Raw genomic sequence first — 53,478 nt, 5'->3', positions numbered from 1 at the left:
CATTGGGCTCGCCGATCAGCGCCACATAGCCGGCGCGGGTCGGGCCGGCCTCGCCCTCCTGGTCGCCGCCGATCGGCGCGCCCGGCAGGCCATCCTCGTGCAGCGCCTCGGGCCCCCGAGCGGCGTCCGGGGTCTCGTCGCCTTCCGGCGTCTGATCTTGGTCGCTCATTCGCTCACCCGTTTCAAAAGCGCGGCTGCCGCCGCCTGTTCCGCCTGTCGTTTCGACCCGGCGGTGGCGTTCTCGCTGGCGCCGGAAGCCAGCCTGACCTCGATGGTGAAGACCGGCGCATGGTCCGGTCCCTCGCGGCCGGTCTCGGCATAGGCGGGGGGCGGCTCGCCGCGCGCCTGAGCCCATTCCTGAAGCGCCGTCTTGGGGTCGCGCGCATCTTCCTCGACCCGGTTCACCCGGTCGCCCCAGAGCCCGCGCACCACCCGCTTGGCCGCTTCGAAACCCGCATCGAGATAGACCGCGGCGATCACCGCCTCCATCGCGTCGGCGAGCAGCGCTTCCTTGCGGCGGCCACCGGACTTCATCTCGGAGCGTCCCAGCCGCAGCACCGCCCCGATCTCTATCTCCCGGGCCACCTCGGCGCAGGTCTCGCGGCGCACCAGCGCGTTGAAGCGCGGCGCGATCTGTCCTTCTGTGGCGTTCCGGTCCGCCTCGAGCAGCGCCTCGGCCATCACCAGGCCCAGCACCCGGTCGCCTAGGAATTCGAGCCGCTGGTTGTCGTCGCGCATCGGCCCGGAGATCGAGCCATGGGTGACGGCGCGCGACAGCAGCTCGGGCCGCGAAAACTCGTGCCCCAGCCGGGCCGCGAAGGCGCGGAGTTCAGCCGAAAGCTTCACTCGACCGCCTTGAAGAAGCGGTCGGAGCGCCAGGTCCAGAAGGCCAGCATCGAGCGTCCCGCCGAGGAGAACATGATCCGGTCGGCCCGGCCCACGAGATCCTCGAAGGGCACGAAGCCCACGCCGCGCGCGTTCTGCGGCACCCGGCTGTCGGTCGAGTTGTCGCGATTGTCGCCCATGAAGAACAGATGCCCCTCGGGAACGGTGTAGACGCCGGTATTGTCCGACGACTGGGTGGTAATGTCGAGGACGTCATGGCTGCGCCCGTTGGGCAGCGTCTCGGTATAGCGGGTCTTCTCGCAAATGGCTCCCATGCCGACCGCACCATTGCGACAGCGCGGCAGCAAGCCCTGCGGCCCCTGCCGCTCCATCACCTCGGTGAAGGTGCCGGCGGGCTCGAGGCCCACCGCCTCGTCATTGATGAAGAGCCGCCCATCGCGGACCTGGATCCGGTCGCCCGGCAGGCCGATCGCGCGCTTGATGAAATCCTCGCCGGTCACGGGATGGCGGAACACCACCACGTCGCCGCGCTCGGGGTATTCGCCCCAGAGCCGGTCATTGTCGCCCTTGGCCCAGCCGCAGACATCCTCGGCCGAGATGTCGATGCCGATCGAATCCAGCCGTACCGAGGGGCATGAGGCGTAAGAGTAGCCATAGGCCATCTTGTTGACGAAGAGGAAATCGCCGATCAGCAGCGTGTCCTTCATCGAACCCGAGGGAATCCAGAAGGGCTGGAAGAACAGGGTGCGGAAGATGCCCGCGATCAGCAGCGCCCAGAACACCGTTTTGACGGTTTCCCACACGCTGTGGACGAAGCCCTGCTTCTCGGTATCGGATCTGCTGGCCATGCGAAGGGTCCCTCGGGGTTTCGGGGCTACATGCGGGGGGCGGGGGGATTAGTCAAGGAAACCGCCAGAGGCGCCATCTAGCGTGCGCGAAACCGCAAGGCCAGCCCCAGCGCCGCCAGCGCGATCACGAGCGTGATCGCGGCACCCGCGACGAAGGCCGCGCCGACGGATACCGCCTCGGCCAGCGCCGCCCCGAGGAATGGCGCGATCAGCAGCGCCGCCATGTTCGCGGCCTCCGAGAGCGCCGAGACCCGGCCCACACCGCCCGCGCCCGCCCCCGACTGGATCAGCGCCCTGTAGGGTACGAGCGCCAGCGCCGACACCACGCCTGCCAGCGCGAACAACGCCAAAAGCAGCGGCAAGGGCGCGATCCAGCCCGCGATCTCGGCCAAGCCGATGCCGCCGAGAATCAGCGCCGAAGCGAGATTGCCCGCCGCGACGGTGCTGAAGGCGTCGGATGTGCCGCGCGTGCCACCCAGGAGCAGCCCGCCCAGAACACCACCGGTCCCGAGGGCGGCAAGGCACAGGCCGAGCGCCGTCGCGTCCTGCCCCAGCGCCTCGATCAACGGCGCGATCAGCGTGTCGTAGAAGAACATCGCGAAGAAGCCGAGCGCCATCAGCGTGATCGCGGCGCGCAGCACCGGGCTCTGGCGCACCAGCCGCATCCCTTCGGCAATGTCGTACAGGATCGGGCGCGGCGTCCGGGCCGCGCCCGGACGCTCGAACGGATCGAGACGCGACAGCACCATGCCCGCCAGCACCGAAACGGCGGCGTTGAAGGCGAAGACCCCTTGCGGGTCGAGAAAAGCCAGCATCGCGCCGCCCAGCGCGGGTGCGGCGATCTTGCTCGACTGATTGATCGAATGGCTGAGCCCGTTGGCAAAGACCAGATCGGCTTCCATGGTGCGGGCCTGCAGCGCCGCCTGCTTGGCGGGCGAGAAGAAGGCATCGGCGCAACCACGCGCGAAGATGATGGCGACGAGCACCTGCCAGTTCGGTGCGAGGATCAGCGCCGCCGTCGCCACCGCGCGGCCGATATTGGACCAGATCAGCACCCGGTTCAGATCGAGCCGGTCGACCAGCGCGCCGGCGAAGAGACCGACCGTCAGATAGGGCAGGCCCAGCCCCACCGCGAGCCACGCATAGGCATGGGTCGGCGCGGACCAGGTGAAGGTCAGAAGCGCGGTCACGGCGACGAAATCGAGCCAATCGGCGAAATCGGCGGGCAGCTGCGCGAGGAGAAGCGGTCCGAGACCGCGATTGCCCCCGATCCGTCTGCGCGTCGCCGCGAGCATCAATGCCCTGCGAGGGGCCGTGCCTCGATCACCACGAAGGCTTGGGCCCAAGGGTGGTCGTCGGTCAGCGTGACGTGGATGATCGCCTCGTGGCCCACGGGGGTCATCGCGTCGAGCCGTTCCCGGGCCCAGCCCGTCACCTCCATCACCGGTTGGCCGGTGCGAAGGTTCGACACCGCCATGTCCTTCCAGGCGATGCCCATGCGCAGGCCGGTGCCCAGCGCCTTGGAGCAGGCCTCCTTGGCGGCCCAGCGCTTGGCATAGGTGCCGGCCACGTCGCGGCGGCGCTCGGCCTTGGCCTGTTCGACTGGGGTGAAGACGCGATTGCGGAACCGGTCGCCGTGGCGTTCGAGGACGCCGGCGATGCGGTCGATATTCGCGAGGTCGGTGCCGATGCCTAGTATCATGGGCCTTGGGTAGCCGATGCCGGGAGGGCGGGCAATCTGTGTGGGGAGCGGGGGCGACGACGAAAAGCGCCGCCCCCGACGGGGACGGCGCTTTCGGAACCGAAAGGACGGTGGATCAGGCGGCGTGGCGCATCTTTTCGGAGCGCGCCTCGCTCAGCGCCTTTTCGACATCGGCACGCTGGGCGGCGAGGAAGGACCATTCCGGCTTGCCGGCGGTGGCCTCGATCGCCTCGTCATAGAGCTTCAGGAGCTGCTCTTCGCCGTTGATGATCTCGTCATAGACCGCCTCGTCGTCGCCGGTCAGCGAATCCTTAAGAGACAGCCAACCACGATGCGCGGCGGCGGCGGTGGAGCCGCTCTCGCTCACCTCGACGCCCTCGGCGCCAAGCTGACGATGGATCACGGTGTGGAACTGCTCGCGCTCGGCGATGCGGCGGTCGAAGAATCCGACGAAGCCGCGCTCGTCCTTCACTTCCTCGCGCGAGCGCTTGTAGCCGTCACGGCTGTCGATGACGCGGGTATGCAGTTTCTTGAGAGTGTCGAGATGGTCGGCCATGATGTCCTCCATGTCATGTTTTCGCCCGCAAGGGGCTTCGGGATAACAACGCCTCCCACCGATGATCGGTCCTGATTCGGTGAAAAAAATTGCCGTATCCATAGGTGTTTGAGGGCAAAAGAAAGCGTCCGGCCCGTGGCCGGACGCTCCCTTGAGGTCGTACTGTACGGATCAGCTGTCGGTCGCGTCCTCGACGGTCTCCTCGAGGTCGTCCTGCGCATCCTCGGCGGTTTCCTCGACGTTATCGAGGGCGTTCTCGCCAGCCTCGACCGTGTTCTCGGCGGCTTCCTCGGCGTTCTCCACCGTGTTCTCCGCCGCGTCCTCGGCCGCATCCGTTGCGTTGGTCATGTCACTGTCACTCAGGCCCGCGGTGTCGATGCCGTTCTCGGCGGCGGTCTCCTGATCGATCTCGCAGGCGCTCTCGTCGGTGCCCTTGATCTGCTGGGCGATCACGTTGGCGTCGACGTCGCAGACATTGGCGGCCACGCCCACCGGCACCTGAACGGTGTTGCCATCGACCGAGAGGTTGACGAGGCCTTCCTGCTGGCCGTTGCCCGACCCGCCATTCGAGCCGGTATCGATGCCGTTCGCGGCAGCGGTTTCCTGATCGATTTCGCAGGCGGTCTTGTCGGAGCCCACGAACTGGCCGGACAGCACGTTGACGTCGAGATCGCAGGCATTGGCCGCGACGCTCACCGGCACCTGCACGGTGTTGTCGTCCACGGATACGTTGACGAGGCCCTCCTGGCCCTGGGCAAAGGCACCCGACGCGGCGACGGTGAGGGCAGCGGCGGCGACGAGACTCTTGGACTTCATGAACATAATCGTTCCTTTCCTCCAGTATTCTGACCGGCCGGGGCAGTTAGGGGGGTGAGTGGGCCCCGGCGGTCTCGGAGGGCAGAACGGTTGCGACGGCGTCTCGTTCCTGCCGGTTTTTCAGGCAGCGCCGCGATGCGCTGTCATCTGGCAGAAAGTTGCCAAGGCCTTGGCGAAGACTTGCGAAAACCGGCCATTGCTTCGTGAAGGGGGAAATCGTGATAGCCCGGAGCGGGAACCCGTTCAGCGCAACACTCGCCGCGCAGCCTCCATCCGGCGACGCATTTCGGCGATGGCGGGCGATAGCCCGCGGAAGATCGCCTCGCCGATCAGGAAATGCCCGATGTTCAGTTCGCGGACTTCCGGCAGTCCGGCGATCGGCCCGACCGTGTCATAGGTCAGCCCGTGCCCGGCATGCACTTCGAGCCCGAGCGCATGGGCATGGGTCGCCATTTCGGTGATCTTCGCAAGCTCGGCGTCGCGCGTTGCGGTATCTCCGGCCGCATGGGCATCGCAATAGGCGCCGGTATGCAGCTCCACCACCTGCGCGCCGATCCGGGCAGCGGCGTCGATCTGCGGCCGGTCGGCGGCGATGAAGATCGATACCCGGCAGCCCGCCTCGCGCAGGGGCGCGATGAAATGCGCCAGCCGGTTCTCGTCCTTCGCGACTTCGAGCCCGCCTTCGGTGGTGCGCTCCTCGCGCTTTTCGGGAACGATGCAGACGGCGTGGGGCCGGTGCCGCAGCGCGATCGCCTGCATTTCGTCGGTGGCGGCCATTTCGAAGTTGAGCGGCACCTTCAGCGCCGCCACCAGCGCCTCGATATCCGCATCGGAGATGTGGCGGCGATCCTCGCGCAGATGCGCGGTGATGCCGTCGGCGCCCGCCTCCTCGGCGAGCTTCGCCGCGCGCACCGGGGAGGGGGTGTCGCCGCCGCGCGCGTTGCGCACCGTGGCCACGTGGTCGATGTTCACGCCGAGCCTGAGATCCGTCATCATCTGTCTCCTTTGGGGCGCAGACTAGTCCGGTCCCGCCGCCCCGTCAGCCGGGGCGGACGGGTTTTTTCCAAGCGCCTGCAGCTTGGCGCGCAGCTTGCGGCGGCGGCGGTTCTGGTAGGCCGAGATCACCGGCACGAAGAGCCAGTAGCAGGCGAAGGCTGAGATCAGCCCCGGCAGGATGCCCCCCACCAGATAGGGCAGGAACACGTCGTCATAGAACAGCGCCAGCCCCCGCCAATCGGCGCGATCGGGGCCGAACAGCGCCCCGAAATTGTGCCACAGATCCTGCCCGGCGGCACCGAACTTGCCCATCAGGGATGTCTCGATGTCGCGATGCGGCGGCCGGCCCATGATGAAATAGCCGGTCTGCAACGCCACCACGCCGATCGGCACATAGGTGAGCGGGTTGCCGAAGAAGGTACCGAGCAGCGCCGCCAGCATGTTGCCCCGGCCGATCTTGGCAAAGATCACGGCGATGATGAAATGCAGCCCGTAGAACGGGGTCCAGCTCGCCAGCACCCCGGCGAAGATGCCGCGCCCGATCTTCTCGGGCGTGTCGGGCAGGCGCTGCAACCGGTGCTTCACATAGCCGAAGGCGCGGCGCCAGCCGCCCCTCGGATAGAGCGCTTCGGCCACCGCGCGGCCTACCGACCGCCTGTCGCGCCGCTTGAAGACCACGCGCGCGCTCCCGCTCAGCCCCCGGCCGGGGCCGGGGAGTGGGTGTGGGGCAGGGCGCGCGACGGGTCGCGGTGCCGCTCGATCGAGGAGACGTGGCTTTCGGCCTCGAGCGCTGTCATCACCCGGTGCAGATGCTCGGCATCGCGCAGGTCGACATCGACGAGGATGCGGTAGAAGTCGGGCTTGCGGTCGAGGAAGGTCATGTCCGAGATGTTGGCCGACTGCTCGCCGATCAGCGTGCAGATCCGGCCCAGCACGCCGGCGTCGTTGGTGATCGTCAGGTCGAGGCTCACGGTGTTGACGGCGCCGTGGGTGCCGTCCTGCCAGCGCAGATCGACCCAGCGCTCGGGCTGTTCCTCGTAATGCGCCAGCGTCGGGCAGTCGATCGCGTGGATCACCACGCCCTGACCGCGGAAGGTGATGCCGACGATGCGTTCGCCCGGCACTGGCTGGCAGCAGGGCGCGCGGCGAAAGCTCTGCCCGGCGGCGAGGCCCGCGACGGCGCGCTCCTGCGCGACCTCCTGGGTGTCGCCGCGCGCGGCCAGCTCGGGATAGAGCGCCTGCACCACCTCGCGGGTGGTGATGTCGGCCGAGCCCAACCGCGCCAGAAGCTCGGTGGCGCTCTCCAGCCCCATCGTCCTGGCCGCGGTCCGAAGCGCCTTGTCGGTGGCGCGGCGGCCCACGTTCTCGAAGGCCACGCGCACCAGTTCGGAGCCGAGCTTCACGAAGCGCTCGCGGTCCTCCTCGCGCAAGGACCGGCGGATCGCGGCCTTGGCGCGGCCTGTGACCGCGATCTCGATCCAGCTCGCCTGCGGGCGCTGCCCGTCGGCGGTGATGATCTCGACCGACTGGCCGTTCTTCAGCCGGGTCCAGAGCGGCACGCGCAGCCCGTCGACCTTGGCACCGACGCAGGCCGAGCCGATCCGGGTGTGGATCGCGAAGGCGAAGTCGATCGGCGTGGCGCCGCGCGGCAGCTTGATGACCTCGCCCTTGGGCGTGAAGCAGAACACCTGGTCCTGGTACATCTCGAGCTTCACGGCCTCGAGGAAATCCTCGTCGTCATGCCCCGTTTCCAACCGCTCGGTCAGCTGCGCGATCCAGCGCGCCGGGTCGACCGCGAAGCGGTTCTCGACCCGCAGGCCGTCGCGGTAGGACCAATGCGCGGCCACCCCGGTCTCGGCGACCTCGTGCATCTCGCGGGTGCGGATCTGCACCTCGACCCGCTTGCCGTCGCGCCCCGAGACGGTGGTGTGGATCGAGCGGTAGCCGTTGGATTTCGGCTGGCTGATGTAATCCTTGAACCGGCCCGGCACGGCGCGCCAGCGCTGGTGGATCACGCCGAGCACGCGGTAGGCGTCGGCCTCGTTGTCGGTGATGACGCGAAAGCCGTAGATGTCGGAGAGCCGCGAGAAGCCCTGATCCTTCTCCTGCATCTTGCGCCAGATCGAGTAGGGCTTCTTGGCACGACCGAACAGGTCGGCCTTGATGCCGGCGCGATCGAGCTCGAGCCGCATGTCGGAGGTGATCCGCTCGACGACGTCGCCGGCCTCCTTCTGGAGCATGATGAAGCGGCGGATGATCGAGTTGCGCGCCTCGGGGTTGAGCACCTGGAAGGACAGGTCCTCGAGCTCCTCGCGCATCCACTGCATGCCCATCCGGCCTGCCAGCGGCGCGTAGATCTCCATCGTCTCGCGCGCTTTCTGGGCCTGTTTCTCGGGCCGCATCGAGCGGATCGTGCGCATGTTGTGGAGCCGGTCGGCAAGCTTGACCAGCGTCACTCGCAGGTCGCGCGAGGTCGCCATGAACAGCTTGCGGAAGTTCTCGGCCTGCTTGGTGCGGGTCGAGGAGAGCTGCAGGTTGGTCAGCTTGGTGACGCCATCGACCAACTCGGCGATCTCGCGGCCAAAGCGCTTGGAGACCTCCGAGAACGAGGCGCGGGTGTCCTCGATCGTATCGTGCAGAAGTGCCGTGACGATGGTGGCATCGTCCATCTGCTGCTTGGCGAGGATCACCGCCACGGCGACCGGATGCATGAAATAGGGCTCGCCCGACTTGCGGAACTGCCCTTCATGCATCTCTTCGCCGAAGGCATAGGCGTCGCGGATCAACGCGTCGCGGGTGGCCGGGTTGTAACTGCGGACCAGAGCGATCAGCTCGTCTGCGGATGTCATCTGGGCGTCCTACCCCCCGGCCTGGTGCGGGCTGCGATCAGCCCTCTTTCTGGACCTGCATCAGCTCGCGCAGCAGGCGCTCTTCGCTCATGTCGTCCTGCGCCGGCTTGTCGGCTTCCTGGCTCATCAGAAGCGACATCGAATCGGCCTCGGGCTCGTCGACCTCGATCTGGGTCTGGTGCGCCTCGATCATCCGCTCGCGCAGATCATCGGCCTGTTGGGTCTCGTCGGCGATCTCGCGCAGCGCCACGACGGGGTTCTTGTCGTTGTCGCGGGCGACCGTGAGCGGCGCGCCGGAGGTGATTTCGCGGGCGCGATGCGCGGCGAGCATCACCAGCTCGAACCGGTTCGGAACCTTGTCAACGCAATCTTCGACTGTCACGCGGGCCATCGGACGACTCCCATCTCGGGTTGGGCAAAGGGCGGCCGCACGCGGAATCGCGCGGCACGGCCTCGAAAGCGCACGCATACAGCGCCGGGCGGCGGAACACAAGGTGGGGCAGGGGCGGGGCGGGGCGGACGGCCCGGTTCAGCCCAGCGGCTCCAGCCCCTCGCGCGCGGCGGGCGGCAACGCATCGCGCATCGCCAACACGTCGAAGCCGGTAACAGGGTGGCGCCAGTCCGGCGCGACCTCCGACAGCGGCAGCAGTACGAAGCCGCGATCCTGCAACCTCGGATGCGGCAGGACCAACCGGTCGGGCGCCTCGCGGGCCTGACGGTCGAGCGGCAGGTCGCGCCAGAGCGACCAGCCGGCGAGGTCGGGGCAGAGCAGATCGCCGAGTGCCAGGAGGTCGAGATCAAGGCTGCGCGGTCCCCAGCGAGTGCGCCGCTCGCGGCCGAACTCGGCTTCGATCTCATGCAATGCCGCAAGCAGCGCCTCGGCGCCGAGCTCTGTCTCGATCGCCGTCGCCGCGTTGACGAAGTCCGGCCCGCTGCCCACCGGGAAAGCCGGGCTACGCCACAGGCGGCTGTGCCGCGCACCGGTGCCGAGGGCCTCGATCCGTGCCATGGCGGCGCGCAGCGTCGCTTCCGGCACCCCCGCGGGCGAGGCGGCGTTGGCGCCCAGCGCGATCAGCGCCCGCTGCCCACCGGGCGAGGTGTCGATATGTGTATCTTGCGCCATTCGCTTGATTTTCCCAGACAAAGAGGGGCAGGAGTGCGGAAGGTCCGACAAGAGATCGATCCGGCAAGCTTCGGCGATATTTTATCAAGGAATTTTCCACAATGTTTTATCGGGACGAAAGACTGGCCCTGTTCATCGACGGCGCCAATCTGCATGCCACCGGCAAGGCGCTGGGATTCGATATCGACTACAAGCTGCTGCGGCAGGAGTTCCTGCGGCGGGGTCGGTTGATCCGGGCCTACTACTATACCGCGCTGCTCGATGGCGATGAGTATTCGCCGATCCGGCCACTGGTCGACTGGCTGCAATACAATGGCTTCGCGATGCGCACCAAGCCCGCGCGGGAGTTCACCGACGCGCAGGGGCGGCGCAAGATCAAGGGCAACATGGATGTGGAGCTGACGGTCGATGCGCTCGACCTCGCGGATCGCATCGACCATGCGGTGCTCTTCTCCGGCGACGGCGATTTCCGGGCGCTGGCCGAGGCGTTGCAGCGCCGCGGCGTGCGGGTTTCGGTGGTGTCGTCGATCCGCTCGACCCCGCCGATGATCGCCGACGAACTGCGCCGCCAGGCCGACAATTTCATCGAGCTCGAGGAGCTGCGCGAGGTGATCGGCCGGGCGCCGCGCCAGAACGGTGCGGCGGCCGCGAACGAGGAGTGAGCCGCCGCGCGGGTGTGCCGCCGGGGTGGCCGCTGGACCTCGGGCGTCGGAAGGCTTAGCTGTGCGGCATCGCAATCCACCGGCCAGCGCGCCCCGGAGGCCCCCGATGCCCGAGACCACCCTGCCGCCCCTGACGCTCCATCTGGCCGCGCCGCGCGGCTTTTGCGCCGGCGTCGACCGCGCCATTAAGATCGTCGAGATGGCGCTCGAGAAATGGGGGGCGCCGGTCTATGTGCGCCACGAGATCGTGCACAACCGCTTCGTGGTCGATGACCTGCGCGCCAAGGGGGCGGTCTTCGTCGAGGAACTGGACGAGGCGCCCGATGACCGGCCGGTGATCTTCTCGGCGCATGGCGTGGCGAAATCGGTACCGGCCGAGGCGGCGCGGCGCGAGATGATCGCGGTCGACGCGACCTGCCCGCTGGTGACTAAGGTTCATAACGAGGCGGCGCGGCACGCGGCCGAGGGGCTGCAGATGATCATGATCGGTCATGCGGGCCACCCCGAGACCATCGGCACGATGGGCCAGCTTCCCGAGGGCGAGGTGCTGCTGGTCGAAACCGAGGCCGATGTCGCCACCGTCGCCGTGCGCGATCCCGAGCGGCTCGCCTTCGTCACCCAGACCACCCTGTCTGTCGATGATACCGCCGGTATCGTCGCGGCGCTCAAGGCGCGCTTTCCAGCGATCAAGGGACCCGGAAAAGAGGACATCTGCTACGCCACCACCAACCGGCAGGAAGCGGTGAAGGCGATGGCGCCCCAGTGCGACGCGCTGCTCGTGGTGGGCGCGCCGAACTCATCGAACTCCAAGCGGCTGGTCGAAGTCGCGGCCAAGGCGGGCTGCGGCTACGCGCAGCTGGTGCAGCGCGCCACCGAGATCGATTGGCGCGCGCTGGATGGCATCCGTTCGCTCGGCCTCACGGCCGGGGCGAGTGCGCCCGAGGTGCTGGTGCAGGAGGTGATCGATGCCTTCCGCGCCCGCTTCGACGTCACCGTTAAGCTGGTCGAGACAGCGCAGGAAAACGTCGAGTTCAAGGTGCCCCGCATCCTGCGCGAACCTGCGTGATCCCGCGCGCGGCCCTGCTCCTCGGGCTCGCAGGGGTGCTTCCCTTCGCTTGGGGCACCCTGACGACGTGGTTTCCCGGTCTCGTGCCGGGCTGGCTGCCGCAACGGTTGGTCGGACCCTACGTCCAAGTGTTTTATGGCAGCGTGATCCTGAGCTTCATGTCCGGCGTGCTGTGGGGCTTTGCGACCAGGGCCAGCGGCCGCGCCGCTGCCATTGGCTATGCCGTCTCGACCCTCCCTGCGCTCTGGGTCGCCTTTCTCGTCGGTGGCGGCTGGGAGCGGTCGAGCCTGGTGCTGATCGCCGGCTTTCTTGGCCTTCTTGCGCTCGATGCGGGCTTCCAGAAACATGGCCTCGCGCCGGCCTGGTGGCTGCGCTTGCGGCTGCTGCTCACCGGTCTCGTCGTGATCTGTCTGGCGCTGCCACTGCTCTGAAAGTGCCCCATGGGGTTCATCTTTCCTCAAATACGCAAATCCCCCGGCTGGCGGCGGGCACCACTTTCGGCGTCTCGCGTGCGGCTGGTGTCGGATCTGCGTATTTGAAGAAAGATGAATGGGAAGGGGCGCGCTCGGAAGCCCGCCCCTCGTGAACTTACTGCTGCTCGGTCTGGGTGCCGGATTTCGACTTGGCCTTGCCGAGATCGGGCTTCTGGCCCAGCGGTTCGGGCTTGTCCTTCTTCGAGAAGGTGCCGCGCCCGTCGAGCGAGGGGCCGGAGGTCCAGCGGCCCTCGGGGGTCGGCTCGTCGAGCGAGGTGTTGAGGAAGTAGTAGCTGTGCTCGGTCGCCTCGTGCTCCTCGGGGGTCGAGTTCGGGATCGGCAGCGCCTTTTCCCAGCCACCCAGCTCCTCGATCACCGCCAGCCACTGCTGCTGGTGCATCGTGTCGCGCGCGATCAGGAAGGACAGCATGTCCTTCATGCCGGCATCGTCGGTCATGTTGTAGAGCCGCGAGGCCAGTACCCGGCCACCGGATTCAGCGGTGGCATTGGCCATCATGTCGGCGGCGAGGTTGCCGGTGGCATAGACATGGCTCATGTCGAACGGCACGCCGTTGGCGTTCACCGGCATCGCCGAAAGGCCCGAGCTGAGGATGTGGCGCGGGTTCATGCCCCCCAGGATCGCGTGCACGACGGGGTCCTTCGCGGCCTCGTCCTGTACCTCGACCGGCGCGCCTTCGAGGTTCAGCGCCACGGCATGGCCGAGAAACTCGATATGGCTCAGTTCCTCGGTCGCGGTCATCATCAGCATGTCGCGGTACTTGCTGTCGCCGCGCGCGCCCATCGCCTGGAAGAAGTACTGCATGGCCACGCGAATCTCGCCCTCGACGCCGCCGATCGCCTGCTGAAGATATTTGGCGAAGGCCGGTGAGGGCTTGTCGACGCGCACTTGGTACTGAAGCTTGGAGGAGTGGTGGAACATGGGAAGGGCTCCGCATTCGGTTAAGTCACCCTGTTTGAACATCCTCACCCGGGAGGCGAGTTCCGCATGGTACGTTGCCGGACGGCGGAGCTTCGCTTAAAGGGAACGCCCCCGACCCCCTGACCAAGGACGCCCTCATGGCCAAGATCTTCGCCTTCACCGACGGCGCCTGCTCGGGCAATCCCGGCCCCGGCGGCTGGGGCGCGCTGCTGCAGGCCAAGGACGGCGACACAGTCACCAAGGAGCGCGAGCTCAAGGGCGGCGAGGCGATGACCACCAACAACCGCATGGAGCTGATGGCGGCGATCGCGGCGCTCGAGGCGCTGGGCAAGCCCTCCAAGCTTACCGTCGTGACCGACAGTGCCTATGTGAAGGGGGGCATCACCGAGTGGATGGCGGGATGGAAGCGCAAGGGCTGGCGGACCTCGACCGGCAAGCCGGTGAAGAACGAGGACCTGTGGCGCCGGCTCGACGAGGCGGCGGCGCGGCACGACGTGACCTGGACCTGGGTCAAGGGTCATGCCGGCCATCCCGAGAACGAGCGCGCCGACGAGCTGGCCCGCGCCGGCATGGCGCCGTTCAAGCCGGGCCGCGCTCGCGCGTGATCCGCGCATGATCGAGTGGCGCGAGGAGGGCGCGCTCCTGCGGGTGCGCCGCCATGGCGAGGGATCGGCCATCGTCGAGGTGTTCACCCGCGGCCACGGGCTGCATGCGGGCGTGGTTCGTGGCGGCGGCTCGCGCCGCATCGCGCCGCTGCTGCAGCCCGGCGCGCAGCTCGACCTCACCTGGAAGGCGCGATTGGGCGAGCATCTGGGCAATTTCACCTTCGAGCCGCTGCGCTCGCGCGCCGCGCAGGTGATGGAGGACCGGCTGGCGCTGGCCGGGCTCAACGCGGTCGCGGCGCTGCTGGTCAGCGTGCTGCCCGAGCGCGACCCACACCCGCCGCTTTACGACCGGACCATGGCGCTTCTGGATCTGCTGGGCGAGAGCGAGCTCTGGCCGCTGGCCTACCTGCACTGGGAAATGGCGCTCCTGGAGGAGATGGGCTTCGCACTCGACCTCACGCGCTGCGCGGTCACTGGCGAGACCGAGGGGCTGGAACTGGTCAGCCCGAAATCGGGCCGCGCCGTAAGCCGGGCGGGGGCGGGGGCCTGGGCCGCGAAGCTGCTGCCGCTGCCGCCGGTGCTGCGCGGCGAGGGCGAGGCCGGACCGCAGGACATCGTCGCGGCGCTGGGCACCACCGGCTGGTTCATCGAGCACCGGCTGCTGCCGGGGTCCGGCGACCGGCCGCTGCCCCCCGCGCGCGGCCGGCTGATCGAGGCGATCGCACGAAACGGATGACGGCGCGGTTCCGCCGCCGCGTGCGTTTGGTCCCGATGCGACATCGCGATGTCGCGTCCGGCACAGCCGGAACGGGAGCGGCGGGCGCAAGGAGGAAGTGTCTGCCGTCGATGCGAGTCGCCTCATGGTCACCCCCCGCGCCCCGATCTTCCTTACCCATTCGCCGACGCCACGCGTCGAGGATTTCGCAAGGCTGGCGGCGCTGGAGGCCGGGGTGCGGGGCATCCTGCTCTCGGTGATGCCGCTGGCGCTCTACCGCGCCTTCGGCGACGCCGCGCTGGTGAGCGTGATCTACTTCGCGGTAGGGATCTCGTCGCTTTGCGGCGGGCTGCTGCTGCCTTGGGTGAACAGGCGCGTGCCGCGGCGCTGGCTGTTCACCGGGGTCGGGCTGTTCTACGGGCTGGGCACCGGGCTCGCCCTGACCGGGCGGCCCGGGCTGCTGGCGCTGGGGCTCGCGTCGAACGCGCTGGCGACGGTGCTGTGGATGGTCTGCTTCAATGCCTATGTGCTCGATCACATCGCGCGCAGCGATCTGGGGCGCAACGAATCGACGCGGCTGGTCTACTCGGCTGCGTCGTGGATGGTCGGTCCGGCGCTGGGGGTGATCCTGCTGGACTGGTGGTACCCGGCGCCATTCCTGCTGGCGGGCGCGATGGCGCTCGCGGTGGTGGCCGCGTTCTGGCGGATGCGGCTCGGCAATGGCCGGCAGATCGTCCGGGCCCGGGGACCGGCGCCGAACCCGCTGGCGTTTCTCGGACGCTTCGGCGCGCAGCCGCGCCTCGTGGCGGGCTGGCTCTTCGCGGTGATCCGCTCCTGTGGCTGGTGGGTCTACATCGTCTACCTGCCGATCTTTTGCATCGAACAGGGCTTGGGCGACCGGCTCGGCGGGGTGATGCTGTCGCTGTCGAACGCGCTGCTGTTCACCACGCCGCTGATGTTGCGACTGGTGCAGCGCACCAGCGTCCGCTTCGCGGTGCGCGGCAGCTTCGCCGTCGCGGCGGCACTATTCGTCGCGGCGACGCTGCTTTCCGGCGCGCCATGGGCGGCGCTTGCCGCCCTGATGGCAGGATCGGTCTGCCTGGTGATGCTCGACGTCTGTGCCGGGCTGCCCTTCCTAATGGCGGTAAAGCCGTCAGAGCGCACCGAGATGGCCGCGGTCTATGCGAGCTTTCGCGACGTATCGGGCATCCTCACCCCGGCGGTGGCCGGGCTGGTGCTGACCGTGGCGCCGGTGGCGGGGGTGTTCGCGGCCTGCGGCGCCGGCATGGCCGCGGCCTCGGCCATTGCGGCCAAGCTGCACCCGCGGCTCGGCGCGCCGCGTCCCCTTGCCGTCTGAGCGGCGCCGGGCCACAGGGGCAGCATCGCAACCCCCGGAGAGCGCATGCTTCCCTTCGCCGAGCTGATGCCGCCGCAGCTGCTGCTGCTTTCCGTCCTCGTGGGCTTCGGCGCGGGCATCGTGAAGGGCATGGTGGGGTTCGCCATGCCGATGATCATGATCTCGGCCATGTCGCTGTTCCTGCCGCCCGAGCTGGCGCTCGCGGCGCTGATCGCGCCGACGCTGGTGACCAACGGCATGCAGGCGCTGCGGCAGGGCAGCCGCGCGGCGGCGTCGACGGTAAAGCGCTTCCGAGTCTACCTGATCGTCGGGGGCGTGATGCTGGCAATCAGCGCGCAGCTGGTGCGGGTGCTGTCGGCCGAGGCGCTGTTCTTGCTGATCGGCGCGCCGGTCTCGGCCTTCGCGCTGCTGCAGCTGTCGGGATGGAAGCCGAAGCTCCCCGAGAAGACCAACGGCATCGAAGCGCTGATCGGCGGCTTTTCGGGCTTCGTGGGCGGGGTGTCGGGGGTCTGGGGGCCGCCAACGGTGGCCTATCTCACCGCGATCGACACGCCCAAGGGCGATTCGATCCGGGTGCAGGGGGTAATCTACGGCCTCGGCGCGCTGGCGCTATCGGGCGCGCATCTGCAATCGGGGGTGCTCAACGGTGCGACATTGCCGTTTTCGCTGTTCATGATCGTCCCCGCCGTGGCGGGAATGATGCTGGGCGGGCTGGTGCATGACCGGATCGACCAGCAGGCGTTCCGCCGGGTGACGCTGGCGGTGCTGCTGATCGCCGGGCTGAACCTCGTGCGGCGCGCGGTCTTCTGAAGGGTTCGGCTCACAGTGTTCTGAGGCGTAGGGTCCGCCCTGCCTCCAAGCCGGCGCGCCCGACGTCAGATCACGAAGACCCGGTTCGGATGCAGCTCGGGCCCCATCACTCGGCCCACCGCCACGGCCCGACCCTCATGCGCAGCCCAGGCCTCTTCGCCGTAGTCGAGCCCCGAGGCGATCACCGGAGCCGGGTTGCCGTTCCTGAGGCGCCCCGCCGCTTCGGCCGAGCAGGTGACGCGCGGCAGATCGGCCAGCCCGTCCTCGAGCGGGCGCAGGAAGCGGTCGAGTGCTTCGGACTTTGCCTCGGCCTCGATCTGCTCGAGCGTCACGCCCTCGGCTGCCGTGAATGGCCCCGACCAGATCCGGCGCAGCTCGCGCACATGGCCGAGGCAGCCGAGCTTCTCGCCCAGATCGCGGGCGATCGAGCGGACATAGCCACCCTTGCCGCAGACCATCTCCAGCTTCGCGTGATCGGTATCGGGCCGCTCCAGCAGGATCAGGCTCTCGACCCAGAGCGGGCGGGCGGCAAGCTCGACCTCCTCGCCGGCGCGGGCCTTGGCATAGGCGCGCTGGCCGTCGATCTTCACCGCCGAAAAGGCGGGCGGCACCTGCTCGATGTCGCCGACGAAGCCGTGCAGCGCCTCCTTGATCTCGGCATCCGAAGGGCGCGCGTCGGAGCGGGCGATCACCTCGCCCTCGGCATCGTCGGTGTTGGTGGCGGCGCCGAAGGTCACGGTGAACTCGTAGGCCTTCAGCGCGTCGGTGATGAAGGGCACGGTCTTGGTCGCCTCGCCCAGCGCCACGGCGAGCACGCCGGTGGCGTCGGGGTCGAGCGTGCCGGCATGGCCCGCCTTCTTGGCGTCGAAGGCCCATTTGACCTTGTTGACGACCGCCGTGGAGGTCATGCCCGCGGGCTTGTCCACCACCAGCCAACCCGAGATGTCGCGGCCCTTGCGCTTGCGTGCCATGCGGCCCTCCTGATGCCTGCGTGCGAGGCGCGCGGCCTAGCCGTCGGGACGTGCCTCGTCAACGGGGGCCAGCACCCCGACGATCGGACCCATCGCGAAGCCGAAATCCGAGCGGCCCAGTCCCGGCGCGTGCAACCGGCTGACATTGCCGTCGAAATAAAGCGCCTGCGGCAGCTCCAGATGGTCGCGGAAGAACGAGCCGAACTCGTGGAAGGTCACCGGCTGGTTGGCGATGGCGAAAACGGCGCGATCACCGGAATCGGTAGTGCCGACGCCGTTGCGGATGTTGCGCGAGGTGCTGTCGGGCAGAAACCGCGGGTGCAGTTCGCCGTCGATCACCAGCATCGGCCCCGATTGCGTGGCGTAGCGGCATTCGGGCGCCTCGCGCTCGTAGCGCAGGGTTTCGATCGCCTGCGCCGTGTCGTCGTTGATGCAGAACACGCCGTTGGGCAGCATGCCGAAATTGCCGGGCCCGGCATTGGTGACGAGGCGCATCACCTCTTCGCCATTCTCGAGATACTGTCCCACCGGGCGGCGATCGGGGTGATACATGCCGGCGTTCATCGCGAAGACCAGCGCCTCGCCGTCGATCTCGCGGTCGATCGCCTGAAAGCTGCCATAGAGGCCGCCATTGCCATCGGTGAGGAACAGCCGCAGGTCGTCACTCGCCGGATCGACCTCGCAGATCGTGTAGGACAGGCCCTCGTAATCGACGTCCTCGCAGGCCGCCGCCTGCGACGGCACCGGCAGGGCGCAGGCCGCGCCGAGACCAAGGGTGGCCAGCGCCAGACGGGGGATCATTCCCCGTCCCCCTCCGTCGCGTCGCGCGCGGCTTCGACGTCGCGGCGGACCTTCTCGTCCGAGAGCAGGCGGCGCGTCTCGTCCATCCGGTCGAAGGTGCGGTCGATCTCGAATTTCAGGTCCGGCGCGTGCTTGAGCTTCATGGTCCGGGCCAGCTGATGCCGGATCTCGGGCTTGGCACGGCGCAGCGCGTCCAGCATCACCGTCTCGTCGCCGCCGCCCAGCGGCAGCACGAAGCAGGTGGCGCGCTTCAGGTCGGGCGTGGCCCGGACCTCGCCCACGGTGATCGACATCGCCGACAGCTCGGGTTCGTGCAGGTCGCCACGGCTCAGCAGCTCGGAGAGGCTGCGGCGGATCAGTTCGCCCACGCGCAGCTGGCGCTGCGACGGGCCACGGGGTTCGGAGGCGCGGGTTTTGCTCATGCCGCACCATCTAGTCTCCGCGACCGGGCTTGCCAAGCGGGCGCGGCGCGGGCGAGGAAGGGGCGGCACAGCAAGGGAACGGACGCATGACCGAGACGGCACCGGGAATCGTGATCATGGGAGCGGCGGGCCGGATGGGCCGGATGCTCGTGCAGGCCGTCTGCGACAGCGACCGGGCGCGGCTCGCCGGCGCGGTGGTGCGCGCGGGCCATGACTGGGTGGGCCAGGATGTCGGCCATGCCATGGGCGGGCCCGCGATGGGCGTCACCGTCTCGGACGATCCGCTCGAGGCGATGGCGCGCGCGCAGGCGGTGATCGACTTCACCACCCCCGAAACCACGCTGGACGTTGCGCATCTCGCGGCGCAGGCCCGCGCGGTGCACGTGATCGGCACCACCGGCTTCGACGCAGGCCAGATCGAGCGGCTGGTCCCGGCGGCGCGGCATTCGGTGCAGGTGCGCGCCGGCAACATGAGCCTCGGCGTGAACCTCCTGACCGGCCTGACCAAGATGGTCGCGGCGGCGCTGGAGGAGGGCTGGGACATCGAGGTGGTCGAGGCGCATCACAACCGCAAGGCCGATGCCCCCTCCGGCACCGCCCTGATGCTGGGCGAGGCGGCAGCCGAGGGGCGCGGCGTCAAGCTGTCGGAGGTCGCCGATCGGGGCCGCGACGGCATCACCGGCGCGCGGGTCGAGGGGCGTATCGGCTTTTCGGCGATTCGCGGCGGCGACATCGTCGGCGAGCATGACGTGATCTTCGCCGGTCAGGGTGAGCGCATCGTGCTGCGCCACATGGCGACCGACCGGATGATCTTCGCCCGCGGCGCGGTGCGGGCCGCGCTCTGGGGGCAGGGGCGCTCGCCCGGTCATTACGACATGATCGACGTGCTGGGCCTCGATCGCTGAGCAATTAGAAGCCGCGCCGTCAGAAGTCGATGGCGAGGCCCTGCTTTTCCCAGTCGCCATAGCGCACCGGCTCGGGGCCGTCACGGCCGCCGAGCTCGGTCGGCAGCTTCGACGCGGCATCGAGCGCTGCGCGCCGGGCGCGGGCTTCCTCCAGCGCCCGCCGCGCGGCGGGCGGCAGGTCGGCGGGCATGTCGGGGGTCGGGCTGTCGTCGGCCATGGCGGCTCTCCTCGGGGGCGGCGCTTGTGCGGCGGATGCTTGGGATATACGTGCTGACGCGTCTCCAACAAGCCCCGGACCCGTCATGACCCAAGCTCGCGCCACGTCCCCCAACGACGGCATCGCCGCGCGCCGCGCGGCCCTGCATCTCATCGAGCAGGCGACGGGCGCGCAGCGACTGCTGTCGGAGAGCATCGCCGCCGGGGCGTTGGAGCGGTTGTCGCCCCCCGATCGCGCCCGCGCCCAGCGTCTTGCCACCCAGGTGCTGCGGCAGTTGCCGCGCGCCGACCGGGCGCTCAAGCCGTTTCTCGTGAAACAACCGCCGCTCGCGGTGCGCAACGCGCTGCGCCTCGGCGCGGTCGAGATCATGGAGGGCGCCGCGGCCCATGGCGTCGTCAACGCCATGGTGCAGATCATGTCCAAGGGCAAACGCACCCAGAGCTACAAGGGCCTCGTCAACGCGGTACTGCGCAAGATCGGCGAGCAGCCGGGCGAGGCATGGGCCAAGCTGCCGGCGCCGAAGCTGCCGAACTGGCTGCGCGGTCCGCTGGTCGAGGCCTGGGGCCGCAAGCCGGTCGAGGCGATGGAGGCGGTGCAGGCGCAGCTCCCGCCGCTCGATCTGACCGCGAAAGGCGACGCGGCAGCACTGGCCGCGACGCTGGGTGGCGAACTGCTGCCCACCGGCTCGGTCCGGCTGCGAGAGGCCGGGCAGGTCTCGGCGCTGCCGGGCTTCGCCGCGGGCGATTGGTGGGTGCAGGACGCCGCCGCCGCGGTGGCGGCGCGCGTGCTCGATGCGCGGCCGGGCGAGCGGGTTCTCGACCTGTGCGCCGCACCGGGCGGCAAGACGATGCAGCTCGCTGCGACCGGCGCCGATGTCACGGCGCTCGACCTCTCTGAGGCGCGGCTGGCGCGGCTGCGCGAGAATCTCGACCGCACCGGGCTTGCGGCGCGCGTGGTGCAGGCCGACGCGCTGGAGTTCGACGAGACCGGCTTCGATGCGATCCTTCTGGACGCACCCTGTTCGGCGACCGGCACGATCCGCCGCCACCCGGACCTTCCGCATGCCAAGGACGGCTCGGAGTTCGGGGCGCTGATCGCGCTGCAGGCGGAGATGATCGATCACGCGCTGGGGCTCTTGAAGCCCGGCGGGCGGCTGGTCTTCTGCACCTGCTCGCTGCTGCCCGACGAGGGCGAAGTGCAGGTCGAGGAGGCGCTGGCCCGGCATCCGGGGCTGGTCAACGACCGCGAGGTTCTGGCCCGACCCGGCATCGCGCCGGACTGGATCGGGCCGGAGGGGCTGCGGCTCAGGCCGGATTTCTGGGCCGAGCGAGGCGGCATGGACGGCTTCTTCATCGCCTGCCTGCGACCGGGCGCGCGCGACGGGTGACAAGCGCGGGGTCCCGGCCCTAGCATGGCGCGGATGCGGGGCAGGGGGAGCTGGCCGGTGGCGGTCATGCAGCGGATCTGGGGACTGGAGCGCCTGAGGTGGCGCGCGGACGCGCGCGCCCCGGTGCCAGACGCCTTGGCGCGCTTGGCCGAGCCGGACGGCTTCGGCGATCCCGCGCGCGGCCGCGACCTTTTGGCGGGACGGCACCACCGCGCCGGCCAGCTGGTCGAGACCGGGGACCGCTCGATCTGGGCGCTGGGCCCCGATACCGATCCGCAGGGTGCGGCGCTGCATCGCTTCGGCTGGATCGACGACCTGTCCAGCCTTGGCGGCCCGGTGGCGCGCGATCTCGCCTGGTACTGGCTTCTCGATTGGATCGACCGCTACGGGGACGGGCGCGGCCCGGGCTGGACGCCCGAGGCCACGGCGGCGCGGCTGTCGCGCTGGGTGGCGCAGGCCGGCTGGCTGAGCGAAACGGCCTCGCCCCGGGCCGACATGCCGAGCTTCCTGCGCAGTCTGTCGCTCCAGTCGCGCTGGCTGGCGCGGCATTGGCCCCGGGCCTCAGGTGCGCCGGAGCGGATCGCGGCGCTCACGGCGCTGCTCTGGGCAGAGACGGCGTTGCATGGCGAACCGCGCCAGCCGACGCAGCGCGCCGCGGCCCTGGCGCGCGCGGTCACGGAGGCGGTCGGTCCCGACGGCGGCATCGCCTCGCGTGCGCCCGAGGCGCTCCTTGACCTGTTTTGCGCGCTGGGCGAGGCGGCCGCGATCCTCGGCCCGGACACGACGCCGGAGCATCGCGACGCCATCAACCGCATCGCGCCGCTATTGCGGGCGCTGCGCCATGCCGATGGCGGGCTAGCGCGGTTTCATGGTGGCGGCCGCGGCGCGCCGGGGCGGCTCGACCGGGCGCTGGCCCGGGCCGGCGGACCCGGCGTGCCGCCGCTCAGCGGGTCCTGCATGGGCTATGCGCGCCTCGCGGTGGGCCGCAGCACCGTGCTGCTGGATGCGGCCAAGCCGCCCAGCGGTCCGCGCGCGACGGGGGCGCACGCCTCGACCTTGGCCTTCGAGATGACCTGCGGCCGTCGCCCCCTGATCGTGAATTGCGGGTCGGGGCTGCATCACGGGCCCGACTGGCGCCGGGCGGGGCGGGCCACGCTGTCGCATTCGACGCTCTGCCTCGAAGGACTCTCGTCGGCCCGGCTGGGCCGTGGCGCGGATGGCGCCGAGCCGCTGGTCGAGGGGCCGCGAGAAGTGCTGTCGCACCGGACCGACGCCGACGGGCTGCAACGAATCGAGGCCAGCCACGACGCTTGGCGCGCCGGGTTCGGGCTGACCCATGACCGCAGGCTCGGCCTCGACCGCGATGGCGGCGCGCTGGTGGGCGAGGACCTTCTGACAACACTGGGCCCGGCCGATGAGCGCGCCTTCGATGCCGCGAGCCATGCCGGGCGCGATCCGGGTGTTTCCTTCGTGATCCGGTTCCACCTGCATCCCGACGTGGTGCCCGAGCTTGACGCGCAGGCGACATCGGCGCTGTTGCGGCTGCGTTCGGGCGAGGTCTGGCGGCTGACCCATGATGGCGGCGCGCGGCTGGCGCTGGCGCCGTCGGTCTATCTCGAAAAGAGCCGCCCCAGACCCGTGCCGACGCAACAGGTGGTTTTATCCGGTCGCGCGATGGCCTATGCGACGCTCGTCCGCTGGTCGCTCGTCCGATTGGGCGACGGCGTGCCGGCCCCGCGCGACCTGTGGCGTGGGGAGGACGATCCGGCATGAGTCCCGCGGACCAGGACCAGGAAGGACGACCCATGACCTCGCTTGCCCCGCTGCGCCGCGCGCTGCTCTCCGTTTCCGACAAGACCGGCCTCGTGGACCTCGCCCGGGCGCTCGATGCGCGCGGCGTCGAGTTGCTCTCCACCGGCGGCTCCGCCAAGACGCTGCGCGATGCGGGTCTGCCCGTCCGGGACGTGGCCGAGGTCACCGGCTTTCCCGAGATGATGGACGGCCGCGTCAAGACGCTGCACCCCAAGGTGCATGGCGGCCTGCTGGCGGTGCGCTCGGACGAGGGCCATGTCGCGGCGATGCAGGAGCACGGCATCCCGGCGATCGACCTGCTGGTGGTCAACCTCTACCCGTTCGAGGAAACCGTCGCGAAGGGCGGTGACTACGACAGCTGCATCGAGAACATCGACATCGGCGGCCCGGCGATGATCCGCGCCGCCGCCAAGAACCACGCCGATGTCTGCGTGGTGACGGATGTCGAGGATTACGAGGCGCTGCTGTCGGAGCTGGAGAACAACGACGGCCAGACCGACCTGCCGTTCCGCAAGCGGCTCGCTCAGACTGCCTATGCCCGCACCGCCGCCTATGACGCCGCCGTCTCGACTTGGATGGCCTCCGCCATCGGCGAGGCCGCGCCGCGCCGCCGCGCCTTTGCCGGCACGCTCGCCCAGACGCTGCGCTACGGCGAGAACCCGCATCAGAACGCGGCCTTCTACACCGACGGCTCGAACCGGCCCGGCGTCGCCACCGCGCGGCAGATCCAGGGCAAGGAGCTGAGCTACAACAACATCAACGACACCGACGCGGCCTACGAACTGGTGGCCGAGTTCGGCGGCGACCAGCCCGCCTGCGCGATCATCAAGCACGCCAACCCCTGCGGCGTCGCCACCGGCGGCTCGCTCAAGGAGGCCTATGCGCGGGCCTTCGACTGCGACCGCACCTCGGCCTTCGGCGGCATCGTCGCGCTGAACCGCCCGCTCGACGGCGCCACCGCCGAGGAAATTGCCAGGATCTTCACCGAGGTGGTGATCGCGCCGGGCGCCGATGACGACGCCCGCGCCGTCTTCGCCGCCAAGAAGAACCTTCGGCTTCTGGTGACCGAGGCGCTGCCCGATCCGCGCGCGCCCCGCCTGGCCTTCCGGCAGGTCGCGGGCGGCCTGCTGGTGCAGGATCAGGATTCGGGCTTCGTGTCGCGCGACGACCTCAAGGTGGTGACCAAGCGCGCGCCCTCGGCGCAGGAGCTGGACGACCTGATGTTCGCCTGGACCGTGGCGCGCCACGTCAAGTCGAACGCCATCGTCTATGCCAAGGGCGGCCAGACCGTCGGCGTCGGTGCAGGCCAGATGAGCCGGCTTGATTCGGCGCTGATCGCGGCGGCGAAAGCGGGGCGCATGGGCGAGGCGCTGGGCTTGGCCGAAAGCCCGGCCAAGGGCTCGGTGGTGGCCTCCGACGCCTTCTTCCCCTTCGCCGACGGTCTCATGGAGGCCGCGGGCGCGGGCGTCACCGCGGTGATCCAGCCCGGTGGCTCGATGCGCGACGACGAAGTGATCGCCGCGGCTGACGCGGCGGGACTGGCGATGGTGCTGACCGGCATGCGCCACTTCCGGCACTGAGGAGCGCGCGGTGCGACTGACCCTCTGGACCGGCTTCTGGGTGTTTCTCGCCGATCAGGCGACGAAATACCTGGTGGTACACGCGCTCGGGCTGATGGAGCGGCTCCAGATGGAGGTGATCCCCGGCATCCTGAGCTTTCGCATGGCTTGGAACCGGGGCGTCAATTTCGGCCTTTTCGCCGGGTTCGACATGCGCTGGGTGCTGGTCGGGCTGGCGCTGGCCATCTCGGCGGCGGTGCTGGCATGGATCGCCCGCGACGGCGGCAGCTGGCTGGCGCGGTTCTCGGCCGGGCTGCTGGTGGGCGGCGCGTTGGGCAATGTGATCGACCGGGTGCTCTACGGCGCGGTCGCGGATTTCCTGAATGTGAGCTGCTGCGGCATCGAGAACCCTTATGCCTTCAACATCGCCGATATCGCGATCTTTCTGGGTGCCGTGGGGCTGGTGCTGTTCGGCGGCGACAAGGCGGGGCCGGAGCGACGTTCCGGCCCGACGCGCCGGCGCGGGGCAAAGAGCCCGTGACCCGGATCGCGTCATGCGCTAGGCAGTTGATCGGACAAGAAGACGGGGACGACTGATGCGACTGGCTCTGGCGGCGGGATTGGCCGCGCTGACACTCGCGGCCTGCGGCGGTGGCGACGGCCCGGCCGGGCCGGATCCCACCACCGTGGTCCCGCAGCAGCCGCTCGAGGTCCCGGCGCGGCTCGACCTGCCGGAGCCGGCGCCGGGCACGCCGAACCGTGCCGATCCGGCCCCCGCCGAGATCGCGCTGCGCGCCCGCGCCGCCCAGACGGCGTTGCAGCCGCCCTTCTGAGCGCTCGCGGCGGCTCACGAAGCCGTGGCAACGCTTGCGGTGGCGGCGCTGCATCGTAGGTTGAGCGCAGCGAAGGAGGCACTTCATGCTGCGCAGACTGGCTTTGGCCGCCCCTCTCATTCTGGCACTGCCCGCTTCGGCGCAGGAAGCCGCCCCCGTGGCGGCGCCGGATGACGCGGTGACGACCTACACCCTCGACAACGGCCTCGAGGTGGTGGTGATCGAGGATCACCGTGCCCCCGTGGTCACCCAGATGCTGTGGTACCGCACCGGTTCCGCCGACGAGCCGCAGGGCGCCTCCGGCGTTGCGCATTTTCTCGAACACCTGCTGTTCAAGGCCACCGACGATCTCGAAGCGGGCGAGTTCTCGGCGACGGTCGCTGCCAATGGCGGCTCCGACAACGCCTTCACTTCGACCGACTACACCGCCTATTTCCAGCGCGTCTCGGCCGACCGGCTGCCGCTGATGATGGAGATGGAAGCCGAGCGGATGAACGATCTGCGGCTGACCGACGAGGATATCGAAACCGAGCGGCAGGTGATCATCGAGGAGCGCAACCAGCGCACCGAGAGCAGCCCCGGCGCGCTGGCGCGCGAGCAGATGACCGCGGCGCAGTATCTCAACCACCCCTACGGCGCCCCGGTGATCGGCTGGATGCACGAGATCGAGGGGCTGGGCCGCGAAGAGGTGCGCGACTTCTACGAGACCTATTATTCCCCGAACGCCGCGATCCTCGTGGTGGCGGGTGACGTCGAGCCCGAGGAGGTGCTGGCGCTGGCCGAGCAGCATTACGGCCCGATCCCGGCCGAGCCCGACCTGCCCGAGCGGGCGCGCCCGCAGGAGCCGCCGCAGCGCGCCGCGCGGCGCCTCAGCTATGCCGACGAGCGGGTGTCGCAACCCTATCTCGTGCGCAGCTATCTCGCGCCCGAGCGCGATTCGGGCGCGCAGGAAAAGGCGGCGGCGCTGACCTTCCTGGCCGAGATCCTCGGCGGCTCCTCCTTCACCTCGGTACTGGGCGAGGAACTGGTGTTCGAGCGGGACATCGCGCTGCATGCCGGGGCCGGCTATGACGGCATGTCGCTCGACGACACCACCTTCTCGCTGTCGGTGGTACCCAAGCCCGGCGTGTCGCTCGAGGAGGCCGAGGCGGCGCTCGACGCGGCCGTGGACGAATTTCTGGAAACTGGCCCGACCGCTGCGCAGATGCAGCGCATCCGTACCCAGATCGGCGCTTCCGAGATCTATGCCCGCGATTCGGTCGAAGGGCTGGCGCGGCGCTACGGCGCGGCGCTGAGCCAAGGCCTCACCGTCGAGGACGTGCAGGCCTGGCCCGAGATCCTGCAATCGGTCGAGGCCGAGGATGTGGTCGCGGCCGGGCGCGAGCTGTTCGCCCCCGATCGCAGCGTCACCATGACCGTGGTTCCGAGCCGCGAGGAGACAGACCAATGATCCGCGACATCTGCACGAAGATGGGCCTGGGCGCGGCGCTGCTCATGGGGCTCGCCGGGCTGGCACGGGCCGAGATCGAGATCCAGGAAGTGACCTCGCCGGGCGGGATCGAGGCATGGCTGGTGGAGGATCACTCGATCCCCTTCACCGCCCTGGAAATCCGTTTCGAAGGCGGCACCGGTCTCGATGATCCCGATAGCCTCGGCGCGGTGAACCTGATGACCGGGCTTCTCGAGGAAGGTGCGGCCGAGATGGATGCCCGCGCCTTTCAAGCCGCGCGCGAGGATCTTGCGGCGCAGTTCGGTTTCGATGTCGGCGCCGATACGCTTTCGGTCTCGGCCAAGATGCTGAGCGAGAACCGCGACGCGGCGGTCGATCTGCTGCGCGCGGCGCTGGTGGAGCCGCGGTTTGATCCCGAGGCCATCGAGCGGGTGCGCGGGCAGGTGCAGTCGATCCTGCGACAGGATGCGCAGAACCCCAACCGCATCGCCGGGCGCGCCTTCTACGAGGCGGCCTTTGGGGATCACCCCTATGGCCGGCCCGACAACGGCACGGCCGAGAGCGTCGCGGCGCTGACCCGCGAGGATCTCTTGGCGGCGCATGAGGCGGCGCTGACCCGCGAGGGCGTGCATGTCGGCGCGGTGGGCGACATCACCCCCGATGAGCTCGGCGCACTCCTCGACGAATTGCTGGGCGATCTGCCCGCCAGTGGTCCGGAGCTGCCCGGCCATGTCGAGTTCGGTCTTTCGGGCGGGATCGACGTGATCGACTATCCCTCGCCGCAATCGGTGGCGCTGTTCGGTCAAAGGGGGCTCAAGCGCGAGGACGAGGATTTCTTCGCGGCCTACGTGCTCAACCACATCCTTGGTGGCGGCGGCTTCGAAAGCCGGCTGATGACCGAGGTGCGCGAGAAACGCGGCCTCACCTACGGCGTCAGCACCGATCTGGTGCCGCTGGAGAATGCCGAGTTCTGGATCGGTTCGGTGGCCTCGGCCAACGACCGGATGGCGCGGGCGATCGAGGTGATCCGCGAGGAATGGGCCCGGATCGCGGAGGAGGGCGTCACGCAGGTCGAACTCGACGACGCCAAGACATATCTCACAGGCGAGTACCCGCTGCGCTTCGACGGCAATGGCCCGATCGCCGAGATCCTCGTCGGCATGCAGGTCACCGGGCTGCCGCAAAGCTACGTCACCGAGCGCAACGCCTTCATCGAGGCGGTGACGCTCGAGGAGGTGAACCGCGTGGCGCGCGAGCTGGTCGATCCCGAGGCGCTGCATTTCGTGGTGGTGGGCCGCCCCGAGGGGCTTGGCGAGGCCGAGGCCGAGGCCGCCGTGCCGCCGCGGGTGACGCTGCCCGAGGTCGCGCTGCCGACCGAGTGAGCCCCTCGCGGAGCCCGGCGCGCGCGTGCTAGGTTGGGTTTCATGACCCAGCACGACGCTTCCAACCCGACCCCGCCCGCGCGCCCGGTGATCCGCCAGCTCGACGAGGCGGCGATCAACCGCATCGCCGCGGGCGAGGTGGTCGAACGCCCGGCCTCGGCGGTCAAGGAGCTGGTCGAGAACGCGCTCGACGCGGGCGCGCGGCGCGTCGAGGTCACCATCGCCGCGGGTGGCAAGCGGCTGATCCGCGTCAAGGATGACGGCTGCGGCATGACCCCCGAGGAGCTGCCGCTGGCACTGGCGCGCCACGCCACGTCGAAGATCGACGGCTCCGACCTCCTGGCGATCCACTCCTTCGGCTTTCGCGGCGAGGCGCTGGCCTCGCTCGGTGCGGTGGGGCGGCTTACCCTGACCTCGCGCGTCACCGGTTTCGAAGCGGCGGCGATCCGGGTCGAGGGCGGGCGGCTGGGACCGGTGACGCCCGCCGCGCTCGATCGCGGCACCGTGGTCGAACTGCGCGACCTGTTCCACGCGACGCCGGCCCGGCTCAAATTCATGCGCTCGGACCGGGCCGAGGGGCAGGCGCTGGCCGAGGCGCTGCGCCGATTGGCCATGGCCGAGCCGCATGTCGCCTTCAGCCTGCGCGACGCCACCGAGGGGCGCGACCGCGAGATCTTTCGCGTGGATGCAGAGACCGGCGATCCAGTCGAGGCTCTGGGCAATCGCCTCGCCGCCATTCTGGGGCGCGAATTCCACGACAACGCGCTCCCCGTGGATGGCAGTCGCGAGGGGCTGCACCTGACCGGTTTCGCGGCGCTGCCGACCTATTCGCGCGGCGCGGGGGTGAGCCAGCACGTCTTCGTCAACGGCCGCCCCGTCACCGACCGCCAGCTCACCGGGGCGCTGCGTGCGGCCTATATGGATTATCTGTCGCGCGATCGCTTTCCCGCCGCCGCCCTCTTCGTCGAGTGCGAGCCGCACCTCGTCGACGTCAACGTGCATCCCGCGAAATCCGAGGTGCGGTTCCGCGACCCGCAGGCGGTGCGCGGGCTAATTGTCTCGACCCTGCGCGCGGCGCTGTCGGGAGCCGGGCACCGCGCCTCGACCACCGTCGCAACCGAAACGCTGGGGCTGATGCGCCCCGGCCCGGCGGCGCAGCGGGGGGAGGCCGGCGATGCCGGCGGTCTGATCGATGAAGAGGACCGCCCCAAGCGCGATGCCGCCAGCCCGGCCCGGATCTACCAGATGGACCGTCCCTCGATGCGGGCGATGCAGGTGGCGCGGCAGAGCCAGGCGCCGGGCATGGCCGAGTCGGGCTTCGGCTTCGAGACGGCTCCGCCCGCGCCGCCCGCGCGGCTACCCGGCACCGAGGCGCCATCGGCGCGGGTCGAGCCCGATGAGGGAGCGGAGGCGGAAGCGCTGCCGCTCGGCGCCGCCCGCGCGCAGCTGCACGGCAACTGGATCGTTGCGCAGACCGAGACCGGCATGGTGCTGGTCGATCAGCACGCCGCGCATGAGCGTCTGGTCTATGAACGGCTGAAGCGGCAGATGGCCGAAACCGGCGTCGCGGCCCAGGCGCTGCTGGTGCCCGAGATCGTCGATCTCGGAGCCGGCGCGGCGCGGCTGCTCGAGGCTTCCGACGAGTTGTCGCAACTGGGCCTGACCATCGAGGCCTTTGGTCCGGGCACGGTGGCGGTGCGCGAAACCCCGGCGATCCTCGGCCGGATCGACGCGGCGGCGCTGCTGCGCGACATCCTCGACGAGCTGGAGGATCTCGATGCCTCCACCGCGCTGCCGGCGCGGCTCGACGCGATCCTGAGCCGGGTGGCCTGCCATGGCTCGGTCCGCTCGGGCCGCCGGATGCGGGCCGAGGAGATGAACGCGCTCCTGCGTGAGATGGAGGCCACACCCGGCTCCGGCCAGTGCAACCATGGGCGTCCGACCTATGTGGAACTGCGTCTGTCGGATATAGAGAAGCTGTTCGGGCGACGGTGAAGGCGCTTGTCTTGCGCTGTCTCACGGCTACGTGATCGGTAAGGCGGCAAGAGGAGTGGTGTGATGCGATTTTCGATGACGGGGGCGGCCTTGGCGGCGGCCCTGCTGGCGGGCTGTGCCGAGGTGGAGCCGGTGGTGATGCCGCTCCTGGCTTCGGTCGAGCCTCTGCCGATCTCGCCGCCCACGGCGCCGGTCCGGGTGCTGCCCGAGCCCGACCCGTTCGAGCCCGAATACACCGAATCTCCCTTCCAGAAGGGCCCGGTCTCGGTGATCAGCGCCGATGCGCGGGGCGACATGGCGACATGGCGGTTGATCCCGTGCCAGCAGGGTCGGGCGATCTGCGTCAACGGTCGGCCGGCGCAGCTGTCCAAGGCGGGCGACACCTATGTGGTGAGCGGCACGCATGGGGTGAGCTTTCACCTGATGACCGGCGGCGACGGCTTCGTCACCCATGGCGGCGGCAAGATGGCCGCGCTGCAGGCGCCGCTGGCCTGGGAGCATTTTCCCGCCATCGGTTACGTCGCCCAGCGTCGGGACATTCCCCTGAAGTGACGCATCCGGGGGTTTCGCCCGCGCCGCCGCCCGGCTATGGAGGGGACCGACGAAGCCCGAAGTGGCCGGAACGGTCGGTGGTGCGGGGGTCGACCCAGACAGGGGACCGGAGCGCCACGTCGTCCTAGATCCGCCGCATGATGCGGCGGGCGCCGGCCATTGCCAGATCGAGAGGTCCGCGATGCGCCACATCCTCCTGCCGACCACCGCCTTCACGGCCGCGCCCGGTATGGCGTTCGCCCATCCCGGACACATGGCCGGCCTCGCCGGGCATGATCACTGGGTCGCCGGCGCGGCGATCGGCCTCGCGATCGCGCTGGGGCTGTGGGGCGCGCTCAAGGGCGGGAGCAAGGAAACGGACGAGGCGCATGACGCGGAGCCGAAGGGCGACGAGGCCGAGGCATGAGCGCCGCGCCCAAGACCGGCGTGATGATCTGCGGCCACGGTTCGCGCAGCCAGTCGGCAGTGGACGAATTCGCGGTGCTGGCCCAAAAGCTGCCGGCGCTGCTGCCGCCCGACTGGCCGGTGGAATACGGCTATCTCGAATTCGCCAATCCGGTGATCCGCGACGGGCTCGACCGGCTGCGCGAGCAAGGCTGCACCCGCATCCTCGCCGTGCCGGGCATGCTGTTCGCGGCGATGCATGCCAAGAACGACATCCCGACCGTGCTCAACACCTATGCCGCCAAGCACGGCATCGAGATCATCTATGGCCGCGAGTTGGGGGTCGATCCGCGCATGGTCGCCGCCGCCGCCGACCGCATTCAAGCCGCGCTCGACGCCAACCCCTCTGACGTGCCGATGCACGAGACCTGCCTCGTGGTGATCGGCCGCGGCGCCTCCGACCCCGACGCCAATGGAAACGTTGCCAAGGTCGCGCGGCTCTTGTGGGAGGGTATGGGCTTCGGCTGGTGCGAGACCGGCTATTCCGGCGTCACCTTCCCGCTGGTCGAGCCCTGCCTCGAACACGTGGCACGCTTGGGCTATCGCCGGGTCGTGGTGTTCCCGTACTTCCTGTTCTCCGGCATCCTGATCGACCGGATCTACGGCTTCACCGACCAGGTGGCCGAGGCGCATCCCGAGCTGGAATTCGTCAAGGCGGGCTATCTGGGCGATCATCCCGAGGTGCTGGGCACCTTCTCCGAGCGTATCACCGAACTGGTGGGCGAGGTGGTCCCGCCCACCTGCGGCATGTGCAAGTACCGCACGCAGGTGCTGGGCTTCGAGGCCGAGGTCGGAGCGGTGCAGGAAAGCCACCACCACCATGTCGAGGGGCAGGGCGCGAACGCGCCGGGCTCCAACGTGGCGGATTGCGAACTCTGCGCCGATTTCTGCACGGGAATGTGCCGCCTTGATGCCGAGGCGCGCCACGCGCACGCCCATGCGCATGGGCTGCCGCATGATCACGCGCATGACAACAATCACCATCATCACGGGCATGGTCACCATCATCACCATCATGGTCATGACCACGATCACGATCACGACCACCACCACGCGCCCTATCCACAGGCGGATCATCCGCTGGGACCGCTCAGCGTCCTGAAGTCGCGCAAGTGAGCGGCGTTACCTTTCTGATACCTGAACCTCCCGGCGCGCACCGGGCGGGACGGAGGCCGTGATGCGCCCCTACGAGACCGATCCGGCGAAAATCTATGCCCAGAGCTTCGCCACCGTGCGCGCCGAGGCGCGGCTCGATCGCTTTCCCGAGGATCTCCAGCCCATGGTGATCCGGCTGATCCATGCCTGCGGCATGGTCGAGATCGCCGACAGGCTGGCCTTTTCGCCCGGTGCCATGGCGGCGGGGCGGGCGGCACTGGCCGCCGGCGCGCCGGTGCTGTGCGACTGCGAGATGGTGGCGGCGGGGATCATCCGGCGGCACCTGCCGGACACCGAGGTCGTGGTGACGCTGAACGATCCGCGGGTGCCGGAAATGGCGAAGCAGCTGGACACGACGCGCTCGGCCGCCGCCGTCGATCTGTGGCGTGACCGGATCGAGGGCGCCGTGATCGCTATCGGCAACGCGCCCACCGCGCTGTTCTATCTCATGGAGCGCCTCGATGCGGGCTGGCCGAAGCCGGCGCTGATCCTCGGCTTTCCGGTCGGCTTCGTCGGCGCGGCGGAATCCAAGGCCGAGCTCGCGAGCGATCCGCGCGGCTGCGATTTCGTGGCGCTCAGGGGCCGCAAGGGCGGCTCGGCCATGGCCTCGGCGGCGGTGAACGCGCTGGCCAATGGCATTTCGGAGGAACGGGGATGAACGCGGTCGCAGCCCAGGAGCCCTGGCTCCACGTCGTCGGCATCGGCGAGGACGGCATGGACGGACTCCTGCCCGCGACCCGTGCCGTGGTCGAGGCGGCCGAGGTCATCGTCGGCGGCGACCGGCATCACGAACTGGCGGGCGCGGTAGGCGCCGAGCGCGTCGCCTGGCCCAGCCCATTCGATGCGCTGATCGACCGGCTGAAATCCTTCAAGGGCCGCCGCGTCGTGGTGCTGGCGACGGGCGACCCGCTGTGGTTCTCGGTGGGCGCGCGGATCGGGCGGGCGATCCCGGCCTCGGAGATCGTCTATCACCCGCAGCTCTCGGCCTTCCAACTGGCCTCGGCGCGCATGGGCTGGAGCCTTGCCGATGTCGAGACGCTGACGGTGCATGGCCGCCCCGTGGAGCAGATGATCGCCTTCATCCAGCCGCAGGCGCGGCTCCTGATCCTCACCACCGGCTCCGAGACGCCGGGCCAGATCGCACGGTTCCTGACCGAGCGCGGCTTCGGCAAGAGCCCGATGACCGTGCTGGCCAACATGGGCGGCGAGGCCGAGGCGCGCTTCGACGGCATCGCCGAAAGCTGGGATCACGAGGTGCCCGCCTTCAACACGCTGGCCGTGGACTGCGTGGCCGCCCCCGACGCGGCGCTGCTGCCGCGCGTGCCGGGGCTCGATGACGCGCTCTTCGTCTCCGACGGCACGATGACCAAGCGCGAATTGCGCGCCGCGACGCTGGCCAAGCTGATGCCGATGCGCGGGGCGCTCTTGTGGGACATCGGCGCGGGCTCGGGCTCAGTCGCGATCGAGTGGATGCGCGCCGCGCGCTACGCCAATGCGATCGGCATCGAGCCGCGCGCCGACCGGCGCGCCATGGCGGCCCAGAACGCGCTGGCGCTGGGCACGCCGCGGCTGCGTCTGGTCGAGGGCGAGGCGCCCGGCGCGCTCGATGGGCTGCCCGCGCCCGACGCGATCTTCATCGGCGGCGGGCTGTCAGCCGAGGTGTTCGAGGCAGCCTGGTCGGCGCTGCGACCGCTGGGGCGGCTCGTGGCCAACGCGGTGACGCTGGAGAGCGAGGCGGCGCTGATCGCGCTGCATGCCGAGCATGGCGGCGAGTTGGTGCGGATCTCGGTCGCGCGTGCGGCACCTGTGGGCCGGCTCACCGGTTGGCGTCCGGCGATGCCGGTGATGCAGTGGAGCCTGATCAAGCGATGACCGGCACGCTCTACGGCGTGGGCCTCGGCCCCGGCGCGCCCGACCTGATTACGCTGCGCGCCGCGCGGCTGATCGAGAGGGCGCGGGTCATAGCCTATCCGACACTGGCGGGCGGCGCGAGCTTCGCGCGTTCGATCGCCGCCGAGCTGATCGCGCCCGGGGCGCGCGAGATCGCCATGGATGTGCCGATGACGGTCGAGCGTGCTCCGGCGCAGGCGGCCTATGACGCGGGTGCAGCAAAGATCGCCGAGGCGCTGGAGACGGGCGAAGACGTGGTCTGCCTGTGCGAGGGCGACCCGTTCTTCTATGGCTCCTTCATGTATCTCTTCGCGCGGCTGGCGGACCGCCACCGGGTCGAGATCGTGCCCGGGGTCACCTCGCTCACGGCGGCCGCGGCCGCCGCCCGCAGGCCGCTGGCCGCGCGCAACGAGCGGCTGACAGTGCTGCCGGGCCCGCTGCCGGAGGCCGAGCTGCGCGCCCGGATCGAGGGCGCCGAGAGCGTCGCCATCATGAAGCTCGGCCGGCATTTCCCTAAGGTGCGCGCGGTGATCGAGGGTCTCGGCCTGACATCGCATGCCACCTATGTCGAACGCGCCACCCTGGAGGCGGAGATCGTCCGCCCGCTGTCCGAGGCGCCTGATACTGCGCCCTATTTCTCGATGATCATCCTCACGAAGGGAGCCGATCCTTGGCTGTGACCCCCGTTGTACTCGCGCTCTCCCGCTCGGGCGAACCCGTGGCCCGTAGCATCGCCGAGGCGCTCGGCGCGCCCTTGCACGGCCGCGAGGGGCGGGTGGAGCGGGCCGACGCCTTCTTCGCCGATGCGCTCGAACATGCGCGCGATCTCTTCGCCGCGGGGACGCCGGTCGTCGGCGTCTGTGCGAGCGGCATCCTGATCCGGGCGGTGGCGTCGCTTTTATCGGACAAGCGCGCCGAGCCGCCGGTGATCTCGGTCTCCGATGACGGCCGCGTGGTGGTGCCGCTGCTCGGCGGGCATCGAGGCGCCAACCGCTTGGCGAAACGCATCGCCGAGGCACTGGGCGGCACCGCCGCCGTCACCACTGCGGGCGACGTGGCGCTCGGCGTGGCGCTCGACGAGCCGCCCCTGGGCTACCGGCTGGTGAACCCGGACGATGCCAAGGGGGCGATGGCGGCGCTGCTGTCGGGCGGCGGCGCCACGGTGATCGGCGAGGCGTCTTGGCTGGCCGAGCTGCCCCGGGGCGATGCGCTGAAGATCACCGTCTCGGATGCCCCGCAGCGCGGGCTCGGTCCGGAGCATCTTCACTTCGCGCCGCAGCGCGCCGTGCTGGGCCTCGGCTGCGCCCGCGACTGCCCGCCCGAGGAACTGGCCGCGCTGCTGCGCGATGTGCTGGCCGAGGCCGGGATCGCGCCCGAGGCGGTGCAGGCCGTGGCCTCGATTGACCTCAAGGCGGACGAGCCCGCGATCCTCGCGGCCGCCCGTGATCTCGGCGTGCCGCTGCGCCTCTTCTCCGCCGCCGAGCTGGAGGCCGAGGCGCCGCGCCTCGCCACCCCATCCGAGGTCGTCTTCGCCGAAGTCGGTTGCCATGGCGTTTCGGAGGGTGCGGCGCTGGCGCAGGCCGGGAAGGACGCGACGCTGGTCGTCACCAAGCGCAAGACCGCCAATGCCACCTGCGCGCTGGCCATGACGCCTGCGCCGATCATTGAGCTGCGCGGCCGCCGTCGGGGCCGCCTTTCGGTCGTGGGCATCGGGCCGGGCCAGTCCGGCTGGCGCACGCCCGAAGCCTCGCGGCTGATCGCGCAGGCCGAGGAGTTGGTGGGCTACGGGCTCTACATCGACCTGCTGGGACCGCTCGCCGCCGGCAAACCGCGCGCCGACTTCCCGTTGGGCGGCGAGGAGGATCGCTGCCGCTACGCGCTGGAACGCGCGGCCGAGGGGCGTGACGTGGCTCTGATCTGTTCGGGCGATGCAGGCATCTACGCCATGGGCGCGCTGGTGTTCGAGCTGCTCGGGCGCGACGCGGACAAGGGCGGCGTCTCGGAGGCCGCACGCCGTGTCGAGGTGGTCTGCACGCCCGGTGTCTCAGCGCTGCAAGCCGCCGCATCGCGCGCCGGTGCGCCGCTCGGTCACGATTTCTGCGCCATCTCGCTGTCGGACCTGCTGACCCCCCGCGAGGACATCGTGAAACGGCTGCATGCCGCCGCCGTGGGCGATTTCGTCATCGCCTTCTACAACCCGGTCTCGAAGCGGCGGCGCACGCTGCTGGCCGAGGCGCGGGACATCCTGCTCCAACATCGCCCTGCCGACACACCGGTGCTGCTGGCCTCTTCGCTGGGTCGGCCCGAAGAGGAGATCCGCTACCGGCGGCTCGACGCGCTGGAGGTGGACGAGGTCGACATGCTCACGGTGGTTCTGGTCGGCTCGTCGCAGTCGAAGCTGGTCGCGCTGGGGGAGGGGCCGCGCATGGTGACGCCGCGCGGCTACGCCAACAAGATCGATGCGCGCTAGGGCATGGCAGCGCGGCGGCCAAGCCCTGTCGTCTTGCGTATTTGAAGAACAAAGTCACGAAGGGCACGCGCCATGACCGTCTATTTCATCGGGGCCGGGCCGGGCGATCCGGAGCTTCTGACCCTCAAGGCGGCGCGGCTCATCGCGGCCTGCCCGGTCTGTCTCTACGCGGGCTCGCTGGTGCCCGAAGAGGTGGTGGCGGGCGCGCCCGAGGGGGCGCGGGTCATGGACACGGCGCCGATGACGCTGGACGAGACCCATGCCGAGATCAAAGCGGCCCATGCGCGTGGCGAGGACGTGGCGCGGGTGCATTCGGGCGACCCCTCGCTCTATGGCGCCATCGCCGAGCAGATCCGCAGGCTGAAGGCGGACGGCATCGCTTACGAGATCGTGCCGGGCGTGCCCGCCTACACCGCCGCCGCCGCCGCGCTGGGGCAGGAGCTGACCATTCCCGAACTGGCGCAGTCCATCGTCCTGACCCGCATGTCGATGAAATCGACCTCCATGCCCGCGGGCGAGACGCTCGAAAACTTTGCCGCCACCGGCACCACGCTGGCGATCCATCTCGGCATTCGGGCGCTCAGGGATATCGAGCGGCGGCTGACGCCGTTCTATGGTGCGGATTGCCCGGTCGCCGTGGTCTATCGCGCCAGCTGGCCCGATCAGCTGGTGATCCGCGGCTCGCTCTCGGACATTCATGCAAAGGTGCGCGCGGCCAAGCTGACCCGTACCGCGCTGATCCTCGTGGGACCGGCGCTGGGGGCCGGGCAGGGCTTTCCCGACAGCGCGCTCTACGATCCCGCGCAGCCGCACGTGCTGCGCCCGAAAGCGCGGGCCTGACCGGGAATTTTCCGCGAACGTCGCTTGAATTTCACACTCTTCTGCGCAGGATGGAGTCAGGGGAGAACGCGAGATGACCGAATATCTGACGAAGGATCTGCAGGACGCCATGGAAGCCGCGCGTCGCGCCGCGCAACGCCGCTCGGGGCGGCTGTGCATCCACGACGCGGGCGAGGTGCATCAGGTGCTGCGCATGTGGGAGGACGGCTTCGCTCTCGCGGCCAAGGACGCGCCGATCCTGCACGGCTTCGTCGATCTCTATGACGGGCCGCGCCATCTCTACCAATGCCTGGTCATGACCAGCCGCGTGGAGGAGGGCGAGCGGATCTACGAGTTCAAGCGCCACAGCCGCGTCGCCGACACCGCGCCCGTCGATTTCGAGCGGATCGAGGACGAGCCGCCGCTGCGGCTGCCCCCGTCCTGAGCCTCACTGCAGGTCGGCAAAGGCCGATTTCAGCCGCGCCACCGCCTCGGCGACCCGGGCGCGCGGGGTCGCGATGTTGAACCGCTGGAAGCTCTCGCCGCCGAGACCGAAGCTGGTGCCGTGGTTCACCGCGATCTTCGCCTCGCCCTCGATCCGCGCCAGCACCTCCTCGCGCGTCATGCCGGTGCCCGAGAAATCCACCCATTCCAGATAGGTGGATTCGAGCGGCATCGGCTTGAGGCCCGGAATCGCCGCGACCCCCTCCTCGAACAGCCGCCGGTTGCCATCGAGATAGCGCCGCAGCGCCTCCAGCCACTCGACCCCGTCGGGCGACATCGCCGCCGTCGCCATGGCGAGGCCGAAGCTGTTGGGCGACAGTCCCAGCGCGCCCATCCGTGCCGCGAAGCGCGCCTTCAGCTTTGGGTCGGAGACGATGACGTTGCCGATATGTGCGCCGGCGATGTTGAAGGTCTTGGTCGTCGCGGTCAGCATCAGCAACCGGTCGGCCACGCCGTCGATCCGGGTCATCGCGGTATGGGTCACGCCCGGCATCGTCAGGTCGCAATGGATCTCGTCGGAGACGAGGATCAGGTCATGGCGCCGCGCGAACTCGGCCCAGCCCTCCAGCTCGGCCCGGCTCCAGACCCGGCCGCCGGGGTTTTGCGGCGAGCACAGGATCATCATTCTCTCGCGCCCGGTCATCATCGCGTCCCAAGCCTCGAAATCGGGGACGTAGCGCCCCTCGTCCAGCGCCAGCGGGCATTCGATCACCTGCCGCCCGGCCGCGCGGATCACCCGCGCGAAGGCGTGGTAGACCGGGGTGAACAGCACCACCCCCTCGCCCGGTTCGGTAAAGGCGTCGACGCAAAGGCCGGTGGCGTTGACGAGACCGTGGGTGGTGAAGATGTCGCCCGGATCGGGGCGCCAGCCATGGCGGCGGTCCATCCACCAGCCGATCGCCTCGCGCTGCGCCGCGTCCGAGGCGGCGTAGCCGTAGACGCCATGCGCGGCCATCTCCTCGACCGCGCGCTGCACGCAGGCGGGGGGACGGAAATCCATGTCCGCCACCCACATCGCCAGCCCCTCGTCGGGGCTGACGCCATAGACCGGCTCCATCATGTCCCACTTGGAGCAATTGGTGCCGCGGCGGTCGATGATCTCGTCAAAATCGGGGGCGGTCTGGCGGTCGGGGCTCATGGCGGTCTCCTGCATCTCGAGCCGAGAGGCTGCACAGGCCGGGCCGCGAGCGCAAGGGGCGGCGATGTTGCAAGGCGGGCCGCTTGGCCCTAGATCGGCGCCATGACATTGCGCCCCATCCTCATCCATCCCGACCCGCGTCTGAAGACCGTCGCCGATCCCGTCGCCTCCATCACCGACGAGATCCGGCGGCTGGCCGACGACATGCTGGAAACCATGTACGACGCCCCCGGCATCGGCCTCGCCGCGCCGCAGATCGGCCAGATGAGCCGGCTGCTGGTGATGGACGCCACCAAGGAGGACGAAGGTGCGCCCCGGCCCATGGTGCTGGTGAACCCGACCGTTACGTGGGCCTCGGAGGCCCGTTCGGTCTATGAAGAGGGCTGCCTCTCGATCCCCGAGCAGTTCGCCGAGGTCGAACGCCCGGCCAAGGTCGAGGTGCAATGGCTCGGGCTCGACGGAAAGACCCATGCCGAGCGGTTCGAGGGGCTCTGGGCGACCTGCGTGCAGCACGAGATCGATCATCTCGATGGCAAGCTCTTCATCGATTATCTCAAGCCGATGAAGCGGCAGATGATCACCCGCAAGATGGTCAAGCTCAAGCGCGAGCGGGCGCGCGGCTGATGGCCGTGCTCGACATCGTCCGGTACCCGGCGCCGGTGCTGCGCGCGACTTGCGACCCGGTGGTGCTGTTCGACGCTACCCTGTCGCAGCTCGCCGCCGACATGATCGAGACGATGTACGATGCGCCGGGCCGCGGTCTCGCGGCGCCGCAGGTGGGTCTGCCGATGCGGATCTTCGTCACCGACGTGGCGTGGCGCGACGGCGATCCGGCACCCAAGGTCTTCGTGAACCCCGAGCTGGTAGAGGCTTCCGAAGAAACGGCGCTGCGCGAGGAAGGCTGCCTGTCGATCCCCGACACGCCGTGCCGGGTCCGCCGTCCCCTGCGCGTCAGGCTGCGCTGGCAGGACCTGACCGGCCTCGGCCACGAGGCCGCGTTCGATGGGCTGGAGGCGACCTGCGTGCAGCACGAGCTCGACCATCTCGACGGCATCCTGTGCATCGATCGACACGAAGAGGACACTTCCGAATGACCCGCCCCTTCCTGCGCTGGCCGCACCCGACGCTGCGCAAGCCCGCGGCCCCCGTGGAGGCGATCACCGACGAGATCCGTGCCCTCTGGGACGAGATGATCGAGGCCATGGACGCGATGCCCGGCGTCGGGCTGGCCGCGCCGCAGATCGGCGTATCGCTGCGCCTCGCCGTGGTCGATGCCTCGGACGGGCGCGGGCAGGCGGTGCGGATGGCCAACCCCGAGATCCTGCATGCGAGCGTGCAGCAGCGCGAGCACGAGGAAGCCTCGCCCAACCTGCCCGGCGTTTCGGCGGTGATCTCGCGGCCGCGCGCCGTCACCGCGCGGTTCCTGAACGAGGGCGGCGAGCTCGAGGAGCGCGATTTCGTCGGGCTCTGGGCGACCTCGCTGCAGCACCAGATCGATCATCTGGAGGGGCGCATGTATTTCGACCGGCTGAGCCGCCTCAAGCGCGACCGGCTGGTCGCCAAGGCGAGGAAGCTCTCCTGATGCGGGTCGTATTCATGGGCACCCCCGATTTCTCGGTTCAAGCGCTCGATGCGCTGGTCCGCGCGGGCCACGAGATCGCCTGCGTCTACACCCAGCCGCCGCGCCCCGCCGGTCGCGGCAAGAAGCCCCGGCCCAGCGCGGTGCAAGCGCGGGCCGAGGAGTTGGGGCTGGAGGTGCGGCACCCGGTCTCGCTCAGGGGCGCGGAGGAACAGGCCGCCTTCGCCGCGCTGGATGCCGATGTCGCGGTGGTCGTGGCCTATGGGCTGATCCTGCCGCAGCCGATCCTCGACGCGCCCGCGCGGGGCTGTTTGAACATCCACGCTTCTCTGTTGCCGCGCTGGCGCGGGGCGGCGCCGATCCAGCGCGCGATCATGGAGGGCGATACCGAGACGGGCGTCTGCATCATGCAGATGGAAGCGGGGCTCGACACCGGCCCGGTGCTGATGCGTGAGGCGACGCCGATCGGTCCCACGGACACGGCCTCGGATCTGCATGACCGGCTGGCCGGCATGGGCGGTCGCCTCGTCGTCGAGACGCTGCGCGACCTCGACGATCTGCACCCCGAGCCGCAGCCGCATGACGGTGTCACCTATGCCGCCAAGATCGACAAGGCCGAGGCGCGGATCGATTGGACCCGCTCCGCCGCCCATGTCGCGCGTCAGGTCAACGCGCTCTCGCCCTTTCCGGGCGCGTGGTGCATGGCCGAAGGCGAGCGGCTCAAAATCCTGCGCGCCGCCGCCGGGCCGGGCGAGGGCGCGCCGGGGATGGTGATCGGCGAGGGTGTCGTGGCCTGCGGCGATGGCGCGGTCGAGTTCCTCGAGATCCAGCGCGAGGGCAAGCGTCCGCTGCCCCTCGCCGAAGCGATCAGGGGACGGGCCCTGCCGGATCGGCTCGACTGACCGGCGGCCCGCGCGAGGCAAGCGTCGGGATCGCGTATTTGCGGAAAGATGACGGGGATCAGCGCCTGACGATCAGCCGCGCGCCATAGGGGACATGATGGGCGAGCCAGATCAGGTCGGGGCGCGCGAAGGCGACGCAGCCTTCGGTCGGATAGCCCGGACGGCGGCGCTGATGGAGGAAGATGGCTGAGCCGGCGCCGGGCGAGCCACCCTCGTTCCAGTCCGTAACCAGCACGATGTCGTAGAGCGGATCGGCCCGGCGCAGCACCTCGTGGCTCGCGGGATAGGGCGCGCGGACATGGCTGTTATAGGCGGGATCGCCGCTTGCGTCCGACCATAGGTCGCCGGGCAGGATCGGCTCGGCCCATGGCTGGGGCGCGGCCAGTCGGTCGGGGCGGTAGAACATGCCGGTGATGCGGTGCTCGCCCACCGGCGTCGCGCCGTCGCCCTCGCGCTTGTCGCGGCGAATGCCGCCCCTGCCGATCGAGCAGGGGAGATACCGACCCAGTACCCGCAGGCCGCGGCGGGTCAGGACGAGATCGGCGGGAGAGTGGATCACAGCAGGTGCCCCGACTTGGCCGCCTTGGTGGCGAGGTAATGGTGGTTGTGCAGGCCGCGACCGACCTTGAGCGGAACCCGCTCCTCCACCTCGATCCCGGCCTCGTTCATCCGGGCGACCTTGTTGGGGTTGTTGGTCAGCAGGCGGATGCGCGAAAAACCCAGCCGCTTCAGGATCTCGGCGCCGATGCGGAAATCGCGCTCGTCATCTTCGAAGCCGAGCCGGTGGTTCGCCTCGACCGTGTCGAAGCCCTGATCCTGCAGCGAATAGGCCCGCATCTTGTTGGCGAGGCCGATGCCGCGTCCCTCCTGATTGAGATACAGCAGAACGCCTTCACCGGCCTCGCCCATCTGGTCGAGCGCGGCATGCAGCTGCGGGCCGCAGTCGCACTTGAGCGAACCCAGAACGTCGCCGGTGAAGCAGGCCGAGTGCAGCCGCACCAGCGGCGCCGTGTCTCGGAGCGGTTTGCCGATCTCGACCGCGTAATGCTCCTCGCCGCCATCGCCGGGGCGGAACACGTGCAGCCGGCCCTTCTCCGCCGCTTCCATTGGCAGCCGGGCAGCGGCGACCGGGGCATAGGCTGGCGTCAGTGCCGGCGGCAGCGGCAGGTCGAGCCGGGTCAGCTCGTTCGCCGCCGCAAAGCCCGCCGCATCCTCGAGCGGCAGCACCAGTGCCGCGGGCAGCAGCCGCGCTGCCTTGACCAGCGCGATCGCCGCGCGGTGCGTCTCGGCCGAGCCGTCGCGCAGGGTCTTCAACGGGCCCTTCATCGGGGTGTTCAGATCGCCCGCCGGATCGGCCACGGCCCGCAGCCAGCCGCAATCGGCATCCGCCGGCAGCGCCACCCGTGCCAGATCGCCATCATAGGCCCGCGCGCGCAGCGTCGTGGCGCGTCGCCCGGTGATCGCCAGCACCGGCGCCCCGCCCATCTTCCGCAGATCCGCCAGCCGGTCGGGCCCCGCCGTCTCGGCCGCGAGCACGAGAGCCCCCTTGTCCTGACCGAGCACCACCGGCACGCCGAGGCGAAGATCGGTCAGGGCGCGGGCGCGGCGCTCGACGGGATCGGGGCGAAAGGGCATGTTCGCATCCTTGCGGAAGGCCGGGCGATCCCGGCGCGGGAGGCGACTGTAACATTTCCCCCGGGCGCGACAACTCGGCGTGAGAGATTGCCACGAAACTTGAGCCACACGTGATCGTTACACATGTGTGGAGCCGGAAGGTCATGGAGGCGTCGATATGGCACAAGTGAAGAAGATCCTGCTGGTGGATGACGAAGACGACCTGCGCGAGGCGCTGAGCGAACAGCTCGTCATGACCGAGGATTTCGACGTCTTCGAAGCCGGAAACGGCCACGAGGCGATGGCGCAGGTGAAGGCCGGGCTGTTCGATCTGGTGATCCTCGATGTCGGCCTGCCCGATACCGATGGCCGAGAGCTGTGCCGGGTCATGCGCAAGCAGGGCGTGAAATGCCCGATCCTGATTTTGACCGGCCATGACAGCGACAGCGATACCATCCTCGGCCTCGACGCCGGCGCCAACGACTACATCACCAAGCCGTTCAAGTTCCCGGTTCTCCTGGCACGGATCCGGGCGCAGCTGCGCACCCACGAGCAGTCCGAGGACGCGGTGTTCCAGCTCGGGCCCTACAGCTTCCGCCCGGCACAGAAGCTGCTCGTGGCCGAGGATGATCGCAAGATCCGGCTGACCGAGAAGGAAACTAACATCCTCAAGTTCCTGTATCGGGCCTCCGAGGGTGTGGTGCCGCGCGACGTGCTGCTGCACGAGGTCTGGGGCTACAACGCGGGCGTGACCACGCACACGCTCGAAACCCACATCTACCGGCTGCGCCAGAAGATCGAACCCGATCCTTCGAATGCGCGGCTTCTGGTTACGGAATCGGGGGGATATCGGCTCGTGGCCTGAGCGCGGCGGGAACCGATCCCAAGGCCGCGCGTTGCCATGCCGAAGCCCCCGTGGCGGGGTCACGCCACATACCTCCCTGTTGGACTTGGCCGGGCCCGGTGCCCGGCTTTTTTCTGTGCAATCGAAGGATCTTGGCAGAATTCCGGTCGCGCTGGCGTGAGCGGGACGAAACGCCTCTGGGGTCGGCGCAGCCGAGGGGCTAGGCTGGACATGTACCGACAGGAGTTGCCCGATGTCCGTTTTTCGCCCTTTCGCCTTCGCCATCGCGCTGATCCCGCTTCTCGGCACTGCCGTTCTGGCCGAGACCGAGACGCTGCGGGTGCGCAATCGCTCGGGGGTGGATCTGATGCGGCTCTTCGCCTCTCCGGTGACGGACCAGTACTGGCGTGACGACCTGCTGGGCGAATACGTCGTGCCGTCGGGAAGCAATGCCGACGTCACCATCCGCAACGTGTCGGAATGCCTCTACGACCTGCTGATGATGTTCTCGGACGGCGCCGTGGTACCCGACCGTGTCGATGTCTGCGCGGCCGAGAGCTATACGATCCAGCCCTGAGCCGCGCTGTCCGAGCGTGAATCCGGTGCAGCGGCGGCGGGTGGCCTTCGGCGCCGCGAGAGGCTAGGCAGGCCCGGCCCGACAGCCGGAGACCGCGCATGCCCTTCACGCTTTGCACCTGGAACATCAACTCGGTCCGCCTGCGCGAAACGCTGGTGACCCGCCTTCTGCAGGAGGAGGGGCCCGACGTTCTGTGCCTGCAGGAATGCAAGAGCCCGGTCGAGAAGATCCCGCTCGAGGCGTTCCGCGCACTGGGCTACGACCACATGATCGCGCGCGGCCAAAAGGGCTATAACGGTGTCGCCATCCTGTCGCGCCTGCCGATCGAAGAGGTCGCGGCGCATGATCATGCGCAGCTCGGCCACGCCCGCCACATCGCCGGGCGGCTGGAAAACGGCGTGACGATCCACAATTTCTATGTTCCTGCGGGCGGTGACGAGCCGGATCGCGAGAAGAACGAGAAGTTCGGCCAGAAGCTCGACTACCTCACCCATATGCGCGACGATTTTCACGCCAACCGGCCCGAGCGCGCGATCCTCGTGGGCGATCTCAACATTGCCCCGCGCGAGGACGACGTCTGGAGCCACAAGCAGCTCTTGAAGGTGGTCAGCCATACGCCGGTCGAGGTCGAGCACCTCGCGCAGGTGCAGGACAGCGGCGATTGGGTCGACGTGACCCGGCAGGACATCCCGGAGGGCCAGCTCTATTCCTGGTGGTCCTACCGCGCCAAGGACTGGGAGGCAGCGAATCGCGGTCGCAGGCTCGATCATGTCTGGGCCACGTCCGACATCGCCAAGGCAGGGCATGGCAGCCGGGTTCTGAAATCGGCACGCGGCTGGGACAAGCCCTCTGACCACGCCCCGGTCTTCGCCAGCTTCGACCTCTAGGGCTTGGCGCGGCGCGTCTCCGCGCACATATACTCACCTCTGAACATCGCCCGCACAGGGCCGCAAACAGCAGCAGGAGCTTCACATGCTCGGTCTCAACGACAGCGCCCCCGCCGCCCCCAAGGACGACCTGATCCGCGAGGGCTCCGACGCCACCTTCATGCAGGACGTGGTCGAGACCTCGAAGACGGTGCCGGTGATCGTCGATTTCTGGGCGCCGTGGTGCGGGCCGTGCAAGACGCTGGGCCCGGCGCTCGAGGCGGCCGTGACCAAGGCCGGCGGCAAGGTGAAGATGGTCAAGATCGACGTCGATCGGAACCAGGCCTATGCGGGCCAGCTTCAGGTGCAGTCGATTCCCACCGTCTATGCCTTCTGGCAGGGTCAGCCGGTCGACGGATTCCAGGGCGCGCTGCCCGGATCGGAAATCGACAAGTTCGTGCAGAAGCTCGTCGCTCTGGGCGGCGGCGAAGAGGATGGCGGCCTGTCGGAGGCGATCGAGGCGGCCGAGACGATGCTCGACGAGGGCGATGCCACCGGCGCGGCCGAGGTGTTCGGCGCGATCCTGCAGGAGGATGGCAAGAACGCCGCCGCCTATGCCGGCCTCGTGCGCGCGCATCTGGCGCTGGATCAGGTCGAGCAGGCCGAGGCGATCCTCAACGGTGCCCCGGCCGAGATCGCCCGGACGCCCGAACTGGACGCGGCGCATGCGCAGATCGCGCTGGCCAAGCAGGCTAGCAATGCCGGTCCCGTGGCCGAGCTGCGTGGCCGGGTCGAGGCCGAACCGGGCGACCTGCAGGCGCGTTACGACCTCGCCACCGCGCTGCATGCCAAGGGCGAGACCGCCGAGGCGGTGGAGCAGCTTCTCGAGATCTTCCGTCGCGACCGCGAGTGGAACGAGGGCGCGGCCAAGACCCAGCTCTTCACCATTTTCGAGGCGCTGCCCGCAAAGGATCCGATCGCGCTCGCGGGTCGGCGCAAGCTCTCATCGATGATATTTGCCTGAGGGGCCCAGCAGGCTAGGTCGCCTTTCATGATCACTGGCGCGGACCTCCCCGACACCATTCCGGTCTTCCCGCTTCCGGGGGCGCTGCTCTTGCCGCGCGCCCGGCTGCCGCTGCACATCTTCGAGCCGCGTTACCTCGCCATGGTCGAGGACGTGATGAAGACGCCGGAGCGGCTGATCGGGATGATCCAGCCCTACGAGACCCCGTCGGGCGAGATGCGGCTGCACGACATTGGATGCGCCGGGCGGCTCACCGCCTTTTCCGAGACCGAGGACGGGCGCTACATGATCACCCTCGCGGGGGTGTCGCGTTTCAGGATCCGCCGCGAGGTCGAGGGCTTCACGCCCTATCGCCGCTGCGCCGTGGACTGGTCCGGCTTCGAGCGCGACCGCGGTGCGGTCGAGGCCGACCCGGGGATGCGGCGGGATCATTTCCTGAAGCTGCTCGCCCGGTTCTTCGACGAGCAGGGGCTCCAGACCGACTGGGAAAACCTGCGCGAGGCCGAGGACGAGTTGCTGATCAATTCACTCTCGATGCTCTGCCCCTTCGATTGCGAGGAGCGCCAAGCGCTGCTCGAAGCGCCGGACCTGCCGGGCCGGCGCGAGACCTTGGTGACGCTGATCGAGTTCGCCCTGCGCGGCGGCTCGGGCGAGGAAAGAATGCAATGAGCGACGATCCGAACCTGCCGCCCGACACGCCGCCCCGACCGGTCCCGCCGATCGATCCGCTGCCCGATCCCGAGCCGGATCCGCGCGCGGGCCGGGCCGCCTTTGACCGGCGCATGCTTGAGGCGCTGGTCTGTCCGCAGACCCAAGCTCCGCTCAGCTACGACGCGGAGCGGCAGGAACTGGTGAGCCGGGCCGCCAATCTTGCCTATCCGATCCGGGGCGGCATCCCGGTGATGCTGGCCGACGAGGCGCGCCCGCTCGACTGAGCCCGCCGCGCCTCAACGCATCAGCGGCGGCAATTCCCCGGTCAGCCCTGCCGCCTCGCGGATCATCGCGCGGCGCAGCGGTGCCACGGCATTGATCGCGCCGAGCCCGGCATCGCGCGCCAGCCGCAGCAGCGGGTTGTCGTTCGAGAACAGCCGCGTGGTGAGGTCGGTCGTGGCGGCCAGCACCGTGGTGTCGAAGCGCCGCCACCGTGCATAGCGGTCGAGCACGAGGGCGCTGCCCGCATCTTCGCCATGCTTGCGGGCTTCGCTCAGCACCTCGGCCAGCGCCGCGACGTCGCGCAGCCCGGCATTGAGGCCTTGCCCCGCGACCGGGTGCAACCCGTGCGCCGCGTCTCCTACAAGCGCCACGCGTCGGGCGGTGAAGCGCTCCGCGAGGCTGAGACCCAGCGGAAACCGCCCGCGACTGCCCACCAGACCGATCTCGCCCAAGAAATTGCCGAAGGCGGGACGCAGCGCGTCGAGGAATTCCGCCTCAGGCATTGCCGCGAGACGCTCGGCGCGCGGGGTGCGCTCGCTCCAGACCAGCGAGCTGCGCCGGCCGGTCAGCGGCAGGATCGCCAGCGGCCCCCCGGGCATGAAGAACTGGTGTGCGATGCCCTTGTGCGGCAATTCGTGCTCGACCGCGCAGGTCACCGCGCTCTGGCCATAGCCCCAGCCGTTGCGCCTGATCCCGGCCCGCGCGGCGGTGCCGCTGGCGCGGCCGTCGCAGCCCACGAGCAGCCCGGCGCGCAGTACCTCGCCCGAATCGAGCGTGACGGATACCCCGCCCGCCGAGGTCTCCTGCGCGACCACCTTGGCCGGAGCGCGCAGGGTGACGCCTTGCGTCGCCTTCAGCGCCGCGGCGAGAGCCGATCGCAGGTGCCGGTCCTCGACCATGTGGCCCATCGGGCCTTCCTCGATCTCGGCCGAATCGAAATGCAGCCACCAGGCGGAGGGACCTTCGCCGGCGCGCCCGTCGGTGACCTTGATCTCGACCATCTCCTGCGCCTGCGGTGCCAGCTGATCCCACAAGCCCAGCCGCGCCAGCATCCGCCGCGAGCTTGCGGCGATGGCATAGGCGCGCCCGTCAAAACGGGCGAGGCGGGCGGCGGGGGCGGCCGCGTCCACGAGGGTCACCGAGAACCCGGCCCGGGCGAGGGCGAGGGCGAGCACCGGGCCGTTGAGGCCGCCGCCCGCGATGAGGATGTCGCTGTCTTGGTTCATGGGGCTGACTATGGGGCGGGGGGCGGGATTGTCCATGCGCCCCGGCGCCGCTAGCCTCGCGCCCGATCAAGGCGGGATATGGCGGAGGCGGCGATGGACGAATGGCGGCGGATGGGCGCGGCGGCGCTGGGGCGCGGCATCGCGGCGGGCGACATCGACCCGGTCGCGCTGGCCCAAAGCTTTCTCGATGCCGCCGAAGCGCATCCCGCCGCCGCGCGGATCTATGCCCGGCTGACGCCCGAGCGCGCCATCGCCGAGGCCGAGGCGGCGCGCGAAAGGGCCCGGATGGGGCGCAGGCGCGGCCCGCTCGACGGGGTGCCGGTGAGCTGGAAGGACCTGTTCGACAGCGCCGGCGTGGCGACCGAGGCGGGCACCCGGCTAATGACGGGGCGCGTGCCCGACCGCGACGCCGAGGTGCTGGCGCGCGCCAGCGCCGCCGGGATGGTCTGCCTCGGCAAAACCCACATGACCGAAATCGCCTTCTCGGGGCTCGGGATCAACCCGCGCACTGCGACGCCACCCAACATCTTCGACCCCGAGGCCGCGCCTGGCGGCTCCTCCTCCGGCGCGGCGGCCTCGGTGGCGCACGGGCTGGCACCGCTGGCCATCGGCTCCGACACCGGCGGTTCGGTGCGGGTGCCGTCGGTCTGGAACGGGCTCGTCGGGCTCAAGCCGACCCACGGGGCGCTGCCGCTCGCGGGCGCAGTGCCGCTCTGTGCTCGATTCGATACCATCGGCCCGCTGGCGCGCAGCGTCGAGGACGCCAATATCGCCCTCGCGGCGCTGGGCGGGCCTTCGGCCGATCTGCGCGGGGCCGGGCTCGAGGGACGGCGTCTTCTGGTGATCGACACGGTGGTGATGGAGGGGCTGGAGCCTGCCGTGTCGCGCAGCTTCGATGCGGCGCTGTCGCGGCTCGATACCGCAGGCGCCGTGATCACGCGGCGCGCGCATCCGGCGCTGGGGGAGGCCTATGACCTGTCGGGCGCGCTCTATACCGCCGAGGCCTGGGCCTGGTGGCGCGAGCGGATCGAGGCCGACAGGAATGCGCTCTACCCGCCGATTCTCGACCGGGTCAGCGCGGGGCAGGGGGTGTCGGCCGCCGACTGGATCGCCGGCTGGGACCGTCTGCACGCGCTGCGCCGCGATTTCCGGGCCGCGACGGCGGGGTTCGACGCGGTGATCTGCCCAGGCGTGGCGATCACGCCTCCCAAGGTCGCGCCGCTCCTCGAGGACGCCGAGGCTTTCCGCCTCACCAACCTCAAGACCTTGCGGAACACGCGGCTGGCCAATCTGATGGGGCTATGCTCGGCGGCGCTGCCTTTCGGCGATCCGGGCTGCGGGCTGTTGCTGAACGGCGCAGCGGGGCGGGACGCAGCGTTGTGGCGTCTGGCGGCGGCGGTCGAGGCGGCCCTCGCCTGACAGAGCCCTGACCCGAAAGACACATGCGGGGCGGGCAGGGGGCGAAAGCTGGACATCGTCCTGCCCGCGCGGGTAGTTTCGTGGCAAGAGGGGCACTGGCATGACCCCCGTTCATGAGGCAGCGATGGATTTCCCCGATCGGTTCTCGGACCTACCGGAATACGCGTTCCCGCGTCTGCGGAGCCTGCTTGATTCGCACAAGCCGGGCGGCGCGCCGCTCGCCATGACCATCGGCGAGCCGCAGCACCCCTATCCCGACTGGGTCGGCCCCACCATCGCAGAGGCGGCGGCGGGATTCGGCAAGTACCCGGTCAACGAGGGCTCGGAGATGCTCTTGGGCGCGATCTCCGGCTGGATTTCGCGGCGCTATGCCATCGCCGTGGCGCCCGAGCGGCTGCTGGCGCTCAATGGCACGCGCGAGGGGCTCTACAACGCCGCCATGGCGCTGTGCCCCGAGGCCAAGGGCGGGCAGGCGCCGCTGGTGCTGATGCCGAACCCGTTCTACCAGGTCTATGCGGTGGCCGCGCTCTCCGTGGGTGCCGAGCCGCGCTACCTGCCCGCCACGCACGAGACCGGATTCCTGCCGGATCTGGACGCGATCGCGCCCGAGACGCTGGACCGCACCGCGATCTTCTATCTCTGCTCGCCCTCGAACCCGCAGGGCGCGGTGGCCTCGGAAGCCTATCTCAAGCGACTGCTGGAACTGGCCGAGCGCCATGATTTCCGGGTCTTCGCCGACGAGTGCTATTCCGAGATCTGGCGCGAGACGCCGCCGCCGGGCGCGCTGGCCGTCGCCGCGGCGATGGGCGCCGATCCTGAGCGTCTGGTGGTGTTCAACTCCCTGTCCAAGCGGTCGAACCTGCCGGGCCTGCGCGCGGGCTTCGCCGCGGGAGGCCCCGAATCGATTCGCCGCATGCGGCAGCTGCGCAATTATGCGGGCGCGCCGCTGCCGCTGCCCCTGCAGGCGGTAGCCGCGAAGGCGTGGTCGGACGAAGCGCATGTGATCGAGAACCGCGCGCTCTATGCCGCGAAATACGACATCGCGGACGCGGTACTGGGCGATGTCCCGGGCTATGCGGCGCCGGAGGCAGGGTTCTTTTTGTGGCTGCCGGTCGCGGATGGCGAGGCGGCGGCGCTGAAGGCATGGCGCGAGACGGGAGTGCGGGTACTGCCCGGCGCCTATCTCGGGCGTGACGTGAACGGAGAAAATCCCGGCAAGGGATATGTCAGGGTCGCCATGGTGGCCCCGGCCAACGAGATGCAGCGCGGGCTCGAGACGCTCCGCGACTGTCTCTACGACTGAGAGGACGAGGCGAAATGGCGTATCAGACGCGGGGGCGCGAACCGCTCTTCGACAGTAACACGCAAGCGGCGCTGGAAAAGCGCGGCAAGGAGTTGCTCGGACTTGTGCTGATCGCCCTGGGGCTGATGGTCGCGATGATGATCGGCTCCTACAGCCCCGATGATCCGAACTGGATGCTGGCCTCGGACGCGCCGGTGCAGAACTGGCTGGGGCGTTTCGGCGCCTCGGTGGCGCAGCCGATCGTGATGATCGTCGGGCGCGGCGCCTGGATGCTGCCGCTGGTGTTCCTGACCTGGGGCGCGCGGCTGACGCTGCATCGGGGCGAGGACCGGGCAATGTCGCGGCTGATGTTCGCGCCGATCGTCGTGGCGCTGGCCGCGGTCTTCGCCGCGACGCTGACGCCGCCTGATGGCTGGAGCCACAATTTCGGCCTTGGCGGCCTGTTCGGCGACACGGTGCTGGGGCTGCTGCTCACGGTGCTGCCCTTCGGCCCGGGGCTCGGGGTGAACCTTCTGGCGCTGCTGCTTGGTGCGGGCACGCTGGCGGCGGGGGCCTATGTCACCGGTTTCACCCGCGAGGAAACGCAAGGCCTCTGGCGGCTGATTCTCTTGGGGCTGGTGCTGGCCTATGCGCTCGGTCTGCGGCTGATGGGGCGCGGCGCCACGGTTTCTATGCGCGCCGCCGAGGTGCTGCGCGCCCGAATCGGTGACGAGATCGAGTCGCGCCGCGAGCAGATGCGCCGCGATGCGGCGATCGCCGCCGAAGAAGACGCCGCCGCCCGCGCGGTGCCCGAACCGGACCAGACCCAGCGCGTCGCTGCCGTGGTGCGCGCCCATGCCGCCAAGCGCATGGCCAGCATCAGCGCCGCCGCCCGGCCCGCCCCCGCCGCTTCGGAGGCGGAGGAGGACGAAGCCCTGATTGAGGACAGCGCGCCGGCGCGACGCATGCCGCCGGCCGTGTCCCGGGTCATGCCTCGCCAGCCCGCGCCCGTGCCCCCCGCGCCGCCGATGACGGAAGAGACGGGCTGGGCCGAAGATGGCTGGTCGGACGATGAGCAGGCCCGGGGCGACTGGCCCGAAGACGATTGGTCCGGGGCCGCGCCCGCCGCACAGGACGCGGCTCCGGCGCGGCGACTGCCGCCGGCGCCCCCGGGCACGCTCGCCGCGCCGCCGCGCCCGGCTCGCACCGAGGAACCCTCTGGCGGCTTGCTGTCGCGGATGCCGCAGCTGCTGCGCCGCACCGAGCCGCGTGAGACGTCGCCCGCCGCCCCGGTCGAGCCGCCGCTCACCGCGCAGGCCGCGGCCGAGCGTCCCGCCGATGACGACCGGATCCGCTCGCGCATTTCTGATGCGATCCGGGCGCGCACCGGGCAGAACACGATGCCGCCGTTCCAGCATGGCCGGATCGAGCCCTCGCTGACCCGTGGCCGTGGGCCAAAACCGCTGATGATCAACAAGACGCCGCGCGCCGTGGCCGGCGCCGGGCTCGCCGCTGCCGGGGCCGGTCTCGCCGCCGCCGGGCAGGCGCTCGCGGGCCAGACGCTTGGCGCTGCCCGCGCGGACGCGGCCCCGGTGCCCCGGGTCGAGCCGCCGCTGGCCCGCGACATGGCGCGACCCGATCCGTTCGGCACCATGCCCGAGCCGCAGCCGGTCGAGGCGGGCGATGACGTGGCCTATGACGCGACCGCCGGATGGCCCGAGCAGGCCGCGCCGCAGGACGACTGGAAGCAGATGCCCGAGCAGGCGCTTGAGGCGGAACCGCATCAGGACTGGGACGTGTCCGCCGAACCGCAGTGGGCGGACGGATCCGAACAGCCGGTCGAGGCCGAGGATTGGCAGGAGCCGGAGGCTCCGATGTCCGCCCCCGTCGCGCCACAGCGCCCGGCCGAGCCGCCGCTCACCGCGCGCCGCGAGCCCGCTGCACCGGCCCGCACACCCGCGCCCGCCGCCCCGCCATTTGCCGCGCACCGCGCCGAGCCGGTCGCCGCGCGTCAGTCTGCCCCCCAGGGCCCGGCCGCCGAGATCGCGCGCGCCGCGCCGCAGCCCGCGCCGGTGGCGCCGCCGAGCCAGCCCGCAACGCCGCAGGTCGCCTATCCCGAATACGAGTACCCGCCGCTCGACC

Annotated in this window: 59 protein-coding genes (2 of these 59 only partly in view); 38 read left to right on the top strand and 21 right to left on the bottom strand. The window is 69.8% G+C overall.

What is annotated here, in order from left to right; translation table 11 throughout:
* The 12 genes from era to folK all read right to left on the bottom strand — a co-directional run.
* Positions 1–169: the start of a GTPase Era gene (gene era / locus LOS8367_RS03520; RefSeq protein ID WP_085895072.1), read on the bottom strand. 863 nt of this gene lie to the left of the window's left edge; only the first 169 of its 1,032 coding nucleotides appear in the window; the start codon lies at positions 167–169; its stop codon lies beyond the left edge, outside the window.
* Positions 166–846 carry a ribonuclease III gene (gene rnc / locus LOS8367_RS03515; RefSeq protein WP_085895071.1) on the bottom strand — a complete coding sequence of 227 codons (681 nt, stop codon included), beginning with the start codon at positions 844–846 and terminating at the stop codon, positions 166–168. The genes era and rnc overlap by 4 nt, the downstream gene beginning before the upstream one ends.
* Positions 843–1,694, bottom strand: coding sequence for a signal peptidase I (gene lepB / locus LOS8367_RS03510; protein WP_085895070.1), 852 nt, complete (start codon positions 1,692–1,694; stop codon positions 843–845). The genes rnc and lepB overlap by 4 nt, the downstream gene beginning before the upstream one ends.
* Before the next feature lie 77 nt (positions 1,695–1,771).
* Positions 1,772–2,989, bottom strand: coding sequence for an MFS transporter (locus LOS8367_RS03505; protein ID WP_085895069.1), 1,218 nt, complete (start codon positions 2,987–2,989; stop codon positions 1,772–1,774).
* A complete protein-coding gene (gene acpS / locus LOS8367_RS03500; protein ID WP_085895068.1) occupies positions 2,989–3,396 on the bottom strand; it encodes a holo-ACP synthase in 408 nt (135 codons plus the stop codon). Before acpS ends, LOS8367_RS03505 begins: the two co-directional genes overlap by 1 nt.
* 115 nt (positions 3,397–3,511) lie before the next feature.
* The gene (locus tag LOS8367_RS03495; protein WP_085895450.1) at positions 3,512–3,952 is read right to left on the bottom strand and encodes a PA2169 family four-helix-bundle protein; all 441 of its coding nucleotides are present in this window, start codon (positions 3,950–3,952) and stop codon (positions 3,512–3,514) included.
* Positions 3,953–4,123: 171 nt separating this feature from the next.
* The gene (locus LOS8367_RS03490; protein ID WP_133056279.1) at positions 4,124–4,768 is read right to left on the bottom strand and encodes a hypothetical protein; all 645 of its coding nucleotides are present in this window, start codon (positions 4,766–4,768) and stop codon (positions 4,124–4,126) included.
* A 243-nt stretch (positions 4,769–5,011) separates the two neighbouring features.
* Positions 5,012–5,761: a pyridoxine 5'-phosphate synthase gene (locus tag LOS8367_RS03485; RefSeq protein WP_085895449.1), complete on the bottom strand. Its 750-nt coding sequence runs from the start codon at positions 5,759–5,761 to the stop codon at positions 5,012–5,014.
* Between the two features lie 24 nt (positions 5,762–5,785).
* Positions 5,786–6,442: a DUF2062 domain-containing protein gene (locus LOS8367_RS03480; RefSeq protein ID WP_085895066.1), complete on the bottom strand. Its 657-nt coding sequence runs from the start codon at positions 6,440–6,442 to the stop codon at positions 5,786–5,788.
* Positions 6,443–6,456: 14 nt separating this feature from the next.
* Positions 6,457–8,613, bottom strand: coding sequence for a RelA/SpoT family protein (locus LOS8367_RS03475; RefSeq protein ID WP_085895065.1), 2,157 nt, complete (start codon positions 8,611–8,613; stop codon positions 6,457–6,459).
* 37 nt (positions 8,614–8,650) lie between these two features.
* Positions 8,651–9,004 (bottom strand): DNA-directed RNA polymerase subunit omega, encoded by a 354-nt coding sequence (gene rpoZ / locus LOS8367_RS03470; protein WP_021692332.1) that lies wholly within the window; start codon positions 9,002–9,004, stop codon positions 8,651–8,653.
* Between the two features lie 138 nt (positions 9,005–9,142).
* Entirely contained in the window at positions 9,143–9,736 is a 594-nt protein-coding gene (folK, locus tag LOS8367_RS03465) for a 2-amino-4-hydroxy-6-hydroxymethyldihydropteridine diphosphokinase (RefSeq protein WP_085895064.1), read from the bottom strand.
* Between the two features lie 101 nt (positions 9,737–9,837).
* Here folK and LOS8367_RS03460 point away from each other — a divergent pair, with 101 nt between their 5' ends.
* The 3 genes from LOS8367_RS03460 to LOS8367_RS03450 all read left to right on the top strand — a co-directional run bounded on the left by LOS8367_RS03460 (position 9,838) and on the right by LOS8367_RS03450 (position 11,895).
* Entirely contained in the window at positions 9,838–10,398 is a 561-nt protein-coding gene (locus LOS8367_RS03460; protein WP_085895063.1) for a LabA-like NYN domain-containing protein, read from the top strand.
* A 106-nt stretch (positions 10,399–10,504) separates the two neighbouring features.
* On the top strand, positions 10,505–11,464 hold the full coding sequence (ispH, locus tag LOS8367_RS03455) for a 4-hydroxy-3-methylbut-2-enyl diphosphate reductase (protein ID WP_085895062.1): 960 nt from the start codon (positions 10,505–10,507) through the stop codon (positions 11,462–11,464).
* Positions 11,461–11,895 (top strand): DUF3429 domain-containing protein, encoded by a 435-nt coding sequence (locus LOS8367_RS03450; protein WP_085895061.1) that lies wholly within the window; start codon positions 11,461–11,463, stop codon positions 11,893–11,895. Before ispH ends, LOS8367_RS03450 begins: the two co-directional genes overlap by 4 nt.
* A gap of 157 nt (positions 11,896–12,052) precedes the next feature.
* Here the strand turns inward: LOS8367_RS03450 and LOS8367_RS03445 are convergent, their stop codons facing one another.
* Positions 12,053–12,877 carry a manganese catalase family protein gene (locus LOS8367_RS03445; protein ID WP_085895060.1) on the bottom strand — a complete coding sequence of 275 codons (825 nt, stop codon included), beginning with the start codon at positions 12,875–12,877 and terminating at the stop codon, positions 12,053–12,055.
* A 137-nt stretch (positions 12,878–13,014) separates the two neighbouring features.
* Here LOS8367_RS03445 and rnhA point away from each other — a divergent pair, with 137 nt between their 5' ends.
* The 4 genes from rnhA to LOS8367_RS03425 all read left to right on the top strand — a co-directional run bounded on the left by rnhA (position 13,015) and on the right by LOS8367_RS03425 (position 16,364).
* Positions 13,015–13,482, top strand: coding sequence for a ribonuclease HI (rnhA, locus tag LOS8367_RS03440; protein ID WP_085895059.1), 468 nt, complete (start codon positions 13,015–13,017; stop codon positions 13,480–13,482).
* A 7-nt stretch (positions 13,483–13,489) separates the two neighbouring features.
* On the top strand, positions 13,490–14,218 hold the full coding sequence (gene recO, locus LOS8367_RS03435; RefSeq protein WP_207569213.1) for a DNA repair protein RecO: 729 nt from the start codon (positions 13,490–13,492) through the stop codon (positions 14,216–14,218).
* A 124-nt stretch (positions 14,219–14,342) separates the two neighbouring features.
* Positions 14,343–15,554 carry an MFS transporter gene (locus LOS8367_RS03430; protein WP_085895058.1) on the top strand — a complete coding sequence of 404 codons (1,212 nt, stop codon included), beginning with the start codon at positions 14,343–14,345 and terminating at the stop codon, positions 15,552–15,554.
* A gap of 45 nt (positions 15,555–15,599) precedes the next feature.
* A complete protein-coding gene (locus tag LOS8367_RS03425) occupies positions 15,600–16,364 on the top strand; it encodes a sulfite exporter TauE/SafE family protein (RefSeq protein WP_085895057.1) in 765 nt (254 codons plus the stop codon).
* A gap of 65 nt (positions 16,365–16,429) precedes the next feature.
* Here LOS8367_RS03425 and truB read toward each other — a convergent pair whose 3' ends face one another.
* The 3 genes from truB to rbfA are packed head-to-tail and all read right to left on the bottom strand — an operon-like array spanning position 16,430 to position 18,558.
* Positions 16,430–17,335, bottom strand: coding sequence for a tRNA pseudouridine(55) synthase TruB (truB, locus tag LOS8367_RS03420; protein WP_085895056.1), 906 nt, complete (start codon positions 17,333–17,335; stop codon positions 16,430–16,432).
* A gap of 36 nt (positions 17,336–17,371) precedes the next feature.
* Positions 17,372–18,136 (bottom strand): phosphodiester glycosidase family protein, encoded by a 765-nt coding sequence (locus LOS8367_RS03415; RefSeq protein ID WP_085895055.1) that lies wholly within the window; start codon positions 18,134–18,136, stop codon positions 17,372–17,374.
* The gene (rbfA, locus tag LOS8367_RS03410; protein ID WP_085895054.1) at positions 18,133–18,558 is read right to left on the bottom strand and encodes a 30S ribosome-binding factor RbfA; all 426 of its coding nucleotides are present in this window, start codon (positions 18,556–18,558) and stop codon (positions 18,133–18,135) included. Before rbfA ends, LOS8367_RS03415 begins: the two co-directional genes overlap by 4 nt.
* Before the next feature lie 86 nt (positions 18,559–18,644).
* Between rbfA and dapB the strand changes: the two genes are divergently transcribed.
* Complete coding sequence (gene dapB / locus LOS8367_RS03405; protein ID WP_085895053.1) at positions 18,645–19,463, top strand: 4-hydroxy-tetrahydrodipicolinate reductase; 819 nt, start codon at positions 18,645–18,647, stop codon at positions 19,461–19,463.
* 19 nt (positions 19,464–19,482) lie between these two features.
* On the opposite strand, the gene LOS8367_RS03400 is transcribed toward dapB, so the two are convergent.
* On the bottom strand, positions 19,483–19,680 hold the full coding sequence (locus LOS8367_RS03400; protein ID WP_085895052.1) for a DUF1674 domain-containing protein: 198 nt from the start codon (positions 19,678–19,680) through the stop codon (positions 19,483–19,485).
* 85 nt (positions 19,681–19,765) lie between these two features.
* Here LOS8367_RS03400 and LOS8367_RS03395 point away from each other — a divergent pair, with 85 nt between their 5' ends.
* The 17 genes from LOS8367_RS03395 to LOS8367_RS03315 all read left to right on the top strand — a co-directional run bounded on the left by LOS8367_RS03395 (position 19,766) and on the right by LOS8367_RS03315 (position 37,873).
* A complete protein-coding gene (locus LOS8367_RS03395; protein ID WP_085895051.1) occupies positions 19,766–21,067 on the top strand; it encodes an RsmB/NOP family class I SAM-dependent RNA methyltransferase in 1,302 nt (433 codons plus the stop codon).
* Between the two features lie 66 nt (positions 21,068–21,133).
* Positions 21,134–22,840: a heparinase II/III family protein gene (locus LOS8367_RS03390; RefSeq protein WP_133166678.1), complete on the top strand. Its 1,707-nt coding sequence runs from the start codon at positions 21,134–21,136 to the stop codon at positions 22,838–22,840.
* Positions 22,841–22,872: 32 nt separating this feature from the next.
* Positions 22,873–24,459, top strand: a complete 1,587-nt coding sequence (gene purH, locus LOS8367_RS03385; protein ID WP_085895050.1) for a bifunctional phosphoribosylaminoimidazolecarboxamide formyltransferase/IMP cyclohydrolase — start codon at positions 22,873–22,875, stop codon at positions 24,457–24,459.
* A gap of 10 nt (positions 24,460–24,469) precedes the next feature.
* The gene (gene lspA, locus LOS8367_RS03380; protein ID WP_085895049.1) at positions 24,470–24,979 is read left to right on the top strand and encodes a signal peptidase II; all 510 of its coding nucleotides are present in this window, start codon (positions 24,470–24,472) and stop codon (positions 24,977–24,979) included.
* 55 nt (positions 24,980–25,034) lie between these two features.
* On the top strand, positions 25,035–25,271 hold the full coding sequence (locus LOS8367_RS03375) for a DUF3035 domain-containing protein (RefSeq protein ID WP_085895048.1): 237 nt from the start codon (positions 25,035–25,037) through the stop codon (positions 25,269–25,271).
* Positions 25,272–25,356: 85 nt separating this feature from the next.
* Complete coding sequence (locus LOS8367_RS03370) at positions 25,357–26,721, top strand: M16 family metallopeptidase (protein ID WP_085895047.1); 1,365 nt, start codon at positions 25,357–25,359, stop codon at positions 26,719–26,721.
* A complete protein-coding gene (locus LOS8367_RS03365) occupies positions 26,718–28,103 on the top strand; it encodes a M16 family metallopeptidase (RefSeq protein ID WP_242665489.1) in 1,386 nt (461 codons plus the stop codon). Before LOS8367_RS03370 ends, LOS8367_RS03365 begins: the two co-directional genes overlap by 4 nt.
* 42 nt (positions 28,104–28,145) lie before the next feature.
* A complete protein-coding gene (gene mutL / locus LOS8367_RS03360; protein ID WP_085895046.1) occupies positions 28,146–30,098 on the top strand; it encodes a DNA mismatch repair endonuclease MutL in 1,953 nt (650 codons plus the stop codon).
* A gap of 63 nt (positions 30,099–30,161) precedes the next feature.
* Positions 30,162–30,650: a hypothetical protein gene (locus tag LOS8367_RS03355; RefSeq protein ID WP_085895045.1), complete on the top strand. Its 489-nt coding sequence runs from the start codon at positions 30,162–30,164 to the stop codon at positions 30,648–30,650.
* 181 nt (positions 30,651–30,831) lie between these two features.
* On the top strand, positions 30,832–31,056 hold the full coding sequence (locus LOS8367_RS03350; protein ID WP_085895044.1) for a DUF6732 family protein: 225 nt from the start codon (positions 30,832–30,834) through the stop codon (positions 31,054–31,056).
* Entirely contained in the window at positions 31,053–32,210 is a 1,158-nt protein-coding gene (locus tag LOS8367_RS03345) for a sirohydrochlorin chelatase (protein ID WP_085895043.1), read from the top strand. The genes LOS8367_RS03350 and LOS8367_RS03345 overlap by 4 nt, the downstream gene beginning before the upstream one ends.
* Before the next feature lie 61 nt (positions 32,211–32,271).
* Positions 32,272–32,907 (top strand): precorrin-8X methylmutase, encoded by a 636-nt coding sequence (locus LOS8367_RS03340; RefSeq protein WP_085895042.1) that lies wholly within the window; start codon positions 32,272–32,274, stop codon positions 32,905–32,907.
* The gene (cbiE, locus tag LOS8367_RS03335) at positions 32,904–34,121 is read left to right on the top strand and encodes a precorrin-6y C5,15-methyltransferase (decarboxylating) subunit CbiE (RefSeq protein WP_085895041.1); all 1,218 of its coding nucleotides are present in this window, start codon (positions 32,904–32,906) and stop codon (positions 34,119–34,121) included. Before LOS8367_RS03340 ends, cbiE begins: the two co-directional genes overlap by 4 nt.
* Positions 34,118–34,819, top strand: a complete 702-nt coding sequence (cobI, locus tag LOS8367_RS03330; RefSeq protein ID WP_085895040.1) for a precorrin-2 C(20)-methyltransferase — start codon at positions 34,118–34,120, stop codon at positions 34,817–34,819. Before cbiE ends, cobI begins: the two co-directional genes overlap by 4 nt.
* Positions 34,810–36,609, top strand: a complete 1,800-nt coding sequence (gene cobJ / locus LOS8367_RS03325; RefSeq protein WP_085895039.1) for a precorrin-3B C(17)-methyltransferase — start codon at positions 34,810–34,812, stop codon at positions 36,607–36,609. The genes cobI and cobJ overlap by 10 nt, the downstream gene beginning before the upstream one ends.
* Before the next feature lie 72 nt (positions 36,610–36,681).
* Positions 36,682–37,449 carry a precorrin-4 C(11)-methyltransferase gene (cobM, locus tag LOS8367_RS03320; protein WP_085895038.1) on the top strand — a complete coding sequence of 256 codons (768 nt, stop codon included), beginning with the start codon at positions 36,682–36,684 and terminating at the stop codon, positions 37,447–37,449.
* A 73-nt stretch (positions 37,450–37,522) separates the two neighbouring features.
* The gene (locus LOS8367_RS03315; protein ID WP_085895037.1) at positions 37,523–37,873 is read left to right on the top strand and encodes a hypothetical protein; all 351 of its coding nucleotides are present in this window, start codon (positions 37,523–37,525) and stop codon (positions 37,871–37,873) included.
* 3 nt (positions 37,874–37,876) lie between these two features.
* Here LOS8367_RS03315 and LOS8367_RS03310 read toward each other — a convergent pair whose 3' ends face one another.
* Positions 37,877–39,070: a MalY/PatB family protein gene (locus LOS8367_RS03310; protein WP_085895036.1), complete on the bottom strand. Its 1,194-nt coding sequence runs from the start codon at positions 39,068–39,070 to the stop codon at positions 37,877–37,879.
* Between the two features lie 102 nt (positions 39,071–39,172).
* Between LOS8367_RS03310 and def (LOS8367_RS03305) the strand changes: the two genes are divergently transcribed.
* The 4 genes from def (LOS8367_RS03305) to fmt are packed head-to-tail and all read left to right on the top strand — an operon-like array spanning position 39,173 to position 41,551.
* A complete protein-coding gene (def, locus tag LOS8367_RS03305) occupies positions 39,173–39,694 on the top strand; it encodes a peptide deformylase (protein WP_085895035.1) in 522 nt (173 codons plus the stop codon).
* Entirely contained in the window at positions 39,694–40,164 is a 471-nt protein-coding gene (gene def / locus LOS8367_RS03300; RefSeq protein ID WP_085895034.1) for a peptide deformylase, read from the top strand. Before def (LOS8367_RS03305) ends, def (LOS8367_RS03300) begins: the two co-directional genes overlap by 1 nt.
* Positions 40,161–40,652 carry a peptide deformylase gene (gene def, locus LOS8367_RS03295; RefSeq protein WP_085895033.1) on the top strand — a complete coding sequence of 164 codons (492 nt, stop codon included), beginning with the start codon at positions 40,161–40,163 and terminating at the stop codon, positions 40,650–40,652. Before def (LOS8367_RS03300) ends, def (LOS8367_RS03295) begins: the two co-directional genes overlap by 4 nt.
* Complete coding sequence (fmt, locus tag LOS8367_RS03290; RefSeq protein ID WP_085895032.1) at positions 40,652–41,551, top strand: methionyl-tRNA formyltransferase; 900 nt, start codon at positions 40,652–40,654, stop codon at positions 41,549–41,551. Before def (LOS8367_RS03295) ends, fmt begins: the two co-directional genes overlap by 1 nt.
* A 58-nt stretch (positions 41,552–41,609) precedes the next feature.
* Here the strand turns inward: fmt and LOS8367_RS03285 are convergent, their stop codons facing one another.
* Positions 41,610–42,110 carry a L,D-transpeptidase family protein gene (locus tag LOS8367_RS03285; protein WP_085895031.1) on the bottom strand — a complete coding sequence of 167 codons (501 nt, stop codon included), beginning with the start codon at positions 42,108–42,110 and terminating at the stop codon, positions 41,610–41,612.
* Positions 42,107–43,186: a GTP cyclohydrolase II gene (gene ribA / locus LOS8367_RS03280; RefSeq protein WP_085895030.1), complete on the bottom strand. Its 1,080-nt coding sequence runs from the start codon at positions 43,184–43,186 to the stop codon at positions 42,107–42,109. Before ribA ends, LOS8367_RS03285 begins: the two co-directional genes overlap by 4 nt.
* 157 nt (positions 43,187–43,343) lie before the next feature.
* Here ribA and LOS8367_RS03275 point away from each other — a divergent pair, with 157 nt between their 5' ends.
* The 6 genes from LOS8367_RS03275 to LOS8367_RS19235 all read left to right on the top strand — a co-directional run bounded on the left by LOS8367_RS03275 (position 43,344) and on the right by LOS8367_RS19235 (position 47,411).
* Positions 43,344–44,030: a response regulator transcription factor gene (locus tag LOS8367_RS03275; RefSeq protein WP_085895029.1), complete on the top strand. Its 687-nt coding sequence runs from the start codon at positions 43,344–43,346 to the stop codon at positions 44,028–44,030.
* A gap of 232 nt (positions 44,031–44,262) precedes the next feature.
* On the top strand, positions 44,263–44,586 hold the full coding sequence (locus tag LOS8367_RS03270; RefSeq protein ID WP_085895028.1) for a hypothetical protein: 324 nt from the start codon (positions 44,263–44,265) through the stop codon (positions 44,584–44,586).
* A gap of 98 nt (positions 44,587–44,684) precedes the next feature.
* Positions 44,685–45,473, top strand: a complete 789-nt coding sequence (locus tag LOS8367_RS03265; protein ID WP_085895027.1) for an exodeoxyribonuclease III — start codon at positions 44,685–44,687, stop codon at positions 45,471–45,473.
* An 85-nt stretch (positions 45,474–45,558) separates the two neighbouring features.
* The gene (gene trxA / locus LOS8367_RS03260) at positions 45,559–46,476 is read left to right on the top strand and encodes a thioredoxin (RefSeq protein WP_085895026.1); all 918 of its coding nucleotides are present in this window, start codon (positions 45,559–45,561) and stop codon (positions 46,474–46,476) included.
* 27 nt (positions 46,477–46,503) lie between these two features.
* Positions 46,504–47,145, top strand: coding sequence for an LON peptidase substrate-binding domain-containing protein (locus LOS8367_RS03255; RefSeq protein ID WP_085895025.1), 642 nt, complete (start codon positions 46,504–46,506; stop codon positions 47,143–47,145).
* Between the two features lie 113 nt (positions 47,146–47,258).
* Complete coding sequence (locus LOS8367_RS19235) at positions 47,259–47,411, top strand: Trm112 family protein (protein WP_106534991.1); 153 nt, start codon at positions 47,259–47,261, stop codon at positions 47,409–47,411.
* A 12-nt stretch (positions 47,412–47,423) separates the two neighbouring features.
* Here the strand turns inward: LOS8367_RS19235 and LOS8367_RS03245 are convergent, their stop codons facing one another.
* The gene (locus LOS8367_RS03245) at positions 47,424–48,635 is read right to left on the bottom strand and encodes a UbiH/UbiF/VisC/COQ6 family ubiquinone biosynthesis hydroxylase (protein ID WP_085895023.1); all 1,212 of its coding nucleotides are present in this window, start codon (positions 48,633–48,635) and stop codon (positions 47,424–47,426) included.
* Positions 48,636–48,728: 93 nt separating this feature from the next.
* Between LOS8367_RS03245 and LOS8367_RS03240 the strand changes: the two genes are divergently transcribed.
* The 3 genes from LOS8367_RS03240 to LOS8367_RS03230 form a co-directional block, all read left to right on the top strand.
* Positions 48,729–50,054, top strand: a complete 1,326-nt coding sequence (locus tag LOS8367_RS03240; protein WP_085895445.1) for an amidase — start codon at positions 48,729–48,731, stop codon at positions 50,052–50,054.
* Positions 50,055–50,178: 124 nt separating this feature from the next.
* On the top strand, positions 50,179–51,357 hold the full coding sequence (locus LOS8367_RS03235; protein ID WP_085895022.1) for an aminotransferase class I/II-fold pyridoxal phosphate-dependent enzyme: 1,179 nt from the start codon (positions 50,179–50,181) through the stop codon (positions 51,355–51,357).
* A 14-nt stretch (positions 51,358–51,371) separates the two neighbouring features.
* On the top strand, positions 51,372–53,478 hold the 5' portion of the coding sequence (locus LOS8367_RS03230) for a DNA translocase FtsK (RefSeq protein ID WP_085895021.1). It continues 1,505 nt past the right edge of the window; 2,107 of the gene's 3,612 nt are visible here — the first part of the coding sequence; the start codon lies at positions 51,372–51,374; the stop codon falls past the right edge of the window.

Origin of the sequence: Limimaricola soesokkakensis (genome assembly GCF_900172345.1) — a bacterium.
Taxonomy (GTDB): Bacteria; Pseudomonadota; Alphaproteobacteria; order Rhodobacterales; family Rhodobacteraceae; genus Limimaricola; species Limimaricola soesokkakensis.
The sequence above is the reverse complement of the archived record's forward strand: the minus strand, read 5'-3'. Positions and strand labels throughout refer to the sequence as shown.

Coding starts and splice junctions, on each gene's coding strand:
- LOS8367_RS03315 (WP_085895037.1), top strand. CDS start 37,523: ATGACCGAATATCTGACGAAGGATCTGCAGGACGCCATGGAAGCCGCG.
- rpoZ (WP_021692332.1), bottom strand. CDS start 9,004: ATGGCCCGCGTGACAGTCGAAGATTGCGTTGACAAGGTTCCGAACCGG.
- acpS (WP_085895068.1), bottom strand. CDS start 3,396: ATGATACTAGGCATCGGCACCGACCTCGCGAATATCGACCGCATCGCC.
- cobI (WP_085895040.1), top strand. CDS start 34,118: ATGACCGGCACGCTCTACGGCGTGGGCCTCGGCCCCGGCGCGCCCGAC.
- LOS8367_RS03505 (WP_085895069.1), bottom strand. CDS start 2,989: ATGCTCGCGGCGACGCGCAGACGGATCGGGGGCAATCGCGGTCTCGGA.
- LOS8367_RS03265 (WP_085895027.1), top strand. CDS start 44,685: ATGCCCTTCACGCTTTGCACCTGGAACATCAACTCGGTCCGCCTGCGC.
- LOS8367_RS03485 (WP_085895449.1), bottom strand. CDS start 5,761: ATGACGGATCTCAGGCTCGGCGTGAACATCGACCACGTGGCCACGGTG.
- LOS8367_RS03340 (WP_085895042.1), top strand. CDS start 32,272: ATGCGCCCCTACGAGACCGATCCGGCGAAAATCTATGCCCAGAGCTTC.
- LOS8367_RS03355 (WP_085895045.1), top strand. CDS start 30,162: ATGCGATTTTCGATGACGGGGGCGGCCTTGGCGGCGGCCCTGCTGGCG.
- LOS8367_RS03370 (WP_085895047.1), top strand. CDS start 25,357: ATGCTGCGCAGACTGGCTTTGGCCGCCCCTCTCATTCTGGCACTGCCC.
- LOS8367_RS03255 (WP_085895025.1), top strand. CDS start 46,504: ATGATCACTGGCGCGGACCTCCCCGACACCATTCCGGTCTTCCCGCTT.
- cobM (WP_085895038.1), top strand. CDS start 36,682: ATGACCGTCTATTTCATCGGGGCCGGGCCGGGCGATCCGGAGCTTCTG.
- LOS8367_RS03425 (WP_085895057.1), top strand. CDS start 15,600: ATGCTTCCCTTCGCCGAGCTGATGCCGCCGCAGCTGCTGCTGCTTTCC.
- dapB (WP_085895053.1), top strand. CDS start 18,645: ATGACCGAGACGGCACCGGGAATCGTGATCATGGGAGCGGCGGGCCGG.
- cbiE (WP_085895041.1), top strand. CDS start 32,904: ATGAACGCGGTCGCAGCCCAGGAGCCCTGGCTCCACGTCGTCGGCATC.
- def (WP_085895035.1), top strand. CDS start 39,173: ATGACATTGCGCCCCATCCTCATCCATCCCGACCCGCGTCTGAAGACC.
- LOS8367_RS03460 (WP_085895063.1), top strand. CDS start 9,838: ATGTTTTATCGGGACGAAAGACTGGCCCTGTTCATCGACGGCGCCAAT.
- LOS8367_RS03235 (WP_085895022.1), top strand. CDS start 50,179: ATGGATTTCCCCGATCGGTTCTCGGACCTACCGGAATACGCGTTCCCG.
- LOS8367_RS03490 (WP_133056279.1), bottom strand. CDS start 4,768: ATGAAGTCCAAGAGTCTCGTCGCCGCCGCTGCCCTCACCGTCGCCGCG.
- LOS8367_RS03430 (WP_085895058.1), top strand. CDS start 14,343: ATGGTCACCCCCCGCGCCCCGATCTTCCTTACCCATTCGCCGACGCCA.
- LOS8367_RS03345 (WP_085895043.1), top strand. CDS start 31,053: ATGAGCGCCGCGCCCAAGACCGGCGTGATGATCTGCGGCCACGGTTCG.
- LOS8367_RS19235 (WP_106534991.1), top strand. CDS start 47,259: ATGCTTGAGGCGCTGGTCTGTCCGCAGACCCAAGCTCCGCTCAGCTAC.
- rnhA (WP_085895059.1), top strand. CDS start 13,015: ATGGCCAAGATCTTCGCCTTCACCGACGGCGCCTGCTCGGGCAATCCC.
- LOS8367_RS03365 (WP_242665489.1), top strand. CDS start 26,718: ATGATCCGCGACATCTGCACGAAGATGGGCCTGGGCGCGGCGCTGCTC.
- LOS8367_RS03275 (WP_085895029.1), top strand. CDS start 43,344: ATGGCACAAGTGAAGAAGATCCTGCTGGTGGATGACGAAGACGACCTG.
- fmt (WP_085895032.1), top strand. CDS start 40,652: ATGCGGGTCGTATTCATGGGCACCCCCGATTTCTCGGTTCAAGCGCTC.
- LOS8367_RS03445 (WP_085895060.1), bottom strand. CDS start 12,877: ATGTTCCACCACTCCTCCAAGCTTCAGTACCAAGTGCGCGTCGACAAG.
- truB (WP_085895056.1), bottom strand. CDS start 17,335: ATGGCACGCAAGCGCAAGGGCCGCGACATCTCGGGTTGGCTGGTGGTG.
- LOS8367_RS03395 (WP_085895051.1), top strand. CDS start 19,766: ATGACCCAAGCTCGCGCCACGTCCCCCAACGACGGCATCGCCGCGCGC.
- lepB (WP_085895070.1), bottom strand. CDS start 1,694: ATGGCCAGCAGATCCGATACCGAGAAGCAGGGCTTCGTCCACAGCGTG.
- LOS8367_RS03495 (WP_085895450.1), bottom strand. CDS start 3,952: ATGGCCGACCATCTCGACACTCTCAAGAAACTGCATACCCGCGTCATC.
- LOS8367_RS03375 (WP_085895048.1), top strand. CDS start 25,035: ATGCGACTGGCTCTGGCGGCGGGATTGGCCGCGCTGACACTCGCGGCC.
- rbfA (WP_085895054.1), bottom strand. CDS start 18,558: ATGAGCAAAACCCGCGCCTCCGAACCCCGTGGCCCGTCGCAGCGCCAG.
- LOS8367_RS03400 (WP_085895052.1), bottom strand. CDS start 19,680: ATGGCCGACGACAGCCCGACCCCCGACATGCCCGCCGACCTGCCGCCC.
- LOS8367_RS03475 (WP_085895065.1), bottom strand. CDS start 8,613: ATGACATCCGCAGACGAGCTGATCGCTCTGGTCCGCAGTTACAACCCG.
- def (WP_085895034.1), top strand. CDS start 39,694: ATGGCCGTGCTCGACATCGTCCGGTACCCGGCGCCGGTGCTGCGCGCG.
- LOS8367_RS03390 (WP_133166678.1), top strand. CDS start 21,134: ATGCAGCGGATCTGGGGACTGGAGCGCCTGAGGTGGCGCGCGGACGCG.
- ispH (WP_085895062.1), top strand. CDS start 10,505: ATGCCCGAGACCACCCTGCCGCCCCTGACGCTCCATCTGGCCGCGCCG.
- mutL (WP_085895046.1), top strand. CDS start 28,146: ATGACCCAGCACGACGCTTCCAACCCGACCCCGCCCGCGCGCCCGGTG.
- LOS8367_RS03415 (WP_085895055.1), bottom strand. CDS start 18,136: ATGATCCCCCGTCTGGCGCTGGCCACCCTTGGTCTCGGCGCGGCCTGC.
- ribA (WP_085895030.1), bottom strand. CDS start 43,186: ATGCCCTTTCGCCCCGATCCCGTCGAGCGCCGCGCCCGCGCCCTGACC.
- folK (WP_085895064.1), bottom strand. CDS start 9,736: ATGGCGCAAGATACACATATCGACACCTCGCCCGGTGGGCAGCGGGCG.
- trxA (WP_085895026.1), top strand. CDS start 45,559: ATGCTCGGTCTCAACGACAGCGCCCCCGCCGCCCCCAAGGACGACCTG.
- LOS8367_RS03310 (WP_085895036.1), bottom strand. CDS start 39,070: ATGAGCCCCGACCGCCAGACCGCCCCCGATTTTGACGAGATCATCGAC.
- LOS8367_RS03350 (WP_085895044.1), top strand. CDS start 30,832: ATGCGCCACATCCTCCTGCCGACCACCGCCTTCACGGCCGCGCCCGGT.
- LOS8367_RS03240 (WP_085895445.1), top strand. CDS start 48,729: ATGGACGAATGGCGGCGGATGGGCGCGGCGGCGCTGGGGCGCGGCATC.
- purH (WP_085895050.1), top strand. CDS start 22,873: ATGACCTCGCTTGCCCCGCTGCGCCGCGCGCTGCTCTCCGTTTCCGAC.
- def (WP_085895033.1), top strand. CDS start 40,161: ATGACCCGCCCCTTCCTGCGCTGGCCGCACCCGACGCTGCGCAAGCCC.
- LOS8367_RS03245 (WP_085895023.1), bottom strand. CDS start 48,635: ATGAACCAAGACAGCGACATCCTCATCGCGGGCGGCGGCCTCAACGGC.
- recO (WP_207569213.1), top strand. CDS start 13,490: ATGATCGAGTGGCGCGAGGAGGGCGCGCTCCTGCGGGTGCGCCGCCAT.
- LOS8367_RS03270 (WP_085895028.1), top strand. CDS start 44,263: ATGTCCGTTTTTCGCCCTTTCGCCTTCGCCATCGCGCTGATCCCGCTT.